Genomic DNA, 56,928 nt, shown 5'->3' with positions numbered 1-56,928 from the left:
CCCCGAGAAGAGTGCGGCGCTCGGCTTGCAGCTCTACCGGAACTTCGTGGACTGGAAGCCCTGATTCACCCAGCCGTTCGACGCAGGCAAGGCCGGGCCGGCAGCGCCGGTCACGCCAGGACAACCTTTTTACTTCAACACGCTCGTCACGCTTATGTTGCTCATTCCGGCCATCGACCTGAAGGACGGTCAATGTGTACGCCTCAAACAAGGCGATATGGACCAGGCCACCGTCTTCTCCGAAGAGCCCGCCGCCATGGCACGACATTGGGTGGAACAGGGCGCGCGGCGTCTGCACCTGGTCGATCTGAACGGCGCCTTCGTCGGCAAGCCCCGCAATGAGGCCGCGATCAAGGCCATCATTGCCGAGGTCGGCGAAGAGATCCCGGTCCAGCTCGGCGGAGGCATCCGCGACCTGAACACGATCGAGCGGTGGCTGGACGACGGCCTGTCGTACATCATCATCGGCACCGCCGCGGTCAAGAACCCGGGCTTCCTGAAGGATGCGTGCTCGGCGTTCGGCGGCCACATCATCGTCGGGCTGGACGCCCGCGACGGCAAGGTCGCGACCGACGGCTGGAGCAAGCTGACCGGCCACGAGGTGATCGACCTGGCGCGCAAGTACGAGGACTACGGCGTCGAGGCGATCATCTATACCGACATCGGCCGCGATGGCATGCTGCAGGGCATCAACATCGATGCGACCGTCAAGCTGGCGCAGTCGGTGTCGATCCCGGTGATCGCCAGCGGCGGCCTGTCGAACATGAGCGATATCGACCGGCTGTGCTCGGTCGAGAGCGAAGGCGTCGAAGGGGTGATCTGCGGCCGCGCGATCTACTCCGGCGACCTGAATTTCGCGGACGCCCAGGCGCTCGCGGACAAACTCGGCGCCGACAAGTAAGCCGTCGCCATCGCGCCCCGGTGGGCGCTGCTGCCCGCGTCGCGACGCGCCTGCGCGCGCCGCGTGGCAAGGATTCCGATGCTAGCCAAACGTATCATCCCCTGCCTGGACGTGACCAATGGGCGGGTGGTCAAAGGGGTCAACTTCGTCGAATTGCGCGACGCGGGCGACCCGGTCGAGATCGCGCGCCGCTATGACGAGCAGGGCGCGGACGAAATCACATTCCTGGACATCACCGCGACCAGCGACGGCCGCGACCTGATGCTGAACATCATCGAGGCGGTGGCCTCGCAGGTCTTCATTCCGCTGACGGTCGGCGGGGGCGTGCGCACCGTCGAGGACGTGCGCCGGCTGCTCAATGCCGGCGCGGACAAGATCAGCGTCAATTCGTCGGCGATCAGCAATCCGCAACTGGTGTCGGATGCCACCGCGCGCTACGGCTCGCAATGCATCGTGGTGGCGATCGACGCCAAGCGCAGCTCGGCCCCGGGCGAGCCGCCGCGCTGGGAGGTGTTCACGCACGGCGGGCGCAAGGCCACCGGGCTCGATGCGGTCGAATGGGCGCGCGAAATGGCGCGCCGCGGGGCCGGCGAACTGCTGCTGACGAGCATGGACCGCGACGGCACCAAAAGCGGCTTCGATCTCGAGCTGACCCGCGCGGTCAGCGACGCGGTCGGCGTGCCGGTGATCGCCTCGGGCGGCGTCGGCGGGCTGCAGGACCTGGCCGACGGCATCCGCATCGGCCACGCCGACGCGGTGCTGGCCGCAAGCATCTTTCACTACGGCCAGCACACGGTGGCCGAGGCGAAGGCATTCATGGCCCGCGAGGGCATTCCGATGCGGGTTTGACGATGGCAAAGAAGTGGCTCAACAAGGTCAAATGGGACGATCACGGCCTGGTGCCGGTGATCGTGCAGGAAGTCGGCTCCAACGACGTGCTGATGTTCGCCTTCATGAATCGCGAGGCGCTGCAGCGCACCGTCGAGCTCGGCGAGGCGGTGTTCTGGTCGCGCTCGCGCAAGCGGTTGTGGCACAAGGGCGAGGAATCGGGCCATGTGCAGACGGTGCATGAGATCCGGCTCGACTGCGACGAGGACGTGGTGCTGCTGAAGGTCACGCAAGCCGGCGACATCGCCTGCCATACCGGCCGCCATTCCTGCTTCTTCCAGAAATTCGAGGGCGACGTCGAGGACGGCGACTGGCAGACCGTCGAACCGGTGCTGAAGGACCCCTCGGCCATCTACGGCAGCAATCACTGATGAGCGACTCTTCTGCGAACCAGACCGACGTGCTGGCCGACGTACTGGCGCGCGTGGCCGCGGTGCTCGAATCGCGCAAGCCGGAACACGGCGGCGATCCCGACCAATCCTATGTCGCGCGGCTGTTCCACAAGGGCGACGACGCGATCCTGAAGAAGATCGGCGAGGAAGCGACCGAAACGGTGATGGCCGCCAAGGACGCGCGCGCAGCCGGTTTGACCGGGCCCGCGCTCGACAAGGTGGTCTACGAGGTCGCCGACCTGTGGTTCCACAGCATGGTGCTGCTGGCCCACCTCGGCCTGAGCCCGGCCGACGTGGTGGCCGAACTGGCGCGCCGCGAGGGGCTGTCGGGGCTGGCCGAGAAGGCGTCGCGCACGCCCGGGGCGAAGTGAGCGCCGGGGCTCCTGGACGGGCCGCGGTGTATCGTGTGGCACAGTATCGTCTGGACCGAACCGTGCGCACACGCAAGGAGGCGCAATGAGCAACGACTATCCCGGCCGGGACTATCCCGGCCAGGTGGTGCCGAGCAGCGGCGGCGCGCAGCTCGACAGCCTGCGCAAGCTGACCCACATCCTGTACGGGCTGTACGCGATTTTCTGGCTGACCGGCGGTATCACCGCGCTGATCGCGATCATCATCAACTACGTCAAGCGCGACGATGCGCGCGGCACGCTCTATGCATCGCACTTTGCGTGGCAGATCCGCTCGTTCTGGTGGTCGGTCGCGTGGACCGTGCTCGGCGGCGTGCTGTTCGCCACCGTGGTAGGCATCGCGCTGGCCTTCATTGTCTGGGGCCTGTTGTCGCTGTGGATTCTTTACCGTATTGTCAAAGGCTGGTTGTATTTGAATGACAGCAAGCCGATGTACCCGGAGCAGCGTTTCTAGACGGCGCCATTCGGGCCAGGTTGGAGTCGGGCTTGCCGGTGTCCTTCACTTCGCAATGAAACTTTCATGAACGCACACGAGAATTGCATCTTCTGCAAGATCGTCGCCGGCCAGATACCGTCGCGCAAGGTGTACGAGGACGCCGACATGCTGGCGTTCCACGATATCCATCCGAAGGCGCCGGTGCACTTCCTGATCATTCCGAAGGTGCATGTGGACTCGCTCGCAGCCTGTGGCCCGGGCGAGGGCGATGTGCTTGCTAAAATGCTGCTCAAGGCGCCGCAGCTGGCCCAGGAACTGGGTTGCGGCAATGGCTTCCGCACCGTGATCAACACCGGTCCGGATGGCGGTCAGGAGGTCTATCACCTGCATCTGCACGTGATGGGCGGGCCGCGGACCGAATGGAAGGTCGCGCTGCCGTAGGCCGACGCGGCACGCTTGAGTAGAGAATGACGTCCGACCGCTTGCGGCGGACGGAACAGCGCCGGCTACCGTCGCCCGGCGTGCGAGCTCGGACGGAAACAACGGGTCCGCGTGGCAAGGTGCCGCGCGGGGCTTCATCAGGAGCAGGAAAATGGGTTCGTTTAGCATTTGGCATTGGCTGATCGTGCTGGTGATCGTCATGCTGGTCTTTGGCACCAAGAAGCTGCGCAATATCGGCCAGGATCTGGGCGGCGCGGTCAAGGGCTTCAAGGACGGCATGAAGGATCCCAACGCTCCCGCGGGCGAGGACACCACCACCGCCACCGGTACGCCCAAGGAACTGCGCGACTCGACCACGATCGACGTGGACGCCAAGGAAAAGTCGCGCCAGCAGCAGTAATCCGGATCATGCAGTCAGTCGGCGTCCGGCCGGCGCGGCCCCGCATCGGGCCCGCCGTCGCCCGGTACACTGATCCTCTTCTTCCTCCGGGCGGCGGCGCGGGGCACTGCGCCCGGCCACGCCCGGCACTGGCATTGAATCCCGCATGATCGATCTGGGCATTTCCAAGCTGGCGCTGATCGGTGCGGTCGCGCTGATCGTGATCGGTCCCGAGCGGCTGCCCAAGGTCGCCCGCACCGTCGGCGCGCTGGTCGGCCGCGCGCAACGCTATATCAGCGATGTGAAGGCGGAAGTCAGCCGCGAAGTCGAGCTCGACGAACTGCGCCGCATGCGGACCGAGTTCGAGGACGCCGCGCGCGACGTCGAGCGGACCATCCACAAAGAGGTCAACGAGCAGGCGCAGTCGCTGAACGAGGCATTGTCGGAGGCCACCGGCGAGACCGGCGTGTCTGGCGTGTCCGGCGGCAGCGACATGTCCGCGGCGCCGTATGTCCCCAGCTGGGACACCGCGCACAAGATGCACAACGGCCGCAAGAGCTGGCGCGTCAAGCAGGCCGCCGTGCCGAAGTGGTACAAGCGCCAGAACAATGTCCGCGGCTGGGCCCAGTCCGGCGCTGCCCGCGTCAAGCGCCACCGTCCGGCCACGCGCCCCGCGCGTTCTTTCTTCGAGTGACCATGCGGCAGTCCGCCCCGATACCGGCGGCCGACCGGTCCGCACGTTCGTCGCGCGCCTTGCCGCGCGCGATGTCGCTTGTCTCTTTCCTGTTGTCCGCCCACCGCTGCTGAGCGGCTGCCGCCATGAGCGAATCGCGTTCCCCCGATCCCCAAGAAGAATCCCAGCAGGAAACCTTCATCTCGCACCTGGTGGAGCTGCGCGAGCGCATCGTCAAGGCCGTCGCGGGCGTGCTGGTGGTATTCGTCAGCCTGGTCTACTGGGCGCCGGACATCTTCAATCTGTTCGCGCGGCCGCTGATGGAGTCGCTGCCCAAGGGCGGCAGGATGATCGTCACCGACGTGACCGGCTCGTTCTTCGTGCCGATGAAGGTCACGTTGCTGGTCGCCTTCCTGATCGCGTTGCCGTGGGTGCTGTACCAGATCTGGCAATTCGTCGCGCCGGGGCTCTATCAGCATGAGAAGCGGCTGATCATGCCGCTGGTCACCAGCAGCTATCTGCTGTTCCTGTTCGGCGTGGCGTTCGCCTACTTCCTGGTGTTTCCCACGGTGTTCCATTTCATGGCGCACTACAACGCGCCGCTGGGCGCCGAGATGTCGACCGACATCGACAAGTATCTCGGCTTCGCGATGACCACATTCCTGGCCTTCGGCATCACCTTCGAGGTGCCGGTGGTCGTCATCGTGCTGGTGCGCTTCGGCGTAGTGGAACTGGAGAAACTGAAGCAGATCCGCCCGTATGTGATCGTCGGGGCCTTCATCATCGCGGCCATCGTGACGCCGCCCGATGTGCTTTCCCAGCTGCTGCTGGCGATCCCGCTGATCCTGCTCTACGAGCTTGGCCTGTTGATGGCCAAGGTCATCGGCCGTCCGTTGCCCAATGACGGCGCGGCAAAAGAGTCGCAAGCCGACTGATTGGTGCCGTGGGGCGCAATCATTGCGTCCTTTTTGCACCAAAACGGGGAAAACCACCGTTTCTCCTGTTGCTGTCCAGCAACAAAAGCCGCCCTCAGGAACGGTTTACGACGAAAAAGCCTTCTGAGCGCCGGGGAGCCTGACACATAATACGCCTCAGACGTGATGGTGAATGCGTCGCCCAAGCACTTGGGCAACCCAAGATTTCCCAATCAGTTGACAAGGAAAGTGTCGATATGAAGATGAAACTGTTTGCAGCTGCAGTCGCCGCCCTGGCCGCTGGTGGTGCCTACGCCCAGTCGAGCGTGACCCTGTACGGCGTGGTCGACGCTGGTCTCGAGTACAACAACAACGCCGGCCAAACGGGTGAGAACCTGTTCCGCATGCAATCGGGCGGCCAGTCCGGTTCGCGTTGGGGCCTGCGCGGCGTGGAAGACCTGGGCGGTGGCCTGAAGGGTCTGTTCGTGCTGGAAAGCGGTTTCGATCTCGACAACGGCCGTTCGGGCCAAGACGGCCGTCTGTTCGGTCGTAGCGCCTACGTCGGTCTGCAGAACCAGTTCGGCACCCTGACCCTGGGCCGTCAACAGACCCCGTTCTACGACTTCGGTCTGCAGTTCGACCCGATGGCGATCGCTCCGCGTTACTCGATCACCTCGCAAGCTGTCGAGTTCCAATCGCGTGCTGACAACGCCGTCAAGTACGTCGGCAAGTTCGGCGGCCTGACCGCGTCGGCCATGTACTCGTTCCGCGCTGACGGCCAGGAAGTTGCTGGCCGCAACGTCGGTGGTCGCGAAATGGGCGCGTTGCTGAGCTACGCTGCTGGCCCGTTCTCGATCGGTGCTGCCTATGACGACCTGCACGTTGGTTCGCTGGCTCCCGGAGGCAACCAAGCTCCGGTGATCCGTCGCGCTACCGTCGCCGGTACGTACGCTTTCGGTCCGGCCAAGGCCTTCCTGGGCTACCGTTGGGCGAAGGCATCTGACGGCGCCGTCCTGCCGGGCGCTGTTGGCGGTGCTGACGTGACCACGTCGAACCTGTACTGGGCTGGCCTGGCGTACCAAATGACCCCGGCCTTCTCGGTCACGGGTGCTGCGTACTACCAGGACTTCCGCCGCAGCGGTGCTGATCCGTGGCAATTCGTGCTGACCGGCGACTACGCTCTGTCGAAGCGCACCGACATCTACACCTCGCTGTCGTACACCCTGAACAAGGATGGTTCGGCTCTGGGCGTGGCTGGCTTCAACAACCCGACCGCTTCGACCCCGGTGTTCAACGTCGAGCCGGGCAAGGACCAGTTCGGTGCCATCGTTGGCGTGCGCCACAAGTTCTAATTTGACGCGAGCGATCGCATCAAGTTAGCTTGGTCGAAACGCCGGCATCCTTCGGGATGCCGGCGTTTTGTTTTGTGCGCGCGGTTTCGATACCGGTAGGTGCAGACGATGAGTCCACGCGGGCCTGCTCCAAGCCGTGCCTGCTTCATGCCCTGCGATCGCTGTGACCGGATGAGTGGTGGGGCACGGCATAGAGAGACGCCTTGCAACAGTCCGAGCGGATGGCGACTGTACCGACGGTAGTACGGACGGCTGTTCGGCGCACGGATGCCGCCGCTATTGTCCAAGCCAGGGCATCCCGCGGTTGCGGTTTGTCATGGTGGTCGGCGCAATCGCGCACGCCAACAAATGGCGTGACTGTCGGATAGAGGCCCGAAAAGAAAAAGCCCCTTGGCAACGTACCAAGGGGCTTTTTTTGCTTGATCGCCCGTCGCAGCAGACCGCGGCGATGCGCGGTTGGACGGCCGTCAATCTTCCTCGTCGTAAGGCAACACACGCCGCGGCGGAGGCGGCCGCTTGCCGATCATCACCGTCACCTCGGTCGGCTTGCCACGACGTACCACCTTCATCTTGACTTCCGTACCGGGCTTGAGCTGCGCGATCGCATTGAGCAGCGCCGTGGTATCCGTGATCGGTTGATCCTGCACGGCCACCAGCACATCGCCCGGCCGCACGCCTGCCTTGTCGGCGGGACCGCCCTGGACGATCGCGGCGATCAACGCGCCTTCCTTGGCTTCGAGCCCGAACGATTCAGCGATCTCGGGCGTCATGTCCTGCGGTTCGACGCCGATCCAGCCGCGCGTCACCGAGCCGGTCGAGATGATCGACTCCATCACCTGCTTCGCTGTGGACACCGGAATCGCGAAGCCGATTCCCAGCGAGCCGCCCGAACGCGAGTAGATCGCCGTGTTGATGCCCAGCAGATTGCCTTGCGCATCGACCAGCGCACCGCCGGAGTTGCCGGGGTTGATCGCGGCGTCGGTCTGGATGAAGTTCTCGAACGTGTTGATGCCCAGATGGCTGCGGCCCAGTGCCGACACGATGCCCATCGTCACGGTCTGGCCGACGCCGAACGGATTGCCGATTGCCAGCACCACATCGCCGACCTTGACGTTCTCGAGCCGTCCCAGCGTGATCGCCGGCAGGTCCTTCAGCGTGATCTTCAGCACCGCGAGGTCGGTTTCCGGGTCCGAGCCGACCACCTTGGCGTTGGCCTTGCGGCCGTCGGTCAGCGCGACCTCGATCTCGTCGGCGCCGTCCACCACATGGTGGTTGGTTAGAATGTAGCCCTCGGCGCTGACGATCACGCCCGAGCCGAGGCTCGACACCGGTTCCTGCCGCTCGGGCAGCCGGTCGCCGAAGAAGAAGCGGAACCACGGATCGTCGGCCTGCGGATTGCCGCGGCGCGCGCCGTTCTTGCTGGTGAAGATGTTGACCACCGCCGGCATCGCCAGCTGCGCCGCCTCGCTATAGGAGCGTTCCGCGGAGGGTCCGGTGACATTCGGCACCACTTCCTTGAGCGCGACGATCGGCGAACCGGATTGGACCGCGACGCGCCCGCGTTGCAGCCATTCCGGTTTCAATGTCGCCACGACAAACCAGATGGCCAGCACAACTGTGACGGCCTGGGCAAAGAACAGCCAGAAGCGGCGCAACATATTGGAGTTTGGGCTGAAAATGAAAACAAAAGAGCTTGAATTGTACTTGAACGACCTATTGGAAGTCCCCCGCTTCAAGGACTATTGCCCGAATGGTCTGCAAGTGCAAGGTCGACCCGAAATCACCCACATCGTGACGGGCGTCACGGCCAGCGTTGCGCTGCTCGACGCGGCGATCGAGGCCGGTGCCGATGCGATCCTTGTCCATCACGGGTATTTCTGGCGCGGCGAAGATGCGCGCGTCATCGGCCAGAAGCATGGGCGGCTGCGGCGTCTGCTGGTATCGGACACCAATCTGCTGGCCTATCACCTGCCGCTGGACGGCCATCCCGAGCTGGGCAACAACGCGCAATTGGGACGAGAGCTCGGTCTGAATCCGACGGGGCGCTTTGGCGACGATCAACTGGGCTGGACCGGCACGCTGCCGCAGTCGATGACGCTGCGCATGCTGGCCGACCACGTGGCCGGCGTGCTCGGCCGCGACCCGTTGGCGATCGGTGACCCGGATCAGCCCGTACGCACGGTGGGCTGGTGTACCGGCGGCGCGCAGGGCTATTTCGGCGCAGCGATCGAAGCGGGAGTCGATGTCTATCTGAGCGGCGAGGTCTCCGAGCAGACCACGCACCTGGCGCGCGAGAGCGGCGTCGGGTATATCGCTGCCGGCCACCATGCGACCGAGCGCTATGGCATTCGCGCGCTCGGCACCCATCTGGCACAGCAATTCGGGCTGCGCCATACCTTCATCGATATTCCCAATCCGGTATAACCGGGGTTTTTCGCGGGCGCCGACCGCGACGCCCGCTGGGGCAAACTCAGGCCCGGCTCTTCAGGTTGTCGCGGATCTCGCGCAGCAGCTTGATATCTTCCGGATCCTCGGGCGCCGGTGCGGGCGGTTCCGCGGCGCGCAGCCGGTTGATGGCTCGCACCATCATGAAAATGATGAAAGCCAGGATCAGGAAGTTGACCAGGATGGTCAGGAAATTGCCGTAGGCGAATACTGGCACACCGGCCTTTTTCAAGGCGTCGAGCGTCATTGGCGTTCCCGCCGGCGGATCGGACAACACCAGAAACAGATTCGAAAAGTCGAGTTTGCCGATGATCCGGCCCACCAGGGGCATGATCAGGTCATTGACCACGGAATCCACGATTTTTCCGAAAGCTGCGCCGATAATCACGCCGACCGCGAGGTCGACCACGTTCCCGCGCATCGCGAAGGTCTTGAATTCCGACATCATGCTCATGGCTTAACTCCTTGCTGTTGTTCATTTTTCACCACGCACCGCAGCGCAAGACTGCCGCAACGATGCCGCAAACGCAAGCCTGACGCGGCTTTGCGGCAGACGGATGTCGGCTCCCTACACGGTCGCGCGATCAACGAACACCCCCGGGTTACCGCGCTTTCACTGCCCAATGTGCCTAAGGTACAATTTACGGTTGACGCAAAATCTAAATTGACTTCCCCTGGGGTTTGGAATGAATGACCAGCAAAGCGTGAAGAGCGTGGATAAGGGGCGTCGCAACTGGTTGATCGCGACGTCTGTGGCTGGCGGCATCGGAGGAGTGGCGGTTGCGGTGCCGTTTGTCAGTACCTTTGCACCGTCGGAAAAGGCCAAGGCGGCAGGCGCGCCGGTCGAGGCCGACATCAGCGGGCTCAAGCCCGGCGAAATGATGACGGTCGAATGGCGCGGCAAGCCCGTCTGGATTCTGCGTCGTACGGACGAGATGCTGGCGTCGCTGAAAAAGACCGACGCCGAAGTGGCCGACCCGAACTCGGACATTCCGTTCACGATGGAAACCCCCGAGTACTGCAAGAACGAAACCCGTTCCCGGCCCGAGCACAAGGATATCCTGGTCGTCGTCGGTATCTGCTCGCATCTCGGTTGCTCCCCGTCCGGCCCGTTCGCGGCTGGCGCCAATCCCACCCTCGGTTCCGACCCCGGTTTCCTTTGCCCGTGCCACGGCTCGACCTTCGACCTGGCAGGCCGCGTGTTCAAGAACAAGCCGGCACCGCAGAACCTTGACGTTCCCCCATACCAGTTCCTCACCGACACCACGATCGTGATCGGCAAAGACGAAAAAGGAGAGGCTTGATCATGGCGGCGGAAAAGCAAGTCAAGACGACCGGCCTGCTGGGCTGGATCGACGCGCGCTTCCCGGCGACGCAGCTGTGGGAAGACCATCTGTCCAAGTACTACGCGCCGAAGAACTTCAACTTCTGGTACTTCTTCGGCTCGCTGGCGCTGCTGGTGCTGGTGATCCAGATCGTCACCGGCATCTTCCTGGTGATGAACTACAAGCCGGACGGCACGCTGAACGCCGCCGGCATCCCGGTGGCCTACGCCAGCGTCGAGTTCATCATGCGAGAGGTGCCCTGGGGCTGGTTGATCCGCTACATGCACTCGACCGGCGCCTCGGCGTTCTTCGTGGTGGTCTACCTGCACATGTTCCGCGCGCTGCTGTACGGTTCGTACCGCAAGCCGCGCGAGCTGGTCTGGATCTTCGGCTGCCTGATCTTCCTGACGCTGATGGCCGAGGCCTTCATGGGCTATCTGCTGCCGTGGGGCCAGATGTCGTACTGGGGCGCGCAGGTGATCGTCAACCTGTTCTCGGCGATTCCGGTGATCGGCCAGGACCTGTCGCTGTTCATCCGCGGTGACTATGTGGTCAGCGACGCGACGCTGAACCGCTTCTTCTCGTTCCACGTGATCGCCGTGCCGCTGGTGCTGCTGGGCCTGGTGGTCGCCCACATCATCGCGCTGCACGAAGTCGGCTCGAACAACCCGGACGGCGTCGAAATCAAGGAGAAGAAGGACGAGAACGGCGTGCCGCTCGACGGCATCCCGTTCCATCCGTACTACTCCGCGCACGACCTGATGGGCGTCGGCGTGTTCCTGATTCTCTTCTCGGCGGTGATCTTCTTCTTCCCCGAGATGGGCGGCTACTTCCTGGAACACAACAACTTCTTCCCGGCCGACCCGCTGAAGACCCCACCGCACATCGCGCCGGTCTGGTACTTCACGCCGTTCTATTCGATGCTGCGTGCCACCACGGCCAACTTCCTGCCGATCCTGTGGATCTTCTTCGCGGTTCTGCTCGGCATCCTGTTCCTGCGCAGCAAGAGCCTGAAGGTCAAGGGCATCGCGGTGGCAATCGCCGTCGTGCTGGCGCTGGGCTTCTACTTCATCGACGCCAAGTTCTGGGGCGTGGTGATCATGGGCGGTTCGGTGATCATCCTGTTCTTCCTGCCCTGGCTCGACCATTCGCCGGTCAAGTCGATCCGCTACCGCCCGGCCTTCCACAAGACGATCCTGATGGTGTTCGTCGTGTTCTTCCTGATCCTGGGCTACCTCGGCGTGCAGCCGCCGTCGCCGGTCGGCGAGAAGGTGTCGCAGCTCGGTACGCTGCTGTACTTCGCCTTCTTCCTGACCATGCCGCTGTGGAGCCGCGTCGGCACCTTCCAGCCGGTGCCCGACCGCGTGACGTTCAAGCACCACTAAGCCAGGCCCAAGGACAAGGAAAAACGATGAAAAAGCTGCTTTCCATTCTCGCGCTGGCCGGCGCGTGCTTTGCCGGTGCGCCCGCCATCGCCGCCGAAGGGGGCTATCCGCTGGAGCCGGCGCCGGTCAACACCAGCGACCTGTTCTCGCTGCAGCGTGGCGCCAAGCTGTTCGTCAACTACTGCCTGAACTGCCACGGCGCGTCGATGATGCGCTACAACCGCCTGCGCGACATCGGCCTGACCGAAGACCAGATCCGCGAGAACCTGATGTTCACCGCGGACAAGGTCGGCGAAACGATGACCATCGCGATGCAGCCGAAGGACGCCAAGGCGTGGTTCGGCGCGGCGCCGCCGGATCTGTCGGTGATCGCGCGCGCCCGCGGCGATGCGTGGCTGTATACGTATCTGCGCACCTTCTATCGCGACGATACCCGCGCGACCGGCTGGAACAACCTGGTCTTCCCGAGCGTCGGCATGCCGCACGTGCTGTGGGAACTGCAAGGCCAGCGCGCGGCGAAGTTCGCCGACGTCGAAGAGCATGGCGAAAAAGTGCACAAGTTCGTCGGTTTCGAACAACTGACGCCCGGCAGCATGACGCCGCTGCAGTACGATACCGCCGTCGCCGACCTGGTCGCCTACCTGGACTGGATGGCCGAGCCGGCGCAGAACCACCGCCGCCGTCTGGGCGTGTGGGTCCTGCTGTTCCTCGGCGTATTCACCGTGTTCGCCTGGCGCCTGAACGCCGCCTACTGGAAAGACGTCAAGTAATCCCGGTAGACCGCCCGAGGGCTAGTGCGGAGTTGCCTATGCGACACCGCCTGGCCCTTTTTCCTTTGTGACGGGATGAACGGATCGGGACAGGCGCGCCCCATGCGCCGCCTACCAAGCCACCGATCCGACATTCCGTTACGCTATTTGTAACGAATTTGCTTTCCGATGGTGGGTTCTGACAGAATGTTTGACCCAACTTCGGCCTAGCGCCGCCTCCAAGGAATCCCAACCATGATGGTGTTGTATTCGGGCACCACCTGCCCGTTCTCTCAGCGTTGCCGCCTGGTCCTGTTCGAAAAGGGCATGGACTTCGAAATCCGCGACGTCGACCTGTTCAACAAGCCGGAAGACATCTCGGTGATGAATCCCTACGGCCAGGTGCCCATCCTGGTCGAGCGCGACCTGATCCTGTACGAATCCAACATCATTAACGAGTACATCGACGAGCGCTTCCCGCACCCGCAGCTGATGCCGGCCGACCCGGTCCAGCGCGCCCGCGCCCGCCTGTTCCTGTTCAACTTCGAAAAGGAACTGTTCACCCACGTCTACGTGCTCGAGAACGAGAAGGGCAAGACCGCCGAAAAGAGCCACGAGCGCGCCCGCGCCGCGATCCGCGACCGCCTGACGCAACTGGCGCCGATCTTCGTCAAGAACAAGTACATGCTCGGCGAAGAATTCTCGATGCTGGACGTTGCCATCGCGCCGCTGCTGTGGCGTCTGGACCATTACGGTATCGAGCTGTCGAAGAACGCCGCCCCGCTGCTGAAGTACGCGGAACGGATCTTCAGCCGCCCCGCCTATATCGAAGCGCTGACCCCGTCGGAAAAGGTGATGCGCCGCTAAGCCGGCCCCGGCCCGAGCCCGCTCGGGCCACCGGCGCGACGCCACTGGAAGTCTTATGCCTGAAACCTCGACCAAGCCCTACCTGATCCGCGCCATTTACGAATGGTGCACGGACAACGGCTTCACTCCGTATATCGCCGTGTTCGTCGACGCGAACACCAACGTGCCGCGCGAATTCGTCAAGAACAACGAGATCGTGCTGAACGTCAGCTTCGACGCGACCAGCGGTCTGGAAATGGGCAACGAGTGGATCAGCTTCAGCGCCCGCTTCGGCGGCGTATCCCGCAAGCTGGACGTTCCGGTCGATAACGTGCTCGCCATTTACGCGCGCGAGAACGGGCAGGGCATGGCATTCCCGGTCGAGCGCAGCGTGCCTGAAACGCAGGGCGCGACCGAACGGGAACTGAATCCGCCGCCGAAACTGGCGCCGGTCGAAAGCGACGGTGCCGCGCAAGCCGACAGCGCCGACGCGTCGGACGACGACGATCCGAATCCGCCGCCGGTGCCGCGCATCGGTACCCGCAAGCCTTCGTTGAAGGTCGTCAAGTAAGCTCCTCTGGCCGGCCAGTTCTGACCGGTCAACCATCGCCAAGGCAGGCCGCATGCAGTAGAATCGCGGTCTGCATCAAAGCCGGCTTAGCTCATCAGGTAGAGCAGTTGATTTGTAATCATCAGGTGGCGGGTTCGAGTCCTGCAGCCGGCACCAGACACCTATCCAAGGGCATCCTTGGAGATCTTGAAACCCGTGATCGCATAAGGCTTCACGGGTTTTTTTATTCCGATGTTCTCAACGGTGCGCGCCTGAATCGGAGGCGTATGAGGGCAGAACCTAAGGACTTTCTTCAGCCTGGTACCGAGTGCGTCGCTCATCTAGGTATAGATTCGCGCAGGACCGCCCAGCGAATATGCATTGAGCAACGACCATAGTTGGTACGGTCGCCCCCTCGCCGACGCCAGCGCGTCGGACGGATGCATTAGCGTTGCCTGCAGCTAGTCAGTCCAGGAGCCGTTCGCGTTCATCCCGTAGGCACTAGCACTACCGCTCTGTGAAATTCTCACAGCTTGCGACGACTGACAATATGGACAGCCTGTCATCATGCTGCTTGCTGTTGCGGGCAGCGTTACGGTTGCCGCTACACAAGGGGCCCTGAATGCGCCAATCGGCGTGAATGCCAGGGTTGTCGGACATCACGATGGCTCCATGGAAACAAATGGCAGTCAGGAGTGGTGCCATACCAACGCTTTCCATGTCGTAATATGTGTTCGGAAGTATTTTGAATCAGCGCAGTCCCGCTCTAGGATTGTGGCCACTCGAGATATGTGATCAGCGTCGCCCGTCGCACCCTCCACTGTGAGCTGCTAACTGAGCTGTTAAGGCGACTGACATGTAATGCCGTGGAACAGGAGGCCTTGGCAAAGCGCCCGTTGAGTTGACGGCCTAAGGCCATAGCAAGGAGAGCTAGTCAAGCCCCCTTTTATTCTGGCTTGCTACATAGGGGCTCCGTCTAATATAAGTCATTGATAGAAAAGTGATCTTCATTCGTGCAAGGTGGTTCGGTTCCTTTCCCACGTCGAAGACTCGCTACTTCCACTGGTAACAAAAAAGCAAAACGAAATGCCGGATCGGCTCGGCATACAATGTCAGCCGTTAGCACCACACCCAAATAGAATTTTGTGCGACGGGGTAAGGTCCATCGGCATGGGGATTGATGCTCGAACGGGAAAACAACATGAAAAACACGCTGCTGCAAGGCGAAAGAAATAGCGAAGCTCTGCCGGCCAGTGCATGGGTTCGTTTTTTGCGGAGTTATGGCCCAACGCCGAATAACCTCACGATGTTCGACGAGTATGTCTCCAGCGCGCTAGGGCGGGCGAAAGTACAGCCAATAAGTCTGTCCACGCCGCTGCTAGAAGCCATGGTTCAGCACATCGAGTCCAAGGTGCCGGGCTCGCTGCTGATCGTTGGCACGGCGGGTGATGGAAAAACCTACCATTGCCGCGCGCTGTGGACTCGCATCGGCGGCGATCCCAAGCATTGGGCTGCAAAGGGCAACTTGAAAGAGCACCTCCTTGCAGATGGCCGTATGGCAGTTTTCATTAAGGACCTCTCGGAATTCAACGGTGAGGAGAGCGACCTGCCGCTTCAACGCCTAGAGAAGTCGGTCCTTGGAGGTGATGACTCGGAGGTCGTGATCCTGGCGGCTAACCACGGTCAGCTCCTCGACCGCCTGCGCGATCTTGGAAAACGCCAAGGGCGCTTTCACCCGCTTCGAAAGCCGCTCCAGGAAACCTTCCTGCAAGCCGGTCCCCCGCCTGATCGCTTGGCCGTTTTCGACCTCAGTCGCACGACTAGTCGCAAGACGCTCGATGAAATCACCAAGGCTGTGGCAGGCCACCAGGAATGGGATAACTGTACGCGCTGCTCGCTAAACGCGGGCGGCAAAGTCTGTCCGATCGATGAGAATCGCCGCCGCTTGCTCGGCGATTCCGATGGGCGCCAGCTTGCGCGTCGGTTGGGCGATTTGGTTGAGATCGCCCGCCTCAATGGACTGCATCTCCCCGTTCGCGACCTGCTGGCATTGTGCTCGAACATGATCCTCGGCTACTCCGATGCCAAGGAGGCCAAGGAGAACCTCATGACTTGTGCCGACGTGCCAAGAATTCAGGAGGCTGGCCACATTGGCAAAGCTAGCATCTACGCCAACGCCTTCGGCGCTAACTTGCCCAAGCGCAGGGCTTCTGATCGCCCTGTGTTCAAGGCCATGGCGAGCTTCGGCGTGGGCGAAGAGACGACCAACTCCGCCGATGGCCTGTTGGTCTACGGGAAGGACGACACCCGACTGCAGCCCGACTTTGAGCGCTTGGTTGCCAGCGATGCAATCTACGGCGCCACGACGGACTTCCGAGCAGCTCAGAATGCCTATCTGGAGGGCCACGAGGAGGCTCGCTCGGAGGGCGGCTATTCAGAGTTTTTGGAGATGCTCGAGGCCCAGCGTCGTCGTCTCTACTTTACGCTGCCCGATGCTGAGGCAAGTTACCCTCGCTGGTCGATGACGGCCTTCCGTTTTGCGGGTGATTACCTAGAAATGATTGAATCGCTCAAAGACAAGCAGCCCGTGAGCGAGACCGTTCGTGGGCGCATCGCCAAAGGGCTTAATCGGGTGCTGACAGGCCTACTACTGGAGAACGTCGATCGCATCTTCATCGCTAGCTCCGGCGGCTTCACCCGGAGCCGGGTGAGCGTAATTTGCGAGCATGATACGCCGTCTCGCAGGCAGGGCGGTGTAGGCATGGCCATCAGACTCGACGAAGTTACGGGGCGCCCGCAGCTCGACGTCTCCCTCTCCCCTAGCCCTGGCAACTCGGTGTCCTTCGAACTCACGCCGATCCGCCATGAATTTCTTTCGCGTGTGGCCGATGGGGCTCTGCCCGCGAGCTTCTCCAACGAGTGCCTTGAAGATTTGATGGCGTTCAAAGCCAAGCTGCTGCGCAAGGCAGAAAGCGTCCGCAAGATGAAGGTTGCTGGCGACGACGATGAGACCTTTGGCGAGGCCGCCGCGGTGACCTTGAACTTCATCGACATCGACGCCATGGGCCGCGGCGCCTCTCATCCCGTGATCGTGAGGGCGTTGGCATGAGCGCGGTCTACAAGCGTCCTGAGATCAAGAGCGTGGACTTCTGCGTCGACGAAAACATCTGGGGGCACCGCCTCTATGACGAGCAACTTCCGCATTTGACAGTGCTGGAGTTTCTCGGCGCGCTGGGTTCCAACCTGGAAAAGCCGTTACGCCCGCACGAGGGCTTGGGCGGTGCCTTCAAATTCCAACCGCAGCGGCAAATTCGCCTACGCGGTTTGCTCTTCAATAACCCCTACGTCGAAGCCATTGCGGAAAGTGCGCTCGCTGACAATGAGAAGTGGCGCCAGTGGTTCGAGAAGTTCGATCAAGGTAAGACGGGCAACGGCGATGATGACATGGGCTACTTGCGTCGCTCGTTCTCCAGCTTCGATGACTTCGCCAAGGCCATTGAGTTGCTACGTTCCTCTTCGTTTGAGTCACGCAGCAACAAGCGTTGGAGCTCCAAGTTCGTTTTCCCCTTCGGCCCGGACGCCCTCTATGAGGACTTGGAGATTGACGCGCGTGGAAAGATGAGCAACGACCGGCGTTTTTTCGCGCGCACCGGCGAGCTGCTCTACATGATGCTCACGCGGGCTAAGCGCGGCGCAGAGCTCGGGGATATCTTGGCCGAACGTCTGTTCGATCGCGAAGCTCCTATGAATAGGCTGGCCAGAGCTCTGCAAGGCGCGCCGCAGCGGACGGACGATTCGCGTCTATCTGGCTACCTACCTGAGATTGCCAACGAGCGCTTCGATCAAATCTGCGAAGACTGGCTATCGATACTGGCCAAGGACATGCCTATCTATGACGCCTTGGAGCATTTGATCACCATCTCCGGGTTAAACCTGCTGCTCTACTTCCTCGAGCGCGCCAAGCGGGTATCGGGAGACGACGAACCCGTCGAGATAGTTTGCGAGATTGTCTCGAAGGATCGCACGAAGGTCCGTTCGCTCTCAGGCGATAGCTACCAGTTCAACCAAGGTCTTCCCGCCAAGGCAGTGCGCGCTCACGTCGAATCAATTCGGAAGGACAGGGGCTGGGTCGAGGCTACCTCTATGGAGTTCCCGGACGCCGAGCGCATCAAGCTCATGCGCGAGCGCTTCCAGTGGCCGTCGATAGACGGCGGTGATGACGAAGACTACACGGGCAAGAGTCCGGATGCCCTGGTCGGTGATCTGATCGATCTCGCCCTCGCTCGCCACGAGCAGCACGTCGGAAAGATTCATGCATCTTGGTCGCGCGCGATCGGCCTTAGCTCCCGTAGGCTCTCCCGGCGCACTCGCTACGCGCCCAACGACCGGCTGCTGAAATCCCTCGTTGTGGCGATCGTCGAGGACCGCATGCAGTTCGACGAGTTCTTGGCAGCGGCCAAGAAGCGCTATGGTCTTGTGATTGGCGATGCCGAAGGCGCGCGCCTGGTCGACGCGAAGCTCGTCGACCAAGAGGAGCTCAGCGAGAACCGGGACAACCTTGAAGCCCGGCTCGTTGGGCTGGGGCTTGTCCGAAGACTCTCTGATTCCTGCTCGTTTGTTGAAAACCCGTTCGCGTTTAAGGCAGAGATGGCATGCTGACCGATCGCATCATCGGGCGCGTCGGCGCCGATCTTCTCGCCAAGCGCATTTCCAATCCCGACCAGGCAGGCGACTCCGCGGCGCTCTTCCGACTGGACAAGCTCTCGGCCAATCAGATCGCGGCCGTCGCACGGGCTATCCTGGCTAGTCCGGACGTGCTTGCTCGGGTGGATCTGATGATTCCGGAGGCGTTGGTCTCGGGTCAAGGTCTTCCGCCGGAAATTCTGATCCCACACAACGCCGGCTACGTCCGCAACAATGCGGTGACCGCCAAAGCGGCAATCCTGACGGCCAATGGCAACGAACACAACCTGGCAGACACGCTGGGGCATGTCATGGCCATCGGAGCCAAGGAGATGCGTGCCGATCCCGAGCCGTGGGTTGAGGCCGCGCTGCATGCCGGGGGACTCTCGCCCGTGCCGGACGACCGAGCTGTGTTTCACGCGGCTCTGGGGGGGCTGCTGGCATCGTCGGAACTGTCTCTCGTCCAGCTCGGCGAGTTTTGCTCCGACATCGTCGAAGCTATGGCGATTCGCGGACTCCCCATTCGCGACGCGGTGGGCTTTGCCTTGCCGCGCGCGGGATTGCCTCGCGACAGTTCCTTTTTCTCCAACGCCAAGACGTTCGCGACGACGCGCACGCCCTGGCTGAAGGCTTTCGCCAAGCTCTTCGCTCAGCGTGCCCCTCTGCTCAAAAAGCTCCGACAGAACGGGCAAACGATTGATCAGGACGAGCTCTCCCAGCGCATAGAGGACAATGCGGCTGACATCGCGGAAGGTGCGCGGCTTGCCTTGGAGGCCTTCGCCGCCGCTCCGGCGGGCGATCAAGAGGCGGCTTCAGCGTTAGCGCAGTTCGAGTGGGAAGGCGACGGCGTTTACCTCGCATTCGACAAGCCCAAGGAAAAGCAGCTCGGCCTAGCTGACTCGACTATCCGCTTCTTCGACCATGACTGCGACCACGAGAACCCGCTCACTGCTGAGGATCGCAAACTGTTGGAGGACTTGAAGTCGCGGGAGCGCCGTTCCGACTTCAATGAGGAGGACGAAGCGTTCTTCGTCAAGCATCGCCGGTCGCTTGAGCAAAATGCGAAGCTCAGCGCCCGTTGGGAAAAGGCCTTGTATGGCAAACCCATCGAGTGCAACGACTTCTTCGACGGTTTCGCCCGCGTAGTGAATAGCCTGCACGCGGGCCTTCGCGATCTCGAGGGGGAACGGATCCTACGCTTTACCGTCTCCAAGGGCCGCAAAGAGTGGCGCGAGCGCTTCAATTACGACGCGGGGAGCTATTTCTCCGCAATGTATCGCGGCTTGAAAGAGCTGATGGGCGCCAAGGCGGACTGGAAAGTCGAGCGCCTCGGCAATGCGAACCTGCCCGATCCGCTCTTCGACTATGAGGCCTTCTTCGCCAAGGAGAAGGAGCTTCGCAACGACAAGAAGAACAAGATCCGGCCCAACTCCTCGCTCTCGCGTGTGGCTCTGCAGATTAAGTTCGATGTGGCCTTGGTGCAAGTCGGCGCGGGCAAGGAGACGATCCTAGCCAAAACCCAGCTTCTGTGGAGCTATAAGCCCACGTCCATTGGACTGTCAATGGTGGCGGACATGCGCCGGCTCTTGGAGAAGGGCGCGGTCGGCTGCACGGAGGTCCCCCGACGCCTAGTGAGTAAGAAGGGGGGCGTGCAGAACGTCTCCCTGCTCGACACCGGCACGTTGGAGGCTACTTACTCGACTGACGCGGGATCCCTGGTGCCAGCGGCAAATAGATTGCGCAGCCTGCGCCACGATATTAAGAGTCGCATTAAGGATCTCGCCGACGAAGGCCGGCTAACAGCGCACCAGCGCGACGAGATCAAAGACGCCTGGGACAAGTTCGAGCAGGACTACATAAAGGCGATGGAGGACTTCGTTTCGACGGGCCTTCACGGCGAGGCCGTCATACGGCAGGCCGAGTCCTTTGGCGCGCTGATGAACGTCTTGATGGCCCACGCTCGTGGCGACGTCTGCCGCTCGCGTCTGGTCTCTGAAATCCTTACGGTGGGCACGGTCCGCGTGGCCGGCGACAACCCGGCGCTGATCATCCCACCTTGGCATCCTGAGCGGATGAAGGCGCTAGCGGTGAAATCGCGGCGCGTGGCGGGATTTGCTACCCACTTGCTATCCAGCGGACGTATCCTCTACGGGGATCGAGAAATCTTCATGCGCGAGCTCTCCGACGAGATTGCTCACCCGTTCTACCCGGAGATCGCGGTCCTTAACATAGCGGGTGCGCCGGCTCTGGTCTCAGAGAGCAGCACCGTCAACGGCTACAGCCTCTTGGAGTCTCCCACGCGCAGCGCCCGGGACACTATGACCGATGTCGATCCGGCCGCCGCGGCGAAGCAAGCGCGGGAGCTTTTGGAGCGCTACGTCGGATTGCAGCCCCACGAGGCCTCCAACCTCAGCGTCGTGCTCTACAATGCCGACGCAGCCGACCTGCCGCTCGCGACGGTGCGGGAGCTTTCGTCGATCCAAGAGGATGGCAAGTTCCAATGCAGCGTGTCGGTGCGTCACTCCGACCCGGCGAAGCTTCGTAGTGTTTATGGTGAACTGGTCAACAAGGCGGGCGACGATCCGGACCTTCCTGTGGTCAGCGAAACCAGCGACAACTTTATCTCGAAGCTACGCATCGCGGTGACGCCTATCTCGGCCACGCCGAGCGAGAACGTGCAGGGTTTCAAAGCCTTCGATGTAGCCTTTCTGCATGATGTGGTCGCGCGCGCGGCTCAATTGGAATGGCTGCCGGTTCCCTGGACTAACGATCGGCCCAACCTGGAGCACGCTCCCTCGCGTTGGTCCTATCGCAGCGTTTCGGGCGAGAACGAGCTGAAATCGACCACGTTCCTGGCCTGTCCATGGCAGACGGCGTCCGGCTGGGCGTATGTGTCCGCGGTGTCCGCCGTTTGCCGGCAGACCGACGCGCTGCCAGACGCACGATTCCTGCCGGCACGGCGTATCTCGCTGCAAAGCGCGGCTCTGGCTGAGATGATCAAGGATGCCCATCAGCTTGCCGAATGGGTCGCCACTTACGACGAGCTGCTGGACAAGCGGCAACTGCAGCACAACGACATCACCGTTGTTCGCTATCGCCGAGGATCGACCAACGGCCGCAACATGATCGTAAGTTCGACATCCGAGCTCCGGCTGCTAGGCGTGCTGGTGCGCCGGCGATTACAAGAGCTGAATCTTCAGCTGAGCGCCGAAGAGATCCAGATCGTGGCGGAGAAGGCCAAACGGGAAGCGCTTTCCATCTCTGGCGACATCGTGCTGCGTGCTGCTAAACGCGGTGTCTCCGCCGGAGAAATGATTGGCTTGGTGCTTAGCCGCCATTTGCTCGCAGAGGAATTCAAGGCCTCCGCGGGCGGGGGGCCGATCTTGACTGCCTATTTCCTTCTCGACGATTACGCGAGTTGGCTCTCTCAGCCGGAGAGCCGCATCGCCGACATCCTTGCGCTCAATGTCGAGGAGCGGGAAGAGGGCGTTCGCGTCGTCATCTCGATCGTCGAATCGAAATACGTTGGTGCTGATAGCCTAGCCAAAGCCCGCCGCGACTCCAAGGACCAGCTCCTGGCAACGTTGGGGATGTTTCGCGAGGCGCTCTTTGGCGATCCGGGGCGGCTTGATCGCGATGTGTGGCTCGCTCGCCTGGCGGACATGCTGATCGACGCGGATATTCCTCCTGGTATGACCGGCCTCATGGAGCGGGCTCGGGCGAAACTTCGCGAGGGCGACGTCGAGATTTCCCTCCGTGGCTATTCGCAGGTCTACGTCCACACCGCCGACGCAGGGTCGATCTCTGCGTCCGACCAGGAGCTACTGGAGGACGCCGACGGCATCCACGCCTGGCAGGAAGTCTTCGATCGGCCCGATCTGCGGAAGCTCATCGAGGCCTACGCCAAGGGTGCGGGCAGCATCGCGGTGCGCTCGGGACTGGGCGCTCATCAACCATGGGAAAGGCACAGCTTTAAGAAGCCAGCGCCGCGCGTGCCATGGCTCGCGGCCATGAGGCAGCTCGCACACGGAGCTGATGAGGTCGGTGCAGACGGCATTGCAGAGGAGGCTAATACGGACGCGCTGATTCAACCCAGTGCCCTGCTCCCCCATTTTGAGGCTCCTGTGCCTAGCCGCGCCCAGGCCGATAATACGGCGACCCCTTCAGTCCCGAGCCCCGAACCGGCTGCGACAGCTAAATTCGGCGAGACGCTCTCTGAATTGGTTGCCGCTAAGTTCGCTGGCGGCTCCCAGGCAGACGCCGACCGCGAGAACTGGGCTCAGGACGTAACTAAGAAGCTCAAAGCCGCGCTCAACAGCTACGGCTTGCAGGCGGCAATCCTGGGAACCCGACTGACGCCCAATGGCTGCTTGGTGCGCTTGGCCGGATCCGATAGGCTGCGTGTCGAAGACATCGAGAACAAGCGCACTCAGCTCCTGACCACGCACGCGATCAACCTTGTGACGGTTCAGCCGAAGCCAGGCGAGATCGTGGTGACGGTCGCCGGGGCCAAGCGGCAGGCGGTCTCGCTGTGGGAGCTCTGGTCCCGCCGGGAGCTCAATCGCAACATCGCCGGCATCAACACGTCCTTCCTACTAGGGCTGCAAGAGATTAACGGAGCATTGCTGTATCTGAACCTCGGCGCAGAGTTCGGCGGGCTGTCTTCGCATGAGCCGCATTCGCTCGTGGCGGGCGCGACCGGTAGCGGCAAGTCGGTGCTCATCCAGGCTTTGCTCCTAGACATTGCCGCCACCAATCCAAAGGACTTGGCACAGATCATCTTGATCGATCCTAAGATGGGTGTGGACTATGCCCCCTTGGCCGACTTGCCGCACATGCGCGACGAGATCGTCACCACCAAGGAGAAGGCGGGAGAGGTTCTCGAAGCCCTAGTCCAGGAAATGGAGGACCGCTACCGGGCTTTCGCCAAGGCCAGAGCGCGCGATCTACCGACCTACAACGCCAAGGTCTTGGCCGAAGAGCGGCTGCCAATGGTCTTCTTGGTGCATGATGAGTTCGCTGACTGGATGCTCGACGACGCCTACAAGGCGGCGGTGGGTGCGGCGGTCCAACGCCTAGGTGTGAAAGCCCGCGCAGCCGGCATCCATCTGATCTTCGCGGCGCAGCGTCCCGACAAGGACGTGATGCCCATGCAGCTTCGCGAGAACCTAGGCAATCGCCTGATCTTGAAAGTCTCGAGCGAGGCGACCTCCAAGATAGCGCTCGACCGGCCTGGAGCCGAGCTGCTGCTCGGCCGCGGCCACTTGGCAGCTAAGCTCAACGGCGAGCAGGGCTTAGTCTTCGCGCAAGCCCCGTTTCTTTCCGACCAGGATATCGAAGCGGCGGTCGCTGCCATTCAATCCGATAACTTTATCCATTAATTCGGGGAGCTCTTTTGGCGCAACCATTCAAACACGATGCCGCTAGCCTTCACGATTTCTTCTCCCAAGGAGGCCGCGGCTTTTACGTCCCCTACTACCAGCGCAACTACTCTTGGGACGAAGAGAACGCGACGAAGCTCATCGAGGACATCTTTTCGAGCATCAAGCGCACGCTGAGCAAGCCCAACAACAGCATCTTCCTCGGTACGGTCATCCTTCATGACGAGAAGAACGTGCAGACCGGCGTCCACTCTGACACCCCCAATCTACTGACCAAGGTGGCCAACGTTGTCGATGGCCAGCAGCGTATCACCTCAATCGCGATGCTCGCTTGCGCCATCGAGGAACAGATCAATCAGATGGTGCCGAAGCTCAAGGCGTTGGCCGGATCCGCGACGGAATTCGATGCGCTGGCGACAGAGTTGACCGATGAACTTCCGAACATTCGCCGCTTCTTTTCTGTCGAGATCACCAAGACCGGCGCCCAGCCCGCGTTGAAGCCGAAGATCATCAGGGCCGGCGATGTGTCAGCGAATCCTGTCTCCGACCAATGGACTCTCGCCGGAGACATTAACCATTTCTATCGCTCCAACACGTCGAGCTTCCTCTCGAAATTCATTGCAGGCATCGCGATCGATGCGATTCCTACTGATGAGCGCGTGGGGGCAGTGCTGGAGGTTTTCCGAGAGAAGATTAGCGAAGAGATCACGGCCGCGCACGCAGCGCTTGCGATTGGGTTGTTGTCGGCGAATGGGGTAACCGATGGAAGCCTGTCCAACTTTATGGCTTACCCACCTGACTGGGCGAACATCCACGCGCTACCTCCAGATGAGCAGTCTCTCTACTGCGGCGGGATGTTGCTTTTGGCCCTCTGCTCGTTCTTGAAGAACTCCTGCCATTTGGTAGTGATCGAGTGTCTAGACCTTGGGTTGGCTTTAGACATGTTCCAGTCGCTGAATGCAACAGGCACGCCGCTGACCGCGTTCGAGGTGTTCAAGCCGCAGATCGTCAAAGCTTGGGGCGTCGGCTACTCCACCGCGATTAAGCCGCAAGTCGATCGCATCGAGAAGGTGTTTGAGACCGAGAGCAACTCGTCGGACAAAGAGGAGCTGACCGACAAGGTCATCGTGTCCTCTGCCTTGGTTTTCAATGGGATGGATCGAAGCCGGCGATTTAGCGAAGAGCGCGACTGGTTGACCGACACACTGGAGGAATCTCTCTCGACTGGCGTGCCGACGCAGAAGTCGATCGATTTCGTAACGTCCATCGCGGATCAGGCAGAATACTATCTGACCCATATCAGGCCACGGAGGTCCCCAAAGAACTCGGCCACATTCGGGCTGTGCAATCACTTGCTGACCTTGGGGCTGATGCCACAACAGGCTGATCGCGCCGCACTCTGCGTATTTTATCTGAAGGACGCGGGGCACCAATTTGCTCATGCCGTGTTGAGCGTTTTCTACTCCAAACTGCTCCGCGCACAGTCCGACGCGGCCGCCAAGACGCTTGCGGCTACGGAGTTCGTGGCGGTGTGCGAGGCAACGGCTGCATTTTTCACCCTCTACATGGGTGCGCAGCAGGGCCGCTTCCCCGACTCAGATTATCGAGCCTTGTTCCAGTCGACCGCTGGGAACATCTCATTCGCCAATGGCGCTGCGAATCAGACGGCCGGATTCGTGAAAGCGGCATTTAGACAAGCATTGGAAAATCAAAAGATCTACGATGCGGCGAATCCGGTCGCAGCGCGTCAAATCTGGGTCGACCTGGCCAAAGAAAACGCTTGGTATTCTCGGAAAGCGGTTTGCCGATTTGCACTGTTAGCTTCGGCCCATGACGCGGCGCCTGACCTCACGACCGGCAACGAGGGGCTTTTCACCAATGGGATGGCGAACTCCGCCGATCTGTTGAATTGCCGCGTTTGGCACATGACCAGTTACGAGGTGATCGAACACGTCGCCACTCGTGAGCAGCCATCGACGATCAAATTCCCTGCACACTTCGACGCCACGATTTACCCGGGTAACTACTCGGTCGTAGATAAGCTCGGCAACCTGACCCTGCTCTCGGGCCAAGTGAACTCGTCGATCTATTCAGAGTGGCCCGACAAAGTTTTCTACTACTGGAACCTCACCACGCCGGGGGCGACGGCAGCAGGCCCCACCGGGGCCGCTCTCGCCGCCTCACTTGGTATCGGTAGCGTGCCTCCGGCCCTTTCGACTTTGGTAGCGGCTTCGAACTACCTTTCGCATTTGGCACCGCTCGCATTTAGAGGGCAATGTGGCCACCATTGGGACGCGGCATTCATCGCCAAACGTTCTGAGCATCTGTGTCAGCGCGTCTTCGACAAGCTCGACGCCTGGCTCCGATAGCTCTATTTGTGGCAGACGGCGCAGGAGCCGTTGCCTTCATCTACCCCGTAGATGTCGTCGATGTCATCGGGGCAGGCCTTCACAGGCCGTAGTGGGTTGATCGGAATGCTCTTGCGTACGCGAGCTCGGCGGATTTCATATTCTGCCTCGATTTCCGCTATCCGCTCGGGCTGCTCCATGTCGCTGAGGGATTCGCCCTTTGACCAAGTAAAGGGCGAGCCATGCTCCAAGGCGTCCTTTTCCAAGGCCTTGGCGGCTTCATAGGCATCGGGGTGCCTCTCTCTTAGGCGCACCCACTCGATCTTCTGCTGAAAGAAGCAAAAGGTGCAGCCGCTGCGCGACCGCCACTCGTAATACTTCGGGTAGCCAACGCCAGAGTTCTCTAAGATATCGAGTACGCCGACCTTGTCGATGCCGACCTCGCGGAAGGGAAGCTTAACGAATAGGTTTTCGGCTTTGGCCGCGTACCCTTCGCGATAGTCCTCATCAGCGCGAATGGCCACATAGCTTGTGACCTTGTCACCTGCTGCTAACATCGGCTTCACCCATTTCTCGAAGGGTGCAAGCTTCAGCATCTTAGTGCACCAGCGCGTGTTGGGGCTGGGCAAAAAGTGGTTGTATTCGCGCAGCCAGAAGCTGAAATCGCGGCCGGGATTCAGCCGAAGGATGGGCTTTCCCAACTTCCCCTCGAGCTTACCGAGGAACTCATAAACCTCCGGTAGCTCTTCGCCGGTATCGGTGAAGAAGTATTCGATGTCGAGCTCGGGGTGCCGGTCGCGCATGTAGACGGCCAGCGCGGCACTGTCTTTGCCGCCCGAGATTCCCAGAACGTGACGTTCAGCCATTGGCTGTCTCCTTGTCAATGGACGCTAGCTTCATCCCGGCCTTTGCCAGGATTGCAAGCAAGACTTCGGTTCCTAAGCCTTGGCCTTCCAGCATTGAAGCGACCTCGTTGGCTTTGGCCTCCACCGTCTTGCGGTGGCGCTCCGATATCGCGAAGGAGCGCGAGAGCATCTTGGTCTCTGAGCCAGCACCAATGACGACGGCGATGGCCTCGCTGCGGGCCTTGCGACCCTGCACCGCCACGAAAGCCTCGGTTTCGCGAAAGCGCCGGGCAAACTTCGCTAGCTCTAAGATTGCCACGTCGATGTGTCGATCCACCCAGTCACGCGGTGGCTTGTCCGCAGCCAGGCTGAGTATGCCTTCGAGCGAGGCTCGGCTTCCATCGAAGTTGGCCAGGCGCGTCGCGAACGCGTCCAGACGCAGATCACCTGAGACGCCGCAGACCGATTCGGCTCGCTGGCGCAGTGCGTCGAGGTCTTCGCGGCTCGCATCGAGCGCGTTGAACATCTTGGCTTCGACTTCGGCGAGCATCTTTCCGTAGGCGCCTGCGAGCTCCTGCAGCGGAGCGCGCAGGGCTTGCACATAGGCGTCGCCGTCGGCGGCGTTGAGCAGGGAGGCCATGTCGACGAACAAGACCTTGTGCGGATCGCTAGCCTTCAAAAGCATGTCGCGAATTGCTTTGGCGGTCGCTCCCATTTGCTGCGTACGGCGCGCCCACTCCGGCAGATTGAAGACCATGGCCACCAGGCCACGAGCCGCTTCGAGCGGATCTGCCGCACCGGCGTTCTCGCCGATTTCCGCCAAGAGCTTTGCAATGCCATCTAGAATGCGGTTCTTGTCTTCGTCGATGGCCACCCAGCGCAGAGAGAAACGACGGGGGTCTTGTAGACACTCGTCGATGTCGAAATCCGTGAGTCGAGGCATGAACATCCCGTCTTTATAAACGGCAATGTTAGCTTTGTGCGCCAGGAGGAAAGCCGTGAGGACCACTGGCTGGACACCCTGCTTCATGCCGAACGGTGGCGCGCTCCACATGGCATAGATTTCGTGGACGTCGACGCGAGCGTTGGTGTCTGCGAAGAGACCGCGCGTCGCTTCCCACAACGGCCGAAAGCCCTCCGCGTATCCGTCGCCTGGTGGCATGCATCGCCAAGCTCCGGAGTCATCTTGACGATGCAATTCCGTCCTATTGAGCAGTGTCTCGTAGAGACCGCGCTCGGCCGGGAAGCCTTCGAAGCCAAGGGCTAGTCGACCCTCGGCGTTGACCAAAGCGTGCAGCAGTTCGCGGCGAGCCTTCACACTGTTGCTTGAGAGGCTGTCGCGGTTGACCAGCTCGCTCCACACAGGAGGCGAATCACTGAACAACTCTTCGGCGAGGGCAGAGGCGACGCGCGAGAGTTTGGAGCCCGGCTCGACGACTTCGTCGGTCCCGTCATGCCACTTCGCCAGCGACACTGCCGCATGCAGTTGATCCTCCAGATCCGCGCGGGTGGCAGCTAACCGAGCGTAGACCTCTCGGCGAGCCACGGCATCGCCCGATAGCTCGTGGCGATCCTTGACCTGCTCCAATGCCACGAGCTCGGCGGAGAGCTCTGCGATGCGGGCGTGATTGGCCGGAATGCCCACCATCACAGGCCATGGGCGAAGCTTCGAGCAGGCCTGCGCCCGGAGCCGCGCGGCACGCGCCGTCATTCCTTGGCTCGGCAGGGCTAAGATGAACGTCCCGAACTCGCCGTTCTTGGGCCGGAAGTCGGCTGCAGTTTTCTCGGCCTGCTCGATGCCGCACAGCGTCAACTCCATCCATCGCATAGATCCTGTCTCGTGATAATGCCGCTTGGCTACCACCGGATGCAGCCCCATGAATTGGGCAAGGCGCGCATAGTCGATCCCAGGCGAGGCAGCTAGGGCCCGCTCGATGGCAGAGTCGATGTCAAAGTCGCTGCCTTCGAAGACCGACCAAGCGCCGATGTAGCTCTTGTAGAGGGCGACTTTGAGATCTGAGAGCTTCTTGAGCGCCTCGTCCAGCTCTTCGCGGCTTTTGTCGTAGAACAGAGCTCCGATGACCGCTGCGTCGGCCGCCAGGCCCGACCCGTTGCGGAAGAGATCAATGACCGCAATGTTCTTGATTAGCGAGACCAGCAGAGCGTCGCCCGTCTTGGCTTCGGCCCGCTCCACGGCTTCGACGGCTTGCGACCAGCGGTGCCCGTCAGGGGAGGCAAGGATCGCGGGCTCGAGATTCGAGCGTAGGTAATCCCAATAGTCGCTTGGGCGATACCAGCTCGCCTCGCTTTTGAGGGTTGAATTCAAGTATGAGCGGAAGCCATTCGGCTCCACCGACGACAAGAAGCCGAATGTGCTGCGCTCGTTCTGCCCAAACTGCCGCTTGGAGATCGGACCAAGCAGCGCGGCCATGGCAGGGTGCAGCGGCCAGCAGGCCTCCAATGCCGCGGCGAAGTTCTGCCCCACGGCGGGACGGCGTGAGCGAATCGCCTCCGCGATAGCTTTGGATGCGTCGCGCATCCAAGGCGGACGTTCCTTGGCTTCGATTGCGCGGCCGATGAGCTCCACGACCTCGTCACTCGCGGCGACAAAGGGTAAGTCAAGGTAGCGACCTTGCACCTTGGCCCAGTCGTCGCGAGTGTCGATTCCTAAGCGAGCAGAATACTGCGCGAATGATTGATGCAGCACGCCCACCACCACCAAACGACCCTCAGAGCGCGCGGCCGCTTCGGCCAGTTCTTGGAAGAAGTAGACATCATCCCCAGAACCTAGGGCGGAAGCCTCCAAGAACTTGCCCATCTCATCGATGATGACCAGGGCGCCGTCGCGCGGGCGGCTCTTGGCCTCTTCGAGCAGATCGGCAATGAGCATTTGGGCGTTTGGCTTTTTGCGCCCGTCAATCGTCTTGCCTTGCGCGCGACGAAGCGCCGCGTAAAGCTCGGCCACGACGCTGCCGCGCCGTCCCACGGTCGGAACGATCAGCCATCCTTTTTGGACCGGGAAAGCCTTGTCGAAGGCGGGCTTCGAATCCAAACGCAGAGCTTGGCGGGCCTTTGCGCGAAGGTTCTTGTTGGGATGCAGCGCGCTCGCCAAAGCGACGGCCAATGAGCTCTTGCCGCCGCCAAAGGGACCGGTCCAAGTAAAGCAGCGTTGATTGGTGTTGGCGAGTTGCTTGCACATGCCGTCGACCACGGCTGTTGCCGTGGCGTGGCAGATATAACCGGAGAGCGCGTCCGCGCGGCCAATGTCGGCGTCGACGCGGATGGAGCGCTGGTATTGGCTCGAAATTTGAATGATGTCAGAGAGAGCCTGTTGTTTTTTTTCAGTCATAGGCGCGTCTGATCATGTTCTTGATGTCTTCACTAGACAGTTCCTTGCGGTGGACTTGGCGGAGGCCTGCGGAGTCGGTCCATTCCAGCTTGCCGTCAGTGAAGTCGGAGAGGGCGATGAGTCGTTGAGCGATCGACTCCTCGTCGAGCTTAAAGACCCGGCCCGGTGACCCTTCTGCGTAGGCTACTGTTTCAAAGGCCAGCGAGCTTTGACCTTCAGCCTCACGGCTCCAGAAGTCAACAAGGGCATAGGCGAAAACGCCGTTGTGTAGGGATGCCTTCGGGCCCCGGCGGAAGGCGTATTGGCCTCTGTGGACTTCTTGCAGCAAGCCCAATTCGCCCAACAGCGGCTCGGCGAAATCTTCGGGGGAGCCGCCCGCCGCACGGGGAGCGTAGCTGCGCAGGCACGTCTCCAAGTCGCGTGAGATCGTCGCGGCTGAGAGCCGGTGCTTTGGATCGAGATCACGGGCGTAGCGAGCCAATGGGTCTTCGAGCTCTTGGCGTGTGAACGTGGGTGCCGTCACATGATTAAATAGCCAATACCACGTCGTCGAGCGAAAGCAACGGCCCGCGAGCTGCCAATGCGCGAGCCATGCGGTCGAGGGACTCTCGGCGTAAGGGTCGAGGCCCCCATTGTTTAGGATTTCCTTGGCAAGATCGCGGATGCGATAACTGTCGCCGTCCTCAAACATTACGCCGCAAGCCAAGGCCCAATGACGGATTGACGCCACCATGTTCTTGCCTACACCGAATTCTGCGATGGCCCTTTCATCGGCGAAGGCCGATTTACGAATCAGTTCTCCATCGGTGGCTTGGTCGAAAACCTTCTTGAGCCACATTTGACGCAGTGGAAACGTCTCGTGGCCCGAGAAATGGGCCGGCATTCTCTGATTGGTTTTTGGCATGGCGCTCATGTTGCTATCTTAACCCGGACTGGTGGATCTCACCAGTTGGAGGACCTTTCGATGGCTGTATATAAACACAGTATCTCGAGGTGCGCTATGAGAATGGTCGACATGTTGCGCGTGTGGCCCGATAACGAGGACCGGATGCTGGGTATACCAGCGTTCCTGCAGCCACACCCAACTTAAAAAGGTCACGCGAATACCGCCGTGACCCTTTTTCATTTCCTAGCGCTAAAACTCCAATCCGATACGACCCCCTCAACCAGCATCAACACTCGTCGGAAAATGCACCCCCGCCCTTTGCGCCGCCTGCACGATATGGTCCGCCATCGCCCGCTGCGCCAGTGAAGGGTCGCCAGCCGCCAGCGCATCAATAATCGCCGTGTGCTCAATGAACGTAGCCCGCCGCGCCCCGCGCTTGTAGAACGGCAGGCGCTGGCTTTCCTGAACGACTTCCGCACTGTTGCGCAGAATCTCCGCGATCGCCCGATTGCCCGAGATCCCGATGATCTGCATGTGGAAATCGAAATCGAGCTGCGCGGCCTGGGTGAAGTCCGAGGCTTCGATACAAGCCTGCATCGCTTCGGCATTGGCACGCAACGCGTCGATATCGGCCGGCTCCACCACCAGCGCGGCGAGCCGCGCGGTGAAATTCTCCAGCGCGAAGCGCAGCTGGTAGATATCGGTCAGCGAGTGGGAATCGGCGAAGCGCCAAGGCTGGGTGGAAGACGAGGAGTTTTCCGCGACGTACACGCCCTTGCCTGGGCGCGGCACGATGAGACCGAGTCCCTGCAAGGTGGAGAACGCCTCCCGCAGCGAGGTCCGGCTGATGCCGAGGCGCTCGGAGAGCTCGCGCTGGGAAGGCAGCAGCGAGCCTGCGGGGTAGGTGCCGTCGTTGATCCATTGCTGGATCAGCCGGGCGGCATTGGCGGCGACTGCGGTCGAGTTGAACATGCCTGATGTCTGAACGAGGAAGAGCGCCGAGGCAGCAGCGGACGAACTGGCCGCGCAACGAAGCGGAGGGGCGCCGCTCAGGCAGACGATTGTACCCGAGCGTTGTCTCGCGCCCCCCCTGCGCCCCTGGCGCCGCGGCGCCTACTTGTTCACCAGCTTCGCCGGCACCGTGTACGTCAGCAGGGCGCCCATCAGCAGCACGCCGGCGAGGACGAACATTGCCAGGTTGGTGCTCTGCGTCGCGTCCTTGATCAGCCCGATCATGTAGGGGTTCAGGAAGCCGGCGAGGTTGGCGAACGAGTTGATCATCGCGATGCCCGCGGCGGCGCCGGCGCCCGACAGGATTGCGGTCGGCAGGCTCCAGAACAGCGGCGAGGTGGCGAGGCTGCCGCCGGCGGCCAGTGCCAGTGCAGCGAGCGACCAGGCCACGTTGTCGCTGAACACGGCGCTCAGCATCAGTCCCGTGGCGCCGCAGCAGAACGGCACGATCAGATGCCAGCGGCGCTCGCGCATGCGATCGGAGCTGCGGCTGACGAGAATCATCGAGCAGACCGCGACCGAGAACGGCACCGCGGTCAGCAGGCCGATATGCAGCGCGCTCGATACGCCCGACTGCTTGATCAGCGTCGGCAGCCAGAACGTCAGGCCGTACTGGCCCATCACCGTGCAGAAGCAGATGAAGGCCATCTTGACGATGCGCGTATCGGCGAACAGTGCGCGCAGCGTCGGATGCGCGTCCTTGGCCAGGCGTTCGTTGGCGATATTGCGTTCGAGCAGGGCCTTCTCCGATTCGGTCAGCCACTTGGCGGAGCGGATGTTGTTGTCGAGGTAGAACATCACCGCCACGCCGACCAGCAGCGAGGGAATGGCCTCGATCAGAAACATCCACTGCCAGCCGCGCAGGCCCGACACGCCCTGCATCGATTCCATGATCCAGCCCGACAGCGGTCCGCCGAAGATGCCGGACACCGGGATCGCACACATGAACAGCGCGACCATCCTGGCGCGGCGGTGCGATGGGAACCAGTAGGTGAGGTACAGGATCATGCCGGGATAAAAGCCGGCCTCGGCGGCGCCGAGCAGCAGGCGCAGCACGTAAAACTGCGTCGGCGTGGTGACGAACATCATCGCGGCGGAGATCAGCGCCCAGGTAATCATGATGCGGGAAATGGTCGCCTTGGCGCCGATCCTGTGCATCAGCATGTTGCTGGGCACCTCGAAGAAGAAGTAGCCGATGAAGAAGAGACCCGCACCCAGGCCGTACATCGCCTCGCTGAACTGGAGGTCGGCCAGCATATGCAGCTTGGCGAAGCCGACGTTCACGCGGTCGAGATAGGCAACGACGTAGCAAAGCATGAGGAAGGGCAGGAGGCGCCAGGCCACCTTGCGGTAGACCGCATTCTCTTGCGCGACGGCCGGGATGTCGGCCTCGGATGCCGGCGATAACGCCGGGCGGGCTTGGTAGGGTGTCATGGCAAGTCTCCTCTTGTTTGTTGTATCGCCGGGCGTGTTTAAGCTGGTATGACCAGTATGAGGTGAGTGTCAGGGCGCCACGATAGCGTCATGCTGCGGTCGCCGGAAATCGGCGTTTACCCGCCACTATGACGCATTGACACTAATCGACCATATCGTAATACTGGTAAGACCAGTACATGAATGACCTGACTCGGATCCGCCATGCCTCTTCTTACCGATTCACAGCCCCTGATCGCGCAACCGCTCACCGCCGACGCCTTCGCCCCCTTCGGTGACGTCATCGAAAGCGATGGCCATGCGCCCATCGCTATCAATCGGGGCATGTGTCATCGCTTCCACGATCTGGCCGAAGTCGACGTGTCGTCGAACGACGGACGCCCGCTGATCAATCTGTTCGAGTCGCAGCCGTATGCGCTGCCGCTGGCCCTGATCTCGTTCGAGCGGCACCCGCTTGGCAGCCAGGCGTTCATCCCGTTGGGGGAGGCTCCATTCCTCGTCGTGGTGGCGCCGCCCGGCGACACGATCGAGCCGCAAGCGGTGCGGGCCTTCGTCACCAACGGCCGGCAAGGCGTCAACTATCGGAAGGGCGTGTGGCACCACTCGCTGATCGTGACGGACAAGGTTGCCCGGTTCGTCGTGGTGGATCGTGGCGGGCCGGAGAACAACTGCGATGAGTTGGAGCTGGCCGGGGGCACCACGCTGTGGCTGACCTTGCCGCAGACCGAGCGCGAAGGGGCGTCGGGACAGGAAGCCACGTTGTTTTGAGTAGGCAGTGTCGTGGCGGGCTTCGCGCAGGGCCGGCTAGCCCGAGAGCTTCGAGCAACCATCCCAGTCACGCCGCTCCGACAGGCTGCGTGTCCTCGATACACAGCGACGCTATCTGCCAACGGCCGTCCACCACCAGCCACAACTCGAGAAAATCGAACTGGTGGACGATCCTTCCGTCCCGTTTCAAGCAGGCCGATCCCGTTACCGTGGCCCAACTCTTGTGCTGCTGGATCTCGGTGCCGGTCTCCTTGAACTCCGCCTCGCCGGCGCGCTTGTTCGGAAATTTCTTCCGGCTGCGTTCGATGTAAGCGATCTGATTGGCTTTCGAGACGAGCTCGCCATTCGCCTTCAAAAAGAAGGTCGGCGCCTCCAGATAGTCGAGCCAGTCCACCTCGCCGTTCAGGCGCGCATTGACCCAGACATCCCTTATCTGCGTCAGCGAATACTTGCTACTCATACTGCAGCAAGATGTCCAGTTGCTCAGAAACGTCCGTCAGCTTGCGCTCCATCACCCGCTTTGCGTCCAGCACGCCTTCGTTGTACGCCTGCGCTCGCACCAGCTTGTACAGCTTCTCGGCAAACGGGACCACTTCCATATTGCCGACGGCTATCTGAAGCTCGCTGTCGAGAAGGTCGCGGACTTGGGATGAAAACTTGATCAGGTCGAAATCGTCGTTGCGCATCGGATTCCCGGCTCGTGGAAGTTGGACTTGGGCGCTCCTCGGTCGTGTTGGGAATGTACTTCATTGTCCAGACCCACGACCCGAGCAGAGCCCTCCAGGCGAGAAGGCCGGTTTTCCCGGCCCATCACGCCCGGTATGCGATCATTGGCCGCAACCGCAGAACACGCTCTCCCATTAATGCTGTTGAAGTCTCTTTCCAAAATCCGCCGTCCGCAGACCGATTCGTCGCCCGAAGTCGCCATCATCGTCCCCTGCTACAACCAGGCGGCCGTAATCGCCGATACGCTGAAATCGGTGCAGCGCCAGACCTATCCGCACTGGCGCTGCATCGTGGTCGACGACGGCTCCACCGACGACACTGCGCAGCGCGTGCAGGCCTTCGTGCAGAAGGACCGTCGCTTCACCTATATCCGCAAGCAGAACGGCGGCGTGGCGTCGGCGCGCAATCTCGGCATCCGGCTGACCGGCGGCGAATACATCGTGCCGCTGGACGGCGACGACAAGATCCATCCGGACTACCTGCGCCGCGCCATGGCGTACTTCCGCAAGCACCCGGACACGGCGCTGGTCTATTGCCAGGCGATGCGCTTCGGCGCGAAGAAGGGCAAGTGGCGGCTTCCCGAATACAGCTATCAGCGGCTGCGCTTCGAGAACATGATTCACAACTGCGCGGTCTATCCGCGCGGGTTGTACGACCGGACTTCGGGCTATTCGGAAGCGATGAAGCACGGCTTCGAGGACTGGGAGTTCTATATCCGGCTGCTGGACCCGGAAGCGAAGGTGCATCGGATCGATGCGCCGCTGTTCTACTACCGCATCAGCAAGCGTTCGCGGACGACGCAGCAGCTCACCGGCGGGCATGAGCGAGAGTCGTTGGCAACGATCTATCGCAACAACACCGAGGCCTATTCGGACGTAGTGGCCGATCCGATTTCGAGCGTCAAGGCGGCGCGGCAGCTATTCCTGCCCGACGTCGTCAGGCGCTACAAGCGGCAGCGCACGCGCATGCATTTGGGCTATCTGGCCGTGATTCTGCTGTTGGCGGTGCAGGCGTTCGACTGAACGATGGAGGGGATTTTCTGTCGCGGTGGCCAGGCCCACCGCTTCGGATCAAAGCACCGCGCCCGGCACGGCGGCGATATCGAACAGGCTGCCGCGGAATTCATGGCTCCCAATATGTCCTACCTCGAACCACGGCGCACCATAAATCTTCCCGCCAATCTGCCGCCACCGTTTGCAGAACATCAGATCCTCCGACAGCATGTCGCCGTGCTCGTCCCTGCCGAGATCGAAGAACACGTGGATCCTTTCATCGCTTGAGCGGTCCGGCGATTTCATGGTCGCGTCCGGGTACATCGCGGCCATTCGCTCGAACACCTGCCGCTTGATCAGCATGATTCCCGTGCCGATGCCTTCGACCTCCACCGGCGTTCGAACATTGAAGCCGCGCCCCGGCTCAACGAGCTGAAACGTGCCGTACGACGCCGCTACCTTCGCCAGCTCGTGGGGCTGCATCTCGGGGTGATTCCGCGCGGCAGCCGCGACGTTGGGCCAATGGATTTCCTTGCGCGGACACATCGCCGCAATCACGTCGACATCCGTCTCCAGCATCGCCAGCACGTCGGCGCTGCGAAACACCATGTCGGCATCGATGAAGAGCAGGTGGCTGCAGCTTGTCCGCTTCAGAAACCAGTTGGCCAGCAGATTCCGCGCGATCGTGATCAGGCTCGAACTCTTGGTCCACGCGTATTCGAAGCCGATGCCCCGCTGATACAACGCAGCCTGCAACTGCAGCAGCGAATGGGTATAGGAGCCGTCGCACTGATCGTTGTAGATCGGGGAGGCTACAAGCACGCTGGTTGGAAGTGGATTGGCGTCCTGGGAGTCCATGATGCGTCCGTTGTGTTCTGAAGACATTCCACTATATCGCCCAATGCGGCAGCTGCTTCACTCGATTCGCGCTTTCCTCATAAAATTACCGATCGGTAATTTTCTCCTTGACGTTCGACGGTGAAGGTACAAAAATTACCGAACGGTAATTCACGGGGTATGAGATGGCGATAAAGGAACAGAACTTCCCGAACGGTAACTTAAATCCGGCCGGTGTCGTCATCCATAGTTCCACCGACCTTGGCGCCACCATCCGCCAACGTCGCGAACAACTGGAACTCAAGCAAACCGATCTCGCGGGTCTCGGCGGTACCGGCAACCGCTTTGTCGTCGAACTCGAGCGAGGCAAGCCGACGGTCCAGCTGCAGAAGGTTCTCGACATCATGGACTTGCTCGGGCTCGAAGTGGTGGTGAAGCCCAAGACTAGCGGAGGCCTGTGATGGCCCGGCCTGAGCGACTCAGCGTCCTGTGGGGCGATGACGTGGTCGGCACCATTTACGATACCGCGCCATTGGCCTTCGCCTATTCGCCGGCTTGGCTGGCCCGGCAGGACGGATTCCCGGTCGCCGCCATTCCGCTGGTGCCAGACCGGCAGGACGGCGAGGTGGTGCAGGCGTTTTTCGAGAACCTGTTGCCCGAGGGCGAGTTGCGCGACTATCTCGCCCAGCAGAAGAAGGCATCGACCTTGTTTTCGATGCTGCTCGAGTTCGCGGGGGATACGGCGGGCGCCTTCGTTATCGTCCCGGAAGGCGACGTGCCGAAAGCGCCGACGTATCAGGTGACGTCATGGCAAGCGCTGGGTGCAGCGCTGAGCCAGCCATCGGCGGCAGCGGTGGACCTGAAGGGGGCGCGTGCGCGCATCTCCCTTGCCGGTGCACAGGACAAGACCAGCCTTGCGATCTTCGATGATGGCGTCCCGCGTCTTCCTCGTGGCGTCGCGCCGTCGACGCACATCCTGAAGCCGGACATCAAGCGCCTGGCAAAGGTATGGCAGTCGGCCGCGAACGAGACCATCGTGATGCGCGCTGCGGCCGAGTGTGGCCTGCCGGCGGCCGAGGTCTTCTATGAACCGATGACGCGAGCATGCGTCGTGCGGCGCTTCGACAGATACCAGCGGCCGGATGGAACGTTGGGGCGGCTGCTCCAGTACGACCTGTGCCAGTTGGCCGGCACCGTGTCCGATCGCAAGTACGAAAAAGAGGGCGGTCCTGGCATCGCGGGCTGTGCAGCCCTGATCCGACAACGCAGCGTTCAGTCGGCAGTCGACCTGCGCAACTTCCTGAACTGGATCTTCTTCAACCTCTACGTAGGCAACAACGACAGCCACGCGAAGAACCTGTCGCTGTACGTGCTGCCGGGCCAGGGCGTGAGGCTGACCCCGTTCTACGATCTGATGTGCACCCGCTTGTATGCCGGCCTGTCGAGCGAGTTCGCGTTTTCGATCGGCGGAGAAAGCCGACCGGGAGAGATTCGCCGCCAGCACGTCGTTGCGATGGCAGAAACGCTGGGCATGCAGCCACGCTACGTGTTGAACCTGGCAGCGGAATTGGCGCAACGGATGCCGGGCGCAGTGGCGCGCGCGGTGGAGCAAACCTTGCCGTCGTTGCCGCATGGCGCGCGCGATCTCGCGGATCGCCTCGAGCGATTCATTCAGTCCACGACGCGCAAGGTCTCTGCCCGCATCGCGGCCTGAACAAGCCATCGCTCAATGATGATGGTGGTGATGATGCGCCCAATGAATATCGTTCGACTCCACGAACGACGCCACCGCGTCCTTGTCGCCGGTGGCATGCCGCATCATCTCGCCGCATTTGCAGAAGCCCTGATACGGCGTGATATGCGAGCAGGCCGATACCTTTTGCAGGTATAGCGTCACGGGCTTGTTGCACTTCTTGCACTTGAACGTCAGCGTGCGGGCGGGTTTGGGGCTCATGGTGGGACTCGGCAAGCGAAATTTGGCCCGAAGGCGAGGGGCATGATGATACCGCGCCTGCACCGATCGGGTGCGCCGGCCGCGCCCGGTTTGCTACACTGCGCCATCCCCCTCCAACACCGTCATTTCACTGGGTAAGCCGCATGGCACAGTACGTCTATACGATGAATCGCGTGGGCAAGATCGTTCCGCCCAAGCGTCAGATCCTGAAGGATATTTCGCTGTCCTTTTTCCCCGGCGCCAAGATCGGCGTGCTCGGCCTGAACGGCTCGGGCAAGTCGACGTTGCTGCGAATCATGGCCGGCGTCGACAAGGACATCGAGGGCGAAGCGATCCCGATGCCGAATCTGAACATCGGCTATCTGCCGCAGGAGCCGCAGCTCGATCCCGAGCAGACCGTGCGTGAAGCGGTCGAGGGCGGCCTGGGCGAGGTATTCGAAGCCCGAAAGAAGCTCGAGGAAATCTACGCGGCCTATGCCGAGCCGGACGCCGACTTCGACCAGCTGGCCGCCGATCAGGCCAAGTACGAGGCGATCCTGGCCGCGAGCGACGGCAACAATGCCGAGCAGCAGCTCGAAGTCGCGGCCGACGCGCTGCGGCTGCCGCCGTGGGATGCGAAGGTCGGCAATCTGTCCGGCGGCGAGAAGCGTCGCGTGGCGCTGTGCCGGCTGTTGCTGTCGCGGCCGGACATGCTGTTGCTGGACGAGCCGACCAACCACCTGGATGCCGAGTCGGTCGAATGGCTGGAGCAGTTCCTGACCCGCTTCCCCGGCACGGTGGTCGCGGTCACCCACGATCGCTACTTCCTCGACAACGCGGCCGAGTGGATCCTGGAACTGGACCGCGGCCACGGCATTCCGTGGAAGGGCAACTACAGCTCGTGGCTGGACCAGAAGGAAAACCGGCTGAAGCAGGAAGAGTCCAGCGAGTCGGCGCGGCAGAAGGCGCTGAAGAAGGAGCTGGAATGGGTACGTCAGAATCCGAAGGGCCGACAGGCCAAGTCGAAGGCGCGTCTGGCGCGGTTCGACGAGCTGAACAGCCAGGAATACCAGAAGCGCAACGAAACCCAGGAGATTTTCATTCCGGTCGGCGAGCGGCTCGGCAATGAGGTGATCGAGTTCGAGAACGTGTCGAAGGCCTACGGCGACCGGCTGCTGATCGACAACCTGAGCTTCAAGGTGCCGCCGGGCGCGATCGTCGGGGTGATTGGCCCGAACGGCGCCGGCAAATCGACGCTGTTCCGCATGCTGACCGGCAAGGAGCAGCCCGACAGCGGCGCGATCAAGGTCGGGCCGACCGTCAAGCTGGCCTACGTCGACCAGAGCCGCGATGCGCTGGACGGCAGCAAGACCGTGTTCGAGGAAATCTCCGGCGGCGCGGACGTGCTGACGGTGGGCCGCTACGAGACGCCGTCGCGCGCCTATATCGGCCGCTTCAACTTCAAGGGCTCTGACCAGCAGAAGCACGTGGGCACGCTGTCCGGCGGCGAACGCGGCCGGCTGCATCTGGCCAAGACGCTGATCGCCGGCGGCAATGTGCTGCTGCTCGACGAACCGTCCAACGACCTCGACGTCGAAACGCTGCGCGCGCTGGAAGACGCGCTGCTGGAGTTCGCCGGCTGCGTGATGGTGATCTCGCACGATCGCTGGTTCCTGGACCGGATCGCGACGCATATCCTGGCCTTCGAAGGCGACTCGCACGTCGAGTTCTTCGCCGGCAACTATCAGGAGTACGAGGCGGACAAGAAGCGCCGCCTGGGCGAGGAAGCGGCCAAGCCCAAGCGCATTCGGTACAAGCCGATCGCTCGTTGAGGCGGTAGGGGTTTCCCTCTCCCCGGCCCCTCTCCCGCCCGGCGGGAGAGGGGAGCAAACCAGCGAGGCCTCCTTCACCGTTACGGCCCGCTTTCGGCTCCCCTCTCCCACTCGTGGGAGAGGGGTGGGGGAGAGGGAGAGGCGAGCGCGCCAGTCCCTACGCCGGCCACCGAAACGGCGCCGGCCGGTTCTCCAGCAACTGCGTCAGCTCGGCCGACAGCGCGGCATCGTCCGCTGCTCCGCCTGGATCTCCCGCCATAGCACCTTGCCCGTCCCGGACTTCGGCAGTGCGCTGCGGAACTCGACCGCACGCGGCGTCTTGTACGCCGCCATCCGCTCCCGGCACCAGGCGATCAGATCGGCAGCCTCCAGCGTCGTGCCGGGCTTGAGCACGACCACCGCCTTCACCGATTCGCCCTGCCGCCTGTCGGGCACCGCGACGATGCAGGCCTCGTGAATCGCGGGATGCTGGTACAGCATGGTCTCCACCTCGGCGGGCCAGACCTTGTAGCCGCTGACATTGATCATGCGCTTCAGGCGATCGCGCATGAAGAAGTAGCCTTCCTCGTCGACGCTGGCCAGATCACCCGTGCGAAAGAATCGCTTGCCGTCGCGCTCGAAGAAGGACTCGCGGTTCGCGGCCTCGTCATTCCAGTAGCCGAGCATCAGCTGGTCGCCGCTGGTCACCAGCTCGCCGACCTCGCCCGGCGGCAGCGGCGCCAGCGTGGCCGGATCGACGATGCGCGAGTCGACGCCGAAGGCCGGAATGCCGAGGCACTGGCGCCTGGGCCGGTGCAGCGGATTGCAGTGCAGGAAGGAGGCGGTCTCCGTCATGCCATAGCCCTCGATATAGCCGAGATCGAAGCGCGACTTCAGCATCGCGGCCACCGCCTCGGGCATCGCGGCGCCGCCGCCGTTGAGCAGCGTCAGGCTGGAAAGGTCGCGCGCGCTCGCCTCCGGATGCGCGAAAAAGTCGATCAGCATCGCCGGCGGCGCGCCCCAGGTTGTTACGCGATAGCGCTCGATCAGCCGGGCCGCGGTCGCGGCGTCCCAGCGCGGCAGCATCACCACCGTCGCGCCGATCGCGATCGGCATCAGCATCGCGTTCTGCATGCCCAGCAGATGGAACAGCGGCGCCACGCCCATCACCACTGCTTCGGCATGCAGGCCGCGCCAGAGCACCGCGGAGAACGTCGAGGCCAGCAGCGTGCGATGGGTATGCATGCAGCCCTTCGGGTGGCCGGTGGTGCCCGAGGTGTAGGGCAGCACGCAGAGATCGTCAGGGCTGGTCTGCACATCGGGCGCGGGCAGACCGTGCGCCAGTGCGTCGCCCCAATACGTCAGGCGCGCATCCGCATCGTCGAGTGTCGCGCGAGGGGCGCGGACCCAGTCGGGCACGTCCAGATCGGTATCCGCGTCGATGGCGTCGGCATAGTTGTGCACCACTACGTGTTGCAACCGATGCCGCAATCGATCGCTCGCCAGCGAGGGGCGCAGCGCCGGCAGCAGTTCCTGCGCCACCAGCGCGACCTGCGCGCCGCTGTCGCGCAGATAGTGATCGAGCTCGTTGGCGGTGCACATCGCATTGACCGGCACCACCACCGCACCGCAGCGCACGATCGCATGGAAGGCGACGACGAATTGCGGGCAGTTCTGGCTCATCAGCAGCACGCGCTCGCCGGGGCGCACGCCGCCATGGCGATGCAGGTAACCGGCCAGCGCTTCGGTCTGGCGGCGCAGCTCCGCATAGCTCAGCTCGCGGCCATAGAAGACGATTGCCGGCTTGTCGGGATAGCGGTCGGCCTGCACCGACAGGTTGTGGCACAGCGTGACGCGCGGCACGCGGATGCGATGTGGCAATCCGCGCGGCCAGCTGCGGAACCATGCGTGTTGATCCGAGTGGTTCGATGGCATCGCTTCGGAAGACACTGCGTCGGATGTCATGCCTGCTGGTCTCCTGTCGTTGATCCGGCGTTCGCTTTGCGGCGACGCGATTCACCTCGATGCTTCAGTCCCCCATCGCCCGCGCCACGATTTCCTTCATCACCTCGTTGGCACCGCCATAGATGCGGCCTACGCGCGCATCGGTGTACATCCGTGCGATCGGGTACTCGTTCATGTAGCCGTAGCCGCCATGCAGCTGCAGGCATTCGTCGACGACCTGGCACAGCGTCTGCGTGCTCCACCACTTGGCCATCGCGGCGGTCGGCACGTCGAGCTCGCCGCGCTGCAGCCGGCCAATGCAGTCGTCGACGAAGCTGCGCGCGATGGTCGCATGCGTCTGGCACTCGGCCAGCTTGAAGCGCGTATTCTGCATCGCCATCAGCGGTTCGCCGAACACGTGGCGCTGCGTCACATAAGCGAGCGTGTCGTCGACGGCCCGCTGCATCGTGGCCGCGGCGCCGATCGCGATCAGCAGCCGCTCGCGCGGCAGCTGCTGCATCAGCTGCCGGAAGCCGCGGCCTTCCTCGTTGCCCAGAAGGTTCTCGGCCGGCACCATCACGCCGTCGAAGAACAGCTCGACGGTGTCCTGGCCGCGCTGGCCGATCTTGTCGAGCAGGCGGCCGCGCTGAAAGCCGGGCAGGTCGCGCGTTTCGACCATCAGCAGCGACACGCCGCTGGCGCGCGCGGCGGGATCGGTCTTGACCGCCAGGCAGATCAGGTCGGCATGCCAGCCGTTGGTGATGAAGGTCTTGGCGCCGTTGACCAGATAGTGCCTGCCATCGCTGCTGAGGACCGCGGTGGTCTTGATGCGCTGCAGGTCGGTTCCGGCGCCGGGTTCGGTCATGCCGATTGCGGCCACCATCTCGCCGCGCGCCATCGCCGGCAGCCAGCGCTGCTTCTGCGCCTCGCTGCCGTAGGCGAGCAGATAATGGGCAACGATGCCGCTGTGCACGTTGATGCTGAAGCTGGTGACCAGCGCGCGCTGCTGCTCCTCGCAGATCACCGCCTCGTGCAGGAAGCTGCCGCCGCCTCCGCCGTAAGCCTCGGGAATGCCGCTGCACAGCAGCCCGAGCTCGCCGGCGCGCAGCCAGATGTCGCGGTCGCAGTGCTTCTGCTCGACCCACGCCGGCTGGCGCGGCACGCATTCGGTCTCGAAGAAGCGCCGTGCGGTCTCGCGCAGCAGTTCGAGTTCGCTGTCCATCCACGGACGGGGCGCATGCTGGATCGTCATGGCGGACTCCGGTGAACGTTACGGGCGGCCGCCGCCGCAGACCAGCACCTGGCCGCTGACGTAGTTGGACTCGGGGATGCAGAACAGATAGACCGCGCCGGCCGCTTCCTCGGGCGTGCCGCCGCGCCCGAGCGGAATCAGGGCCTCGGCGTTCTTCAGGATCTGCGGGTTGACGCCGACCTTGATCTTGCGCCCGGCGATATCGATGCTCGCGTCGGCCTGTGCATCGGCCTCGGTCAGCCGCGTCTTGATCAGGCCGAACGCGATGCTGTTGACGTTGACCTTGTAGCGGCCCCATTCCTTGGCCATCGCGCGGGTCAGGCCGTTGATGCCGGCCTTGGCGGCGGCGTAGTTGGCCTGCCCGGCATTGCCGTAGACGCCCGAGGTCGACGAGATGTTGACGACCTTGCGGAATACCGGCGTGCCGCGTTCCGCCTCCTGCTTGGCAGCCTCGCGGATGAAGTTCGACGCGGCGCGCAGGATGCGAAAGGGCGCGGTCAGGTGCACCGCCAGGATGTCCTCCCACTGCTCGTCGCTCATCTTCTGGATCACGTTGTCCCAGGTATAGCCGGCGTTGTTGACGATGATGTCGAGGCCGCCGAACTGCTCGAGCGCGGTATTGACGAAGCGGTCGGCAAAACCGGCCTCGGTCACGCTGCCCACGCAGGCCGCCGCCTTGCCGCCGCTGGCGCGGATGGTCTCCACCACTTCCAGCGCCGGCGCCTCGTCGAGATCGTTGACCACCACGCGCGCGCCTTCGGCAGCGAGCTTCAGCGCGATCTCGCGGCCGATGCCGCGGCCCGAGCCCGATACCAGTGCCACCTTGTCCTGCAGCTTGTTCATGCCGTTCGTCTCCTTGCTGTGTTCGTTCGGTACGCGGTGTCCTGCGCCTCAGGGCAGCGCCACGACCGCGTCGCCGGCCACCTTGACCTCGCCGCTCCGGTCCACCGTGCTCAGTTCGATCCGCACGCGCCTCTCGCCGTGCGCCTCCATCTTCTCGACCACGGTGCCGCGGCAGGTCAGCACATCGCCCACATGCGTGATGGCGACGAAGCGCACGCCGAAGTCGCGCAGTTGCTGCTGCGGGACCCAGTTGGTCAGCAGCCTGCCGAGATAGGCCATCGACAGCATGCCGTGCGCGAACACATCGGGCTGGCCCGCGGCGTGCGCGAAGTCGGTGTCGACGTGGATCGGGTTGTGGTCGCCCGAGGCCCCGCAATAGAGCGCCAACGTCAGGCGCGACACCGGTTCGGTCTCGAAGGCGGGCAGGGCGTCGCCCGCCTGCAGGTCGTCGTAGCGCAGCGTCGGCATCGTTCGGACTCCTTCATCCATGGCGCATCACCGTGACCGTGCGCAGATCGGCGACATGCGCCCCGTGCTGATTGCTGACGCGCGTGCGGCGCACGACGAATTCGAGCGCGCCGCCCTTCTTGTCGTAGAGGTCCTCGATGCACTGTTCGAAGGTCAGACGGTCGCCCGCATAGGCCATGGCGTGATAGGTGAAACGCTGCTCGCCGTGCAGCAGCCTTCGGTAGTCCAGACCGAGCAGTTCGCGGATCGCGGCCGGATTCGGCGCATCCATTTCGAGGCAGAACAGGAAGGTCGGCGGCACCGGCAGCGCGGGATGGCCGGCATCGCGCGCGGCGGCCTCGTCGGTGTAGATCGGGTCGTGCTGGCCGGTGGCCTTGGCGAACAGGCGCAGCCGGCCCGCTTCGACCGGCACGGTGAACGGCGCCATCCGGTGCCCGATGAATTGGCGATCGATCATGGTTCAGGCCGCCTGATACAGCGTCACCACGCAGGCACCGCCGAGTCCGAGGTTGTGCTGCAGCGCCAGCCGCGCGCCTTCGACCTGGCGCTGGTCGGCCTGGCCGCGCAGCTGCCAGGTCAGCTCGGCGCATTGGGCCAGGCCCGTGGCGCCGAGCGGATGGCCCTTCGACAGCAGGCCGCCGGAGGGATTGGTGACCACGCGGCCGCCGTAGGTGTTGTTGCCCTCGAGAATGAATTTCTCCGCGGTGCCTTCGGGGGTCAGGCCCAGCGCCTCGTAGGTCAGCAGCTCGTTGGCGGTGAAGCAGTCGTGCAGTTCGACCACGTCGATGTCCTCCGGTCCGATGCCGGCCTTCTCGTAGACCTGCGCGGCGGCCGCGCGGCTCATGTCGTAGCCGACCAGCTGGCGCATGTCGCGTCCATCGAAGGTGCTCGGCGTGTCGGTGGTCATCGCCTGCGCGGCGATGGTCACGCGCATGTCGAGCCCGTGGCGTCGCGCGAAGTCCTCGGAGCACAGGATCGCCGCCGCGGCGCCGCAGGTCGGCGGGCAGCATTGCAGCCGCGTCAGCGGCTCGAACACCATCGGCGCGGCCATCACTTCGTCCAGCGTCACGGTGTCGCGGAACACCGCCAGCGGATTGCGCGCGGCGTGCTGCCGTGCCTTGACCGAGATGCGGGCGAAGGTATCGGCGCGGATGCCGTGCTGCCTGATGTAGTCGCGTCCCGCACCGCCGAAGAACTGCGCGGCGCGCGGCGCGTTGGCGTCATAGCCCTGCAGCATTTCCATGGTCTCGGCGAAGCGTGCCAGCGGCGACGGGCGATCGTCGTAGGCGCCCTTGAGCGCGCCGGGCACCATCTGCTCGAAGCCGAGCGCGATCGCGCATTCGATCGCGCCGCTTTCGACGGCCTGACGGGCGAGGAACAGCGCGCTCGATCCGCTCGAGCAGTTGTTGTTCACGTTGAAGACCGGGACGCCGGTCAGGCCGACGCGATAGATCGCCGCCTGGCCCGCGGTCGAATCGCCGTAGACGTAGCCGACGTAGGCCTGCTGCACCGCGTCGTACGGCATGCCGGCATCGTCGAGGGCGAGCCGCGCGGCGCGCTCGCCCATGACCAGATAGGGCTCGCTCTTGCCCGGCTTGCTGAAGGGAATCATGCCGACACCGGCGACATGGACTTTGCGTGTCATGGTCTGGTCCTCGTTGTGGTTTGCGTGCTGCGTGGGCTCACCTTGCCGATGCCGCGAGGCCTGGTGCAGCCGCCTCATTGCAGCTTCACGCCGATCTGGCTCAGGAACACCTTCTCGCGCGCGAACTGATCGATCGCGTACTGCCGATATTCCGCGCTGCTCATGTACATGTCGACCTGGTCGTAGTCGGCCAGCATGCGCTGGTAGTCGGCGTCGCGCATCGCCTTGCGCAGCGCGTCGTGCAGCGTTTTCAGTACGGCCGGGTTCATGCCCCTGGGGGCGACGACACCGACCGGCGAATTGACCGTGATGTCGTAGCCCAGCTCCTTCAGCGTCGGCACATCGGGGCGCCGCGGCAGCCGCGTGTCGCCGAGCGTGGCCAGCAGCCGCGCCTTGCCGCCGTCGACCAGCGCACCCCAGCCGGGATCGGAGATCACGTCGAGATGGCCGCCGAGCAGCGCATTGGTCTCCTCGGCCATGCCCTTGTACGGGATGAAATTGAACTTGACGCCGGCCGCGCGCGCGAGCCGTTCCATCGCGACGTGGCCGCCGGCGCCGACGCCGGTCGAGCCATAGCTGATCTGGCCCGGCCGCGCCTTCGCATCGGCGAGCAGCTCCTGCGGCGTTTTCCACGGGGCGTCGGTGCGCACCACCAGGCCGTTGGTGTAGCCGGTCAGGCAAATCACATAGGTGAAGTCGCTGAGCGGGTCGAAATTGACCTTCTGCAGATGCGGCAGGCGAAACAGCGTGGCCGGTGCGATGGAAAAGGTGTAGCCGTCGGGCGCCGCGGTGCGCGCCATCGCGGCCGGGCCCATGGTGCCGGCGACGCCGGGCTGATTGACGACGACCACCTGCTGGCCCATCTCCTTCGACAGCGCGTGCGCCAGCGCACGCATCTGCACGTCGGTGGCGCCGCCCGGCGGGAACGGCATGATCATCGTCAGCGTACGGGAGGGATAGCTGTCGGACTTCGCCAGCGCCGCGGCCGGCCAGGGCGCCCACGCGCCGAGCGCCCCACCGGCCAGGGCCAGCAGCGCGCGCCGGCGCGACGTCGATGTGTCTGCCATGTCTGTCTCCTGTTTTGTCCGCCGCTTTGCCGCAGCTTGTCCGCTGGCCGGCGGTCGCGCCGCCACGGTGACGACAGTCTAGGAAGGCAGTGCGCGCGGATACATGGCCGAAGCGCTGAATCGCATTGGCATGAACGATCAAGCCTGAGCGAGCGCGCACGCAACGCGCCGCGCACGCAGTCCGGCTACGGGGAAACCCGCAGGGCATCGCGAGAAAATTGCGGCGATGCGGAAAGGCGGCGATGCGGGGAGACGGAGGAACGGCGGCTCAGTGCTCGCGCAGATGCGACTGGCGATACTGGCCGGGCGCGACCCCGGTCCAGTGCTTGAAGGCGCGATGGAAGGTGCTGGCCTCGGAGAAGCCCAGCAGGCTGGCGATCTCGGGCAGCGTCAGTTCGGGCCGCGCCAGGTACTCGATCGCGGCGTCGCGCCGCAGGTCGTCCTTGATGCCGCGAAAGCCCTGGCCTTCCTCGCGCAGCCGGCGGCGCAGCGTCTGCGGCGTCATCGCCAGCTGCTCGCCGACGTCCTCCAGCGTGGGGAGCTCCCCTGCCAGATTGCGCCGCAGGATGCGGCGGATGCGTTCGGTGATGCTGGTCTGGTCGCGGTACTTGATCAGCAGGCTGGCCGGCGCCTGCCTCAGGAATTCGCGCAGGCTCTCTTCGTTCTGCACCACCGGCAGCTCGAGCCAGCGCGCCTCGAAGCGCCAGCCGGTGTAGTCATGGCCGTAAGACGCGGGGGCCTGGAACAGCAGCGCGGCGTCGGCGCTCGGGCCCAGCACGGAATCGGGCAGGTCGACGCCGATCAGCGGCACGCGGCGTGCCGCCAGCCAGCAGGCGAGTCCGTAACCGAGGAACGCGAACGAGCGCGCCGCGTAAGCGAGGCGCCCGTCGTAGTCGACGCGCGGCGACAGGCACAGCATCGCGATCTCGCCGTGGCGCCGCAGCCGCGGCACGAAGTCGCCGATCAGCAGGCGGTAGTAGCGCAGGCCGCTGTGCATCGCCTCGCCCAGCGTGCGCGCGTGGACCATCATGCGGCAGCACTGCGCAAAGCTGCCCAGCGGCAGCGGCCGGTTGCACAGGCCCCACAGCTCGTCGCGCAGCGTGCGCCGCAACGCAAACAGCAGCGCGGCGTACTGGCCCTGCGTCACGCGCGCGACCGGCGAATCGAGCAGCGCCGGCGCGATGCCAGCGCGGCGCAACAAGGCCCCGATATCGGCGCCGCGATGGCGCGCGCCTAGCAGCGTCTGCTGAACCTGCTGGATGGCGATGGTGTGGTGGGTGAAGCTGGCGGTGTTCATGGGCGGGACCGAAGCGCGGCGCTGCTACGGTTGCGCGCGCCGCAGCCGTAGCCGCGTGATTTCCGACGGCGCGCCGAAGCGCTTCGGCGGTCCCCAGTAGCCGGTGCCGCGGCTGACATAGACCCACATGCTCCCGTGGCGGTGCAGCCCGGCGACGTAGGGCTGCTGCATCGGCACGAACAGATTCCACGGCAGGAACTGCCCGCCGTGGGTATGGCCCGACAGCTGCAGATCGAAGCCGGCCTCGGCCGCGGCGACCGCGCTGCGTGGCTGGTGGGCCAGCAGCACGCGCACGGCCGCGTCGGACGGTGCGCCGGCCAGCGCCGCCTTCGGGTCGCTGCGATGCGCCGGATCGAAATGTCCGGCGCTGAAGTCGGTCACGCCGGCCAGCACCAGCCTGGCGCCGTCGCGTTCGATCGCCACGTGCTCGTTGAGCAGGACCCGCAGTCCCAGCCGGCGCAGCTCGTCGATCCACGCATGCGCGCCGGCGTAGTACTCGTGATTGCCGGTGACGAAGTAGACGCCGTGCGGGGCGCGTAGCGAGGCCAGCGGCGCCGTGTGTTCGCTGAGCTCGGGCACCTTGCCGTCGACCAGGTCGCCGGTGATCGCGATCGCATCGGCGTCCAGCGTATGGACCCGGTCGACGATGCGCTGCAGATACGGCCGCTTGATGGTCGGACCGACATGGATGTCGCTGAGCTGGGCAATGGTGAATCCGTCCAGCGCGGCGGGCAGTCCGGCGATCGGCACCTCGACGTCGACCACCCGCGCCACCCGCCGCGCGTTCAAGTAGCCGAGCAGCGAAATCAGCAGCGCCAGCGCGACGGTGGCCACTGCGCTCCAGACCGGCAGTGCCGGCGGGTACCAGCCGGCCAGCGCACAGGCCAGCAGCACCAGCTCGCGCAGCACGGTCAGGATCAGCAGCGTCGAGAACAGCCCCATCGCCAGCATGCCGAGCCACGAGAGGCGATCGCCCCAGGGCGGCTCGAAACGGCGCGCCAGCAGCGCGGCCGGCATCGACACGGTGGAGATGGCCAGCCACAGCGCGGCCAGCGTCTTCAGGGCCATCGGCCACGGCAGCGCGGGCAGCAGGCGGGCGCCGATGTAGAGATGCAGCAGGGCGACGATCAGCGCGGCCGTCACGATCGATCGGCGAGGGGTCATGGTGCTCCGGACAGGCGTGCCGCGTCGGCACGATAAGCCGCACGATACCGGGGATACGGCGCTTTCGCATCCACGGCATCGCCAGCGGCCCGCGCACCGCCTGTCGCGACCTAAGGTTCGATCAGCGTCCCGACCATACCGCGCGCCGCACGCCGATCGCCGTCACCGCGCCATAGGCGGTGATGCCGAGCGCCACGCCAAGGAAATGGCCGTCCAGACCCATGCCGCCGACATGCGCCAGCAGCCAGCCACCGCCCGCGGCCAGGCCGATCCGCGCGATGCCGGCGGCGATCGGCCAGCGCATCCGTCCCGCGCCCATCGACGCGAAGTACAGCGCCATGCCGAGCCCGAAGCCGCCGAAGGCGGGCGCGATCCACGACAGCGCGCGCGCCGCGATCGCGGCCACCTCCGCATCGCTGGTGAACCAGCTGGCAAAACGCGCCGGCGCGAGTCCGACCGCGACGCCGATGGTGCCGGCCAGCGCCAGTGCCAGCAGCGCGCCGACCCACGCGGTGCGCCGCGCCCCGGCCCAGTCGCCGGCGCCGACCGATCGGCCGACCAGCGCGGTCAGCGCCGAGCCGACGCCGAAGGCCAGCGGGATCATCAGGAATTCGAGCCGCGCCGAGATGCCGTAGGCGGCGACCGCGGCGGTGCCGTAGGGTCGCAGCTGCGCGGTCACCAGGATGGTCGCCAGATTGGCCAGCGCCGCCAGCCCGCAGGCAACCAGCCCGACCGACAGGATGCGCTGGAACAGCGCCACGTTCGGGCGTACCCGCAGCACCGGCACGAAGCCGGCGCCGCCGCGCAGCACCACCACTGCCATGCCGAGCGCGGCCGCCCACGACACCAGCGCGAAGGCGGCGCCGATGCCGGCCAGGCCCATGCCGCCGGGTTCGGCCAGCGCCCAGGCCAGCAGCGGGAAGGCGATCCACATCAGGCACAGCACGCGCGCCGCCAGCGCATGGCGGCCGCCGCCGCGCAGCACCGACGCCATCGTGTTGGCCAGCCAGGCCGGCACCGCGCCGGCACCGAACAGCCAGATCGCGTAGCTCGCTGCAGCCTCGGCGGCGGTCGCACCGGCCACCGCGCCGAGCACGGCATGGGGAAAGCCCGCCAGCGCAATGGCGAAGGCCAGGCCGGCCAGGACGGCGATGATCAGCGCGTGCAGCACCAGCGCGGACGCGTCCTCGCGCTTGCCGGCGCCGAGCGCGCGGGCGATGGCAGACACCACGCCGCCGCCCATCGCCCCGGTCGACATCTGCTGCAGCAGCAGCGCGAATGGCAGCACCACGGCCCAGCCGGCCAGCGCCGCGGTGCCCTGGCGCGCCGCCAGCCAGGTCTCGACCAATTGCGCGACGGCCTGCAGCAGCGCGATCAGGCTGGTCGGGGCGGCCAGCTTGACGATGGCCCGCAGCACGGCGCGCAGCGGTGCCGCGGCTGCGGCAGCCGTGGCGGCCGCAATACCGGCGTCGGCGGGGATGGGCTTCGGGGCGGGAGCGGCGAAGGGGGCGGAGAAGGGGGCGGCCGTCGCGGCGACCCGCAGGGGGTCATGCAGCTCGGTCATCGCCTGCCTCCGTGGCTTCGACGGTATCGGCTTCGGGCCCGAAGCGGCGGCGCAGGTGGTAGCCGGCCGCAGGGCCGGCGGTGACGCGCAAATCGTCCAGCGTCACCGTGCTGCCGTCGGCGCGGGTCAGCGCAGGCGCGGCGATCTCGTCGCCGGTGCGCCGGTCCAGCAGCACCGTCATCGGGCCGCGGTCGGTCATCCAGCGGTCGGCCCAGGCCTTCAGCGCGACGAAAGCCGGAAAGAAATCGCGGCCCTTGTCGGTCAACCGGTAGTGGTGACGCGCGCCGCCGTCGGCCGGCACGCGTTCGAACATGCCGTGCTCGACCAGCGTCTTCAGGCGTGCGCTGAGGATATTGGGCGCGATGCCGAGGTTGCGCTGGAATTCGTCGAAGCGCGTGCTGCCGTAGAAGGCCTCGCGCATCAGCAGGATCGCCCAGCGCTCGCCAAGTACCGCCATCGAGCGGGCGATCGGGCAGGGCATGCTGGCAAAGTCGGTATGGCCCACGTCTCCTCCGGTTGTTGTTGCTTGATTCTGACTTTCAATTTGCAAGCATTCTAGCTTGCAAATTGAAAGTGCGTGAGGAACGGGGAATACGCTCGGTTCAGCGGTTCAGACCGAGCCGTCGGGCGCGTCGCGGAACACCGGCAGCGCCGGAATCTGTTCGCGCAGGAAATCGATCAGCGCCCGCGTGGCCATCGGCGGATGCGGGTTGGGCGTGGTGATCAGGTAGAGCCGGTCGCCCAGCCCTTCGGGCCGCCAGTCGGGCAGCACCTGCACCAGCCGGCCGGCGTGGGCGTCCTGCCAGCCGGCGTAGACCGGCAGCAGGCAGACGCCGTGGCCGGCCTGCACCGCGCGGATCAGAAAGGGGAAGTGCTCGGACTGCAGGCGCGGCAGCAGCTGCACGGCGTCGCGCTGCTCGCCGCGCGTCAGATGCAGCTCGAATGGGCGCGCGAAGTAGGGCGGACACAGGAAGTCGGTCGCGGCGAGGTCGGCCGGCACCCGGATCGGACCGATCCGTTCCAGATAGGACGGCGCCGCATAGAGGCCCCATTCGATCGCGCAGACGTCGCGCGCCACATGGTCCAGCGGCGGCTGCGAGGTGACCTTCAGCGCCACGTCGATCTCGGCGGCGATCAGATCGTTGACGCGATTGTTGAAGAAGACGCGCAGCGTGATGCCCGGATGCCGCTCGGCGAACGCCAGCAGCAGCGGCGCGACGAAGGTGTCGCCCAGGCCGGTCGGTACGCTGAGCCGCACATGGCCGCGCAGCGTCTTGCCCAGGCTGTCGATCTCCGCCTGCGCGGACGCGACCTCGCGCAGGATGGCCAGTCCGTGGCGGTAGAGCGCGTGGCCGGGCTCGGTCAGCTCGAGCCGCCGCGTGGTCCGGCGCATCAGTTGGGCGCCCGCCTGGACTTCCAGTTCGCGCAGCTGGCGGCTGACCTGCGAGCGCGTGACGCCGCGCCGGCGGCCGGCTTCGGCCAGATTGCCGGCGTCGACGATATCGACGAAGGCCTGGATCAGATTCAGGTCCATGCTGCGTCCATCGGGGATTGCCAGGGGGATTGTCGCGTGGAGCTCAACATTGTGCTGCGCCGACAGGCAATTGTCGATGTCGGTGCCCGCCGTTACAGTGACCGCTCGATATACAGGAGCATTCGAATGGCGGCGGACCTCTGGTTCCAGGATCGACATCGCAGCGGCGACGAACTGCTGGCGCGCGGCAGCCGGCTGGCCGGCGGCCTGCGGGCGCTCGGCGTGGCGGAGGGCGACGTGATCGCGGTGCTGCTGCGCAACGACGCGCCGTTCGCCGACATCGTGCACGCCTGCCGGACCGCGGGCTGCTACTACTGCCCGATCAACTGGCACTTCACCGCGGACGAGGTGCGCTATCTGCTCGAGGACAGTGGCGCCAAGGTGCTGATCGCCCACGCCGATCTGCTGCCAGCCGTGCAAGCCGCGGTGCCGGCGGGCATGCCGGTGCTGGCCGTCGGCGAAGATGCCGCGCCGCCGGTTCTCGCTGCCACGGCGTACGAGCCGTGGCTCGCGGCCCAGCCGCCCTATGACGGCCCGCGCGTGGCCCCGCGCGGCCATATGGCCTACACCTCCGGCACCACCGGCCGCCCCAAGGGCGTGCTGCGCGCAGCGGTGCCGCTGGACCGGCTCGATGCGCAGCAGGCGGCGATGCGCTCGGTGGTGGCGCAGGCGATCGGTATCGTGCCGGGCTGCCGCGCGCTGATGTCGGCGCCGCTGTATCACAGCGCGCCCGGCGTCTTCATCCAGAACGCGCTGCAGATGGCCGAGCGCCTGGTACTGACGCCGCGCTTCGATGCCGAGGAGGTGCTGGCACTGATCGAGCGGCATCGTATCGATGTCGTCTACCTGGTGCCGATCATGTATGTGCGGCTGCTGAAGCTGCCGGACGAAGTACGCCGGCGCTACGACCTGTCGTCGCTGCGCTTCGTCGCCTCGACCGGCTCGCCGTGCGCGCCCGAGATCAAGCGCGCGATGCTGGACTGGCTGGGACCGGTGATCCACGAAACCTACGCGTCGAGCGAGGCCGGCATGGTCACCGTGGCGACGCCCGCCGAGGCGCTGGCCAGGCCGGGCACCGCGGGGCGTCCGGTCGACGAGGCCAGCGTGCGTATCCTGCGCGAGGACGGCACGCCCTGCGAGACCGGCGAGGTGGGCCTGATCTACGTCCGCCAGCCGGCCTACCCGGATTTCACCTATCGCCACAACGACGCGGCGCGCCGCGCGATCGAGCGCGACGGACTGGTGACGCTGGGCGACATGGGCTATCTCGACGCGGACGGCTATCTGTTCCTGTGCGACCGCGCCTCGGACATGGTGATCTCCGGCGGCGTCAATATCTATCCGGCCGAGATCGAACACCAGCTGGTGCGCTATCCCGGCGTCGCCGACTGCGTGGTGTTCGGCGTGCCCGACGACGAATACGGTGAGCGGCTGCTGGCGATGGTGCAGCCGATGCCGGGCGAGCGCCTCGACGAGGCCGACATGATCGCCTGGCTGCGCGAACGGCTGTCGGGCTTCAAGGTGCCGCGCACCATCGTGATCGCCGGGCAGCTGCCGCGCGACGAGACCGGCAAGCTCGCCAAACGTCGGCTGCGCGACCAATACTGGCAGGGACGGACGCGGCGCGTCTGAGCGCCGCTTTCATCGCGCAAGCAGGGCCACGAAGCAAACATAACGAAGGAGACACCATGCAAGGCTGGAAAGCGGGAAGGCGGGCCCGGCGCGGCATCGCTGCAGTGGGGGCGACGTTGGCGGCAACGTTGGCGGTGACGTTCGGTGCGGTGTCGACCGCCGGTGCGGCCTATCCGGACCGCCCGATCAAACTGGTGGTGCCCTACACGCCGGGCGGATCGACCGACCAGTTCGGCCGCGCGCTCGCCGAGGGCATGAGCAAGGTGCTGAAGCAGCCGGTGGTGGTCGACAACAAGCCCGGCGCGGCCACCATGATCGGCACCAACCTTGTCGCCCGCGCGCCGGCCGACGGCTATACGGTGGCCTTCGCGACCAACGGCAGCATGGTGCTGAACCCGATGCTGTACAAGAAGATCACCTACGACCCGCCGAAGGACTTCAAGATCTTCAGCATCGGCGCGGAGGTGCCGCTGGTGGTGGTCACCAATACGCAGGTGCCGGCCGGCAATATCCGCGAGTTCGCCGCCTATGCGAAGAGCCAGGGCGGCAAGCTGAACTACAGCTCGGTGGGGCTGGGCAATGCGCTGCAGCTGGCCACCGAGATGCTGAAGACCGAGCTGGGCATCGAGCTGACCCATGTGCCCTACAACGGCAGCGCGCCGGCGCTGGCGGCGCTGCTGGCCAACGACGTGCAACTGATGGTCGATGTGGTCAGCACCTCGCTGCCGCATATCAAGGCCGGCAAGCTGAAGGCGCTGGCGGTGACCAGTCGCAACCGGCTCGACGTGCTGCCCAATGTGCCGACGGTCGCCGAGAGCTATCCGAACTTCCAGGCCGCGACCTGGTTCGGGCTGGCGGTGCCGGCGCAGACGCCGCCCGAGGCGATCGAAAAGCTGCGCGCCGCGGCGGACCAGACCCTGCGCGACCCGCAGTTCCGCGCGACCTTCAACGGGCTGGGTCTGCAGGTGCTGCAGCCGATGAGCCAGGCGGAGATCGACCGCTATGTCGCCGCGGATCGCGAGCACTGGGGGAAGGTGATTCGGGCGAAGAATATTTCGCTGGATTGAGGGCAGGCGGTCGTTGGGGTTTGCCGGCGCCGTTGCCCTCTCCCCCAACCCCTCTCCCGCAAGCGGGAGAGGGGAGTAAGGGGCCGCCACGCGACTGATCCGAGCGGGAGAGGAAAAACGGGCCGCGACGCGACTGAATGACCGTTGGTTCGCTCTCTCTCCCTCGCGCCGGAGAGTGGAGTAACGGACCGCGACGCGACTGAATGACCGTTGGTTTGCTCCCCTCTCCCGCGCGCTGTATGGACCGGGGACATGGGTAACAGGTGTGCCAGGACATGGGTAACACTTTTCCCGCCTAGTCAGCGGGAGGAAGAAGTTGCCCTGGAGCCAAACCACCGTGAAGCAGCAGAGGGAAGAATTT

General features: G+C 63.9%; 51 protein-coding genes and 1 tRNA gene (1 of these 52 only partly in view). 29 read left to right on the top strand and 23 right to left on the bottom strand.

Translation table 11 applies throughout. The features are described 5' to 3' along the window. The 11 genes from hisH to J5T34_RS13920 form a co-directional block, all read left to right on the top strand. On the top strand, positions 1–64 hold the end of the coding sequence (hisH, locus tag J5T34_RS13970) for an imidazole glycerol phosphate synthase subunit HisH (protein ID WP_208580267.1). Its footprint begins 590 nt before the window's first position; only the last 64 of its 654 coding nucleotides appear in the window; its start codon lies beyond the left edge, outside the window; its stop codon occupies positions 62–64. A gap of 90 nt (positions 65–154) precedes the next feature. Then, positions 155–901: a 1-(5-phosphoribosyl)-5-[(5-phosphoribosylamino)methylideneamino]imidazole-4-carboxamide isomerase gene (gene hisA, locus J5T34_RS13965; protein ID WP_006575774.1), complete on the top strand. Its 747-nt coding sequence runs from the start codon at positions 155–157 to the stop codon at positions 899–901. 78 nt (positions 902–979) lie between these two features. Beyond that, entirely contained in the window at positions 980–1,750 is a 771-nt protein-coding gene (gene hisF, locus J5T34_RS13960; protein ID WP_149319708.1) for an imidazole glycerol phosphate synthase subunit HisF, read from the top strand. A 2-nt stretch (positions 1,751–1,752) separates the two neighbouring features. Further along, positions 1,753–2,160 carry a phosphoribosyl-AMP cyclohydrolase gene (gene hisI / locus J5T34_RS13955; protein ID WP_208580266.1) on the top strand — a complete coding sequence of 136 codons (408 nt, stop codon included), beginning with the start codon at positions 1,753–1,755 and terminating at the stop codon, positions 2,158–2,160. Further along, a complete protein-coding gene (locus tag J5T34_RS13950; RefSeq protein WP_208580265.1) occupies positions 2,160–2,552 on the top strand; it encodes a phosphoribosyl-ATP diphosphatase in 393 nt (130 codons plus the stop codon). The genes hisI and J5T34_RS13950 overlap by 1 nt, the downstream gene beginning before the upstream one ends. An 85-nt stretch (positions 2,553–2,637) precedes the next feature. Beyond that, positions 2,638–3,045, top strand: coding sequence for a DUF4870 family protein (locus tag J5T34_RS13945; RefSeq protein ID WP_232206324.1), 408 nt, complete (start codon positions 2,638–2,640; stop codon positions 3,043–3,045). A gap of 66 nt (positions 3,046–3,111) precedes the next feature. Next, positions 3,112–3,468 (top strand): histidine triad nucleotide-binding protein, encoded by a 357-nt coding sequence (locus J5T34_RS13940; RefSeq protein WP_174107852.1) that lies wholly within the window; start codon positions 3,112–3,114, stop codon positions 3,466–3,468. A 151-nt stretch (positions 3,469–3,619) separates the two neighbouring features. Then, positions 3,620–3,868 carry a Sec-independent protein translocase subunit TatA gene (gene tatA, locus J5T34_RS13935; RefSeq protein ID WP_208580264.1) on the top strand — a complete coding sequence of 83 codons (249 nt, stop codon included), beginning with the start codon at positions 3,620–3,622 and terminating at the stop codon, positions 3,866–3,868. A gap of 145 nt (positions 3,869–4,013) precedes the next feature. Further along, positions 4,014–4,541: a Sec-independent protein translocase protein TatB gene (tatB, locus tag J5T34_RS13930; protein ID WP_208580263.1), complete on the top strand. Its 528-nt coding sequence runs from the start codon at positions 4,014–4,016 to the stop codon at positions 4,539–4,541. A gap of 125 nt (positions 4,542–4,666) precedes the next feature. Then, complete coding sequence (tatC, locus tag J5T34_RS13925) at positions 4,667–5,455, top strand: twin-arginine translocase subunit TatC (RefSeq protein WP_174107855.1); 789 nt, start codon at positions 4,667–4,669, stop codon at positions 5,453–5,455. 236 nt (positions 5,456–5,691) lie between these two features. Continuing rightward, on the top strand, positions 5,692–6,786 hold the full coding sequence (locus J5T34_RS13920; protein WP_174107856.1) for a porin: 1,095 nt from the start codon (positions 5,692–5,694) through the stop codon (positions 6,784–6,786). Positions 6,787–7,253: 467 nt separating this feature from the next. Here the strand turns inward: J5T34_RS13920 and J5T34_RS13915 are convergent, their stop codons facing one another. Next, positions 7,254–8,444 (bottom strand): Do family serine endopeptidase, encoded by a 1,191-nt coding sequence (locus J5T34_RS13915; protein WP_053822643.1) that lies wholly within the window; start codon positions 8,442–8,444, stop codon positions 7,254–7,256. Positions 8,445–8,463: 19 nt separating this feature from the next. Between J5T34_RS13915 and J5T34_RS13910 the strand changes: the two genes are divergently transcribed. Further along, positions 8,464–9,210 (top strand): Nif3-like dinuclear metal center hexameric protein, encoded by a 747-nt coding sequence (locus J5T34_RS13910; RefSeq protein ID WP_208580313.1) that lies wholly within the window; start codon positions 8,464–8,466, stop codon positions 9,208–9,210. 46 nt (positions 9,211–9,256) lie between these two features. Here J5T34_RS13910 and mscL read toward each other — a convergent pair whose 3' ends face one another. Beyond that, the gene (gene mscL, locus J5T34_RS13905) at positions 9,257–9,685 is read right to left on the bottom strand and encodes a large conductance mechanosensitive channel protein MscL (protein WP_279633771.1); all 429 of its coding nucleotides are present in this window, start codon (positions 9,683–9,685) and stop codon (positions 9,257–9,259) included. Between the two features lie 232 nt (positions 9,686–9,917). Between mscL and petA the strand changes: the two genes are divergently transcribed. The 10 genes from petA to J5T34_RS13855 all read left to right on the top strand — a co-directional run bounded on the left by petA (position 9,918) and on the right by J5T34_RS13855 (position 26,519). Beyond that, positions 9,918–10,535, top strand: a complete 618-nt coding sequence (petA, locus tag J5T34_RS13900; RefSeq protein ID WP_174107858.1) for a ubiquinol-cytochrome c reductase iron-sulfur subunit — start codon at positions 9,918–9,920, stop codon at positions 10,533–10,535. A gap of 2 nt (positions 10,536–10,537) precedes the next feature. Next, positions 10,538–11,941 (top strand): cytochrome b, encoded by a 1,404-nt coding sequence (locus J5T34_RS13895; protein ID WP_174107859.1) that lies wholly within the window; start codon positions 10,538–10,540, stop codon positions 11,939–11,941. Between the two features lie 26 nt (positions 11,942–11,967). Continuing rightward, positions 11,968–12,711: a cytochrome c1 gene (locus J5T34_RS13890; protein WP_174107860.1), complete on the top strand. Its 744-nt coding sequence runs from the start codon at positions 11,968–11,970 to the stop codon at positions 12,709–12,711. A gap of 234 nt (positions 12,712–12,945) precedes the next feature. After that, the gene (locus J5T34_RS13885) at positions 12,946–13,557 is read left to right on the top strand and encodes a glutathione S-transferase N-terminal domain-containing protein (RefSeq protein WP_174107861.1); all 612 of its coding nucleotides are present in this window, start codon (positions 12,946–12,948) and stop codon (positions 13,555–13,557) included. Positions 13,558–13,612: 55 nt separating this feature from the next. Continuing rightward, the gene (locus tag J5T34_RS13880; protein WP_208580262.1) at positions 13,613–14,107 is read left to right on the top strand and encodes a ClpXP protease specificity-enhancing factor; all 495 of its coding nucleotides are present in this window, start codon (positions 13,613–13,615) and stop codon (positions 14,105–14,107) included. 80 nt (positions 14,108–14,187) lie between these two features. After that, positions 14,188–14,263 (top strand) — tRNA-Thr (locus tag J5T34_RS13875). Between the two features lie 1,024 nt (positions 14,264–15,287). Beyond that, a complete protein-coding gene (locus tag J5T34_RS13870) occupies positions 15,288–17,195 on the top strand; it encodes a hypothetical protein (RefSeq protein ID WP_208580261.1) in 1,908 nt (635 codons plus the stop codon). Further along, positions 17,192–18,745 (top strand): hypothetical protein, encoded by a 1,554-nt coding sequence (locus tag J5T34_RS13865; RefSeq protein WP_208580260.1) that lies wholly within the window; start codon positions 17,192–17,194, stop codon positions 18,743–18,745. Before J5T34_RS13870 ends, J5T34_RS13865 begins: the two co-directional genes overlap by 4 nt. After that, on the top strand, positions 18,739–24,150 hold the full coding sequence (locus tag J5T34_RS13860) for an FtsK/SpoIIIE domain-containing protein (protein ID WP_208580259.1): 5,412 nt from the start codon (positions 18,739–18,741) through the stop codon (positions 24,148–24,150). Before J5T34_RS13865 ends, J5T34_RS13860 begins: the two co-directional genes overlap by 7 nt. A gap of 14 nt (positions 24,151–24,164) precedes the next feature. Then, positions 24,165–26,519, top strand: a complete 2,355-nt coding sequence (locus tag J5T34_RS13855) for a DUF262 domain-containing protein (RefSeq protein WP_208580258.1) — start codon at positions 24,165–24,167, stop codon at positions 26,517–26,519. 2 nt (positions 26,520–26,521) lie between these two features. On the opposite strand, the gene J5T34_RS13850 is transcribed toward J5T34_RS13855, so the two are convergent. The 5 genes from J5T34_RS13850 to J5T34_RS13830 all read right to left on the bottom strand — a co-directional run bounded on the left by J5T34_RS13850 (position 26,522) and on the right by J5T34_RS13830 (position 34,023). After that, positions 26,522–27,364, bottom strand: a complete 843-nt coding sequence (locus J5T34_RS13850; protein ID WP_208580257.1) for a phosphoadenosine phosphosulfate reductase family protein — start codon at positions 27,362–27,364, stop codon at positions 26,522–26,524. Beyond that, the gene (locus J5T34_RS13845; protein WP_208580256.1) at positions 27,357–30,692 is read right to left on the bottom strand and encodes an ATP-binding protein; all 3,336 of its coding nucleotides are present in this window, start codon (positions 30,690–30,692) and stop codon (positions 27,357–27,359) included. Before J5T34_RS13845 ends, J5T34_RS13850 begins: the two co-directional genes overlap by 8 nt. Continuing rightward, complete coding sequence (locus tag J5T34_RS13840) at positions 30,685–31,605, bottom strand: DUF4007 family protein (RefSeq protein ID WP_208580255.1); 921 nt, start codon at positions 31,603–31,605, stop codon at positions 30,685–30,687. The genes J5T34_RS13845 and J5T34_RS13840 overlap by 8 nt, the downstream gene beginning before the upstream one ends. Before the next feature lie 249 nt (positions 31,606–31,854). Further along, entirely contained in the window at positions 31,855–32,550 is a 696-nt protein-coding gene (locus J5T34_RS13835) for a FadR/GntR family transcriptional regulator (RefSeq protein ID WP_208580254.1), read from the bottom strand. Between the two features lie 141 nt (positions 32,551–32,691). Beyond that, the gene (locus tag J5T34_RS13830; protein WP_208580253.1) at positions 32,692–34,023 is read right to left on the bottom strand and encodes an MFS transporter; all 1,332 of its coding nucleotides are present in this window, start codon (positions 34,021–34,023) and stop codon (positions 32,692–32,694) included. Positions 34,024–34,227: 204 nt separating this feature from the next. Between J5T34_RS13830 and J5T34_RS13825 the strand changes: the two genes are divergently transcribed. Further along, positions 34,228–34,791, top strand: a complete 564-nt coding sequence (locus tag J5T34_RS13825; RefSeq protein ID WP_208580252.1) for an ureidoglycolate lyase — start codon at positions 34,228–34,230, stop codon at positions 34,789–34,791. A 67-nt stretch (positions 34,792–34,858) separates the two neighbouring features. On the opposite strand, the gene J5T34_RS13820 is transcribed toward J5T34_RS13825, so the two are convergent. After that, positions 34,859–35,251, bottom strand: a complete 393-nt coding sequence (locus tag J5T34_RS13820) for a hypothetical protein (protein ID WP_208580251.1) — start codon at positions 35,249–35,251, stop codon at positions 34,859–34,861. Next, the gene (locus J5T34_RS13815; protein ID WP_208580250.1) at positions 35,244–35,477 is read right to left on the bottom strand and encodes a DUF2164 family protein; all 234 of its coding nucleotides are present in this window, start codon (positions 35,475–35,477) and stop codon (positions 35,244–35,246) included. The genes J5T34_RS13820 and J5T34_RS13815 overlap by 8 nt, the downstream gene beginning before the upstream one ends. A 183-nt stretch (positions 35,478–35,660) precedes the next feature. Between J5T34_RS13815 and J5T34_RS13810 the strand changes: the two genes are divergently transcribed. Then, a complete protein-coding gene (locus J5T34_RS13810; RefSeq protein WP_208580249.1) occupies positions 35,661–36,539 on the top strand; it encodes a glycosyltransferase family 2 protein in 879 nt (292 codons plus the stop codon). Positions 36,540–36,587: 48 nt separating this feature from the next. On the opposite strand, the gene J5T34_RS13805 is transcribed toward J5T34_RS13810, so the two are convergent. After that, positions 36,588–37,394 carry a hypothetical protein gene (locus J5T34_RS13805; RefSeq protein WP_208580248.1) on the bottom strand — a complete coding sequence of 269 codons (807 nt, stop codon included), beginning with the start codon at positions 37,392–37,394 and terminating at the stop codon, positions 36,588–36,590. Positions 37,395–37,531: 137 nt separating this feature from the next. Here J5T34_RS13805 and J5T34_RS13800 point away from each other — a divergent pair, with 137 nt between their 5' ends. Both J5T34_RS13800 and J5T34_RS13795 read left to right on the top strand, forming a co-directional pair. Then, positions 37,532–37,807: a helix-turn-helix transcriptional regulator gene (locus tag J5T34_RS13800; protein ID WP_208580247.1), complete on the top strand. Its 276-nt coding sequence runs from the start codon at positions 37,532–37,534 to the stop codon at positions 37,805–37,807. Then, a complete protein-coding gene (locus J5T34_RS13795; protein WP_208580246.1) occupies positions 37,807–39,060 on the top strand; it encodes a type II toxin-antitoxin system HipA family toxin in 1,254 nt (417 codons plus the stop codon). Before J5T34_RS13800 ends, J5T34_RS13795 begins: the two co-directional genes overlap by 1 nt. 12 nt (positions 39,061–39,072) lie before the next feature. Here the strand turns inward: J5T34_RS13795 and J5T34_RS13790 are convergent, their stop codons facing one another. Beyond that, the gene (locus tag J5T34_RS13790) at positions 39,073–39,300 is read right to left on the bottom strand and encodes a hypothetical protein (RefSeq protein ID WP_006575803.1); all 228 of its coding nucleotides are present in this window, start codon (positions 39,298–39,300) and stop codon (positions 39,073–39,075) included. Positions 39,301–39,443: 143 nt separating this feature from the next. On the opposite strand from J5T34_RS13790, the gene ettA reads away from it, so the two are divergent. Further along, positions 39,444–41,111, top strand: coding sequence for an energy-dependent translational throttle protein EttA (gene ettA / locus J5T34_RS13785; protein ID WP_208580245.1), 1,668 nt, complete (start codon positions 39,444–39,446; stop codon positions 41,109–41,111). A 204-nt stretch (positions 41,112–41,315) separates the two neighbouring features. On the opposite strand, the gene J5T34_RS13780 is transcribed toward ettA, so the two are convergent. From J5T34_RS13780 to J5T34_RS13725, 12 genes are all read right to left on the bottom strand, one after another. Further along, positions 41,316–43,055, bottom strand: a complete 1,740-nt coding sequence (locus J5T34_RS13780) for a long-chain-fatty-acid--CoA ligase (protein ID WP_208580244.1) — start codon at positions 43,053–43,055, stop codon at positions 41,316–41,318. Between the two features lie 64 nt (positions 43,056–43,119). After that, positions 43,120–44,286: an acyl-CoA dehydrogenase family protein gene (locus J5T34_RS13775; RefSeq protein WP_208580243.1), complete on the bottom strand. Its 1,167-nt coding sequence runs from the start codon at positions 44,284–44,286 to the stop codon at positions 43,120–43,122. 18 nt (positions 44,287–44,304) lie between these two features. Further along, a complete protein-coding gene (locus tag J5T34_RS13770; protein ID WP_208580242.1) occupies positions 44,305–45,129 on the bottom strand; it encodes an SDR family NAD(P)-dependent oxidoreductase in 825 nt (274 codons plus the stop codon). A 48-nt stretch (positions 45,130–45,177) separates the two neighbouring features. Next, a complete protein-coding gene (locus tag J5T34_RS13765) occupies positions 45,178–45,597 on the bottom strand; it encodes a MaoC family dehydratase (protein ID WP_208580311.1) in 420 nt (139 codons plus the stop codon). Positions 45,598–45,610: 13 nt separating this feature from the next. Further along, positions 45,611–46,054 (bottom strand): MaoC family dehydratase N-terminal domain-containing protein, encoded by a 444-nt coding sequence (locus tag J5T34_RS13760; RefSeq protein WP_208580241.1) that lies wholly within the window; start codon positions 46,052–46,054, stop codon positions 45,611–45,613. Positions 46,055–46,057: 3 nt separating this feature from the next. Continuing rightward, entirely contained in the window at positions 46,058–47,242 is a 1,185-nt protein-coding gene (locus J5T34_RS13755; protein WP_208580240.1) for a lipid-transfer protein, read from the bottom strand. A 74-nt stretch (positions 47,243–47,316) separates the two neighbouring features. Continuing rightward, positions 47,317–48,309 carry a tripartite tricarboxylate transporter substrate binding protein gene (locus tag J5T34_RS13750; protein ID WP_208580239.1) on the bottom strand — a complete coding sequence of 331 codons (993 nt, stop codon included), beginning with the start codon at positions 48,307–48,309 and terminating at the stop codon, positions 47,317–47,319. Positions 48,310–48,577: 268 nt separating this feature from the next. Then, entirely contained in the window at positions 48,578–49,606 is a 1,029-nt protein-coding gene (locus tag J5T34_RS13745) for an AraC family transcriptional regulator (protein ID WP_208580238.1), read from the bottom strand. A gap of 24 nt (positions 49,607–49,630) precedes the next feature. Next, positions 49,631–50,770 (bottom strand): metallophosphoesterase, encoded by a 1,140-nt coding sequence (locus J5T34_RS13740; protein WP_208580237.1) that lies wholly within the window; start codon positions 50,768–50,770, stop codon positions 49,631–49,633. A 121-nt stretch (positions 50,771–50,891) separates the two neighbouring features. Continuing rightward, entirely contained in the window at positions 50,892–52,334 is a 1,443-nt protein-coding gene (locus J5T34_RS13735) for an MATE family efflux transporter (RefSeq protein WP_208580236.1), read from the bottom strand. Then, entirely contained in the window at positions 52,318–52,839 is a 522-nt protein-coding gene (locus tag J5T34_RS13730) for a winged helix-turn-helix transcriptional regulator (protein WP_208580235.1), read from the bottom strand. The genes J5T34_RS13735 and J5T34_RS13730 overlap by 17 nt, the downstream gene beginning before the upstream one ends. Positions 52,840–52,944: 105 nt before the next feature. Next, the gene (locus J5T34_RS13725; protein ID WP_208580234.1) at positions 52,945–53,868 is read right to left on the bottom strand and encodes a LysR family transcriptional regulator; all 924 of its coding nucleotides are present in this window, start codon (positions 53,866–53,868) and stop codon (positions 52,945–52,947) included. A 126-nt stretch (positions 53,869–53,994) separates the two neighbouring features. Here J5T34_RS13725 and J5T34_RS13720 point away from each other — a divergent pair, with 126 nt between their 5' ends. Both J5T34_RS13720 and J5T34_RS13715 read left to right on the top strand, forming a co-directional pair. Further along, positions 53,995–55,500 carry an acyl-CoA synthetase gene (locus J5T34_RS13720; RefSeq protein ID WP_208580233.1) on the top strand — a complete coding sequence of 502 codons (1,506 nt, stop codon included), beginning with the start codon at positions 53,995–53,997 and terminating at the stop codon, positions 55,498–55,500. A gap of 56 nt (positions 55,501–55,556) precedes the next feature. After that, the gene (locus tag J5T34_RS13715; RefSeq protein ID WP_208580232.1) at positions 55,557–56,567 is read left to right on the top strand and encodes a Bug family tripartite tricarboxylate transporter substrate binding protein; all 1,011 of its coding nucleotides are present in this window, start codon (positions 55,557–55,559) and stop codon (positions 56,565–56,567) included. The last annotated feature ends 361 nt before the right edge of the window (positions 56,568–56,928 follow it).

Origin of the sequence: Cupriavidus gilardii, assembly GCF_017598945.1 — a bacterium.
Classification (GTDB): domain Bacteria; phylum Pseudomonadota; class Gammaproteobacteria; order Burkholderiales; family Burkholderiaceae; genus Cupriavidus; species Cupriavidus gilardii_E.
The sequence above is the reverse complement of the archived record's forward strand: the minus strand, read 5'-3'. Positions and strand labels throughout refer to the sequence as shown.

Bases quoted from the DNA above. Each gene is read 5' to 3' on its own strand.
- hisA (WP_006575774.1), top strand. From the start codon at position 155: ATGTTGCTCATTCCGGCCATCGACCTGAAGGACGGTCAATGTGTACGC.
- hisF (WP_149319708.1), top strand. From the start codon at position 980: ATGCTAGCCAAACGTATCATCCCCTGCCTGGACGTGACCAATGGGCGG.
- hisI (WP_208580266.1), top strand. From the start codon at position 1,753: ATGGCAAAGAAGTGGCTCAACAAGGTCAAATGGGACGATCACGGCCTG.
- J5T34_RS13950 (WP_208580265.1), top strand. From the start codon at position 2,160: ATGAGCGACTCTTCTGCGAACCAGACCGACGTGCTGGCCGACGTACTG.
- J5T34_RS13945 (WP_232206324.1), top strand. From the start codon at position 2,638: ATGAGCAACGACTATCCCGGCCGGGACTATCCCGGCCAGGTGGTGCCG.
- J5T34_RS13940 (WP_174107852.1), top strand. From the start codon at position 3,112: ATGAACGCACACGAGAATTGCATCTTCTGCAAGATCGTCGCCGGCCAG.
- tatA (WP_208580264.1), top strand. From the start codon at position 3,620: ATGGGTTCGTTTAGCATTTGGCATTGGCTGATCGTGCTGGTGATCGTC.
- tatB (WP_208580263.1), top strand. From the start codon at position 4,014: ATGATCGATCTGGGCATTTCCAAGCTGGCGCTGATCGGTGCGGTCGCG.
- tatC (WP_174107855.1), top strand. From the start codon at position 4,667: ATGAGCGAATCGCGTTCCCCCGATCCCCAAGAAGAATCCCAGCAGGAA.
- J5T34_RS13920 (WP_174107856.1), top strand. From the start codon at position 5,692: ATGAAGATGAAACTGTTTGCAGCTGCAGTCGCCGCCCTGGCCGCTGGT.
- J5T34_RS13915 (WP_053822643.1), bottom strand. From the start codon at position 8,444: ATGTTGCGCCGCTTCTGGCTGTTCTTTGCCCAGGCCGTCACAGTTGTG.
- J5T34_RS13910 (WP_208580313.1), top strand. From the start codon at position 8,464: ATGAAAACAAAAGAGCTTGAATTGTACTTGAACGACCTATTGGAAGTC.
- mscL (WP_279633771.1), bottom strand. From the start codon at position 9,685: ATGAGCATGATGTCGGAATTCAAGACCTTCGCGATGCGCGGGAACGTG.
- petA (WP_174107858.1), top strand. From the start codon at position 9,918: ATGAATGACCAGCAAAGCGTGAAGAGCGTGGATAAGGGGCGTCGCAAC.
- J5T34_RS13895 (WP_174107859.1), top strand. From the start codon at position 10,538: ATGGCGGCGGAAAAGCAAGTCAAGACGACCGGCCTGCTGGGCTGGATC.
- J5T34_RS13890 (WP_174107860.1), top strand. From the start codon at position 11,968: ATGAAAAAGCTGCTTTCCATTCTCGCGCTGGCCGGCGCGTGCTTTGCC.
- J5T34_RS13885 (WP_174107861.1), top strand. From the start codon at position 12,946: ATGATGGTGTTGTATTCGGGCACCACCTGCCCGTTCTCTCAGCGTTGC.
- J5T34_RS13880 (WP_208580262.1), top strand. From the start codon at position 13,613: ATGCCTGAAACCTCGACCAAGCCCTACCTGATCCGCGCCATTTACGAA.
- J5T34_RS13870 (WP_208580261.1), top strand. From the start codon at position 15,288: ATGAAAAACACGCTGCTGCAAGGCGAAAGAAATAGCGAAGCTCTGCCG.
- J5T34_RS13865 (WP_208580260.1), top strand. From the start codon at position 17,192: ATGAGCGCGGTCTACAAGCGTCCTGAGATCAAGAGCGTGGACTTCTGC.
- J5T34_RS13860 (WP_208580259.1), top strand. From the start codon at position 18,739: ATGCTGACCGATCGCATCATCGGGCGCGTCGGCGCCGATCTTCTCGCC.
- J5T34_RS13850 (WP_208580257.1), bottom strand. From the start codon at position 27,364: ATGGCTGAACGTCACGTTCTGGGAATCTCGGGCGGCAAAGACAGTGCC.
- J5T34_RS13845 (WP_208580256.1), bottom strand. From the start codon at position 30,692: ATGACTGAAAAAAAACAACAGGCTCTCTCTGACATCATTCAAATTTCG.
- J5T34_RS13840 (WP_208580255.1), bottom strand. From the start codon at position 31,605: ATGAGCGCCATGCCAAAAACCAATCAGAGAATGCCGGCCCATTTCTCG.
- J5T34_RS13835 (WP_208580254.1), bottom strand. From the start codon at position 32,550: ATGTTCAACTCGACCGCAGTCGCCGCCAATGCCGCCCGGCTGATCCAG.
- J5T34_RS13830 (WP_208580253.1), bottom strand. From the start codon at position 34,023: ATGACACCCTACCAAGCCCGCCCGGCGTTATCGCCGGCATCCGAGGCC.
- J5T34_RS13825 (WP_208580252.1), top strand. From the start codon at position 34,228: ATGCCTCTTCTTACCGATTCACAGCCCCTGATCGCGCAACCGCTCACC.
- J5T34_RS13820 (WP_208580251.1), bottom strand. From the start codon at position 35,251: ATGAGTAGCAAGTATTCGCTGACGCAGATAAGGGATGTCTGGGTCAAT.
- J5T34_RS13815 (WP_208580250.1), bottom strand. From the start codon at position 35,477: ATGCGCAACGACGATTTCGACCTGATCAAGTTTTCATCCCAAGTCCGC.
- J5T34_RS13805 (WP_208580248.1), bottom strand. From the start codon at position 37,394: ATGTCTTCAGAACACAACGGACGCATCATGGACTCCCAGGACGCCAAT.
- J5T34_RS13800 (WP_208580247.1), top strand. From the start codon at position 37,532: ATGGCGATAAAGGAACAGAACTTCCCGAACGGTAACTTAAATCCGGCC.
- J5T34_RS13795 (WP_208580246.1), top strand. From the start codon at position 37,807: ATGGCCCGGCCTGAGCGACTCAGCGTCCTGTGGGGCGATGACGTGGTC.
- J5T34_RS13790 (WP_006575803.1), bottom strand. From the start codon at position 39,300: ATGAGCCCCAAACCCGCCCGCACGCTGACGTTCAAGTGCAAGAAGTGC.
- ettA (WP_208580245.1), top strand. From the start codon at position 39,444: ATGGCACAGTACGTCTATACGATGAATCGCGTGGGCAAGATCGTTCCG.
- J5T34_RS13780 (WP_208580244.1), bottom strand. From the start codon at position 43,055: ATGACATCCGACGCAGTGTCTTCCGAAGCGATGCCATCGAACCACTCG.
- J5T34_RS13775 (WP_208580243.1), bottom strand. From the start codon at position 44,286: ATGACGATCCAGCATGCGCCCCGTCCGTGGATGGACAGCGAACTCGAA.
- J5T34_RS13770 (WP_208580242.1), bottom strand. From the start codon at position 45,129: ATGAACAAGCTGCAGGACAAGGTGGCACTGGTATCGGGCTCGGGCCGC.
- J5T34_RS13765 (WP_208580311.1), bottom strand. From the start codon at position 45,597: ATGCCGACGCTGCGCTACGACGACCTGCAGGCGGGCGACGCCCTGCCC.
- J5T34_RS13760 (WP_208580241.1), bottom strand. From the start codon at position 46,054: ATGATCGATCGCCAATTCATCGGGCACCGGATGGCGCCGTTCACCGTG.
- J5T34_RS13755 (WP_208580240.1), bottom strand. From the start codon at position 47,242: ATGACACGCAAAGTCCATGTCGCCGGTGTCGGCATGATTCCCTTCAGC.
- J5T34_RS13750 (WP_208580239.1), bottom strand. From the start codon at position 48,309: ATGGCAGACACATCGACGTCGCGCCGGCGCGCGCTGCTGGCCCTGGCC.
- J5T34_RS13745 (WP_208580238.1), bottom strand. From the start codon at position 49,606: ATGAACACCGCCAGCTTCACCCACCACACCATCGCCATCCAGCAGGTT.
- J5T34_RS13740 (WP_208580237.1), bottom strand. From the start codon at position 50,770: ATGACCCCTCGCCGATCGATCGTGACGGCCGCGCTGATCGTCGCCCTG.
- J5T34_RS13735 (WP_208580236.1), bottom strand. From the start codon at position 52,334: ATGACCGAGCTGCATGACCCCCTGCGGGTCGCCGCGACGGCCGCCCCC.
- J5T34_RS13725 (WP_208580234.1), bottom strand. From the start codon at position 53,868: ATGGACCTGAATCTGATCCAGGCCTTCGTCGATATCGTCGACGCCGGC.
- J5T34_RS13720 (WP_208580233.1), top strand. From the start codon at position 53,995: ATGGCGGCGGACCTCTGGTTCCAGGATCGACATCGCAGCGGCGACGAA.
- J5T34_RS13715 (WP_208580232.1), top strand. From the start codon at position 55,557: ATGCAAGGCTGGAAAGCGGGAAGGCGGGCCCGGCGCGGCATCGCTGCA.